General features: G+C 50.0%; 47 protein-coding genes and 1 pseudogene. 39 read left to right on the forward strand and 9 right to left on the reverse strand.

Annotated elements, in window-relative coordinates; translation table 11 throughout:
- A partial coding sequence (locus ACERJC_RS24425) for an IS1 family transposase (RefSeq protein ID WP_001568368.1) occupies positions 1-72 on the reverse strand: 72 nt, incomplete at its 3' end.
- A gap of 58 nt (positions 73-130) precedes the next feature.
- On the opposite strand from ACERJC_RS24425, the gene ACERJC_RS24430 reads away from it, so the two are divergent.
- From ACERJC_RS24430 to ACERJC_RS24495, 14 genes are all read left to right on the forward strand, one after another.
- Positions 131-1,117, forward strand: coding sequence for a DGQHR domain-containing protein (locus ACERJC_RS24430; RefSeq protein ID WP_254913179.1), 987 nt, complete (start codon positions 131-133; stop codon positions 1,115-1,117).
- Positions 1,118-1,724: 607 nt separating this feature from the next.
- The gene (locus ACERJC_RS24435) at positions 1,725-1,904 is read left to right on the forward strand and encodes a hypothetical protein (RefSeq protein WP_004187364.1); all 180 of its coding nucleotides are present in this window, start codon (positions 1,725-1,727) and stop codon (positions 1,902-1,904) included.
- 72 nt (positions 1,905-1,976) lie between these two features.
- The gene (locus tag ACERJC_RS24440; protein WP_015059998.1) at positions 1,977-2,837 is read left to right on the forward strand and encodes a DUF4942 domain-containing protein; all 861 of its coding nucleotides are present in this window, start codon (positions 1,977-1,979) and stop codon (positions 2,835-2,837) included.
- A 189-nt stretch (positions 2,838-3,026) separates the two neighbouring features.
- Entirely contained in the window at positions 3,027-3,365 is a 339-nt protein-coding gene (locus ACERJC_RS24445; RefSeq protein WP_004187354.1) for a hypothetical protein, read from the forward strand.
- 97 nt (positions 3,366-3,462) lie between these two features.
- Positions 3,463-3,693, forward strand: a complete 231-nt coding sequence (locus tag ACERJC_RS24450; RefSeq protein WP_004187345.1) for an Hha/YmoA family nucleoid-associated regulatory protein — start codon at positions 3,463-3,465, stop codon at positions 3,691-3,693.
- 297 nt (positions 3,694-3,990) lie between these two features.
- Positions 3,991-4,227, forward strand: a complete 237-nt coding sequence (locus tag ACERJC_RS24455; protein ID WP_011154457.1) for a hypothetical protein — start codon at positions 3,991-3,993, stop codon at positions 4,225-4,227.
- 84 nt (positions 4,228-4,311) lie between these two features.
- The gene (locus tag ACERJC_RS24460; protein WP_004187342.1) at positions 4,312-4,722 is read left to right on the forward strand and encodes a DUF1380 family protein; all 411 of its coding nucleotides are present in this window, start codon (positions 4,312-4,314) and stop codon (positions 4,720-4,722) included.
- 61 nt (positions 4,723-4,783) lie between these two features.
- Complete coding sequence (locus ACERJC_RS24465; protein ID WP_004187339.1) at positions 4,784-5,089, forward strand: hypothetical protein; 306 nt, start codon at positions 4,784-4,786, stop codon at positions 5,087-5,089.
- 200 nt (positions 5,090-5,289) lie between these two features.
- A complete protein-coding gene (locus tag ACERJC_RS24470; RefSeq protein WP_015059999.1) occupies positions 5,290-5,730 on the forward strand; it encodes an antirestriction protein in 441 nt (146 codons plus the stop codon).
- Positions 5,731-5,773: 43 nt separating this feature from the next.
- The gene (locus ACERJC_RS24475) at positions 5,774-6,058 is read left to right on the forward strand and encodes a hypothetical protein (RefSeq protein ID WP_004187337.1); all 285 of its coding nucleotides are present in this window, start codon (positions 5,774-5,776) and stop codon (positions 6,056-6,058) included.
- Between the two features lie 154 nt (positions 6,059-6,212).
- Positions 6,213-6,434, forward strand: coding sequence for a hypothetical protein (locus tag ACERJC_RS24480; RefSeq protein WP_004187336.1), 222 nt, complete (start codon positions 6,213-6,215; stop codon positions 6,432-6,434).
- Between the two features lie 71 nt (positions 6,435-6,505).
- Positions 6,506-6,940, forward strand: coding sequence for a single-stranded DNA-binding protein (gene ssb, locus ACERJC_RS24485; RefSeq protein ID WP_019725164.1), 435 nt, complete (start codon positions 6,506-6,508; stop codon positions 6,938-6,940).
- A 55-nt stretch (positions 6,941-6,995) separates the two neighbouring features.
- Positions 6,996-7,307 carry a DUF5983 family protein gene (locus ACERJC_RS24490; RefSeq protein WP_004187333.1) on the forward strand — a complete coding sequence of 104 codons (312 nt, stop codon included), beginning with the start codon at positions 6,996-6,998 and terminating at the stop codon, positions 7,305-7,307.
- Between the two features lie 132 nt (positions 7,308-7,439).
- A complete protein-coding gene (locus ACERJC_RS24495; RefSeq protein ID WP_004187332.1) occupies positions 7,440-7,976 on the forward strand; it encodes a hypothetical protein in 537 nt (178 codons plus the stop codon).
- A gap of 501 nt (positions 7,977-8,477) precedes the next feature.
- On the opposite strand, the gene ACERJC_RS24500 is transcribed toward ACERJC_RS24495, so the two are convergent.
- A complete protein-coding gene (locus ACERJC_RS24500; protein WP_019725163.1) occupies positions 8,478-8,873 on the reverse strand; it encodes a hypothetical protein in 396 nt (131 codons plus the stop codon).
- A 34-nt stretch (positions 8,874-8,907) separates the two neighbouring features.
- On the opposite strand from ACERJC_RS24500, the gene mobA reads away from it, so the two are divergent.
- Genes mobA through ACERJC_RS24540 form a run of 8 tightly spaced genes read left to right on the forward strand, consistent with a single transcriptional unit; the run spans position 8,908 to position 18,055 of the window.
- Positions 8,908-9,435, forward strand: coding sequence for a plasmid mobilization protein MobA (gene mobA / locus ACERJC_RS24505; RefSeq protein ID WP_172740549.1), 528 nt, complete (start codon positions 8,908-8,910; stop codon positions 9,433-9,435).
- Positions 9,422-11,401 carry a TraI/MobA(P) family conjugative relaxase gene (gene traI / locus ACERJC_RS24510; protein ID WP_004187323.1) on the forward strand — a complete coding sequence of 660 codons (1,980 nt, stop codon included), beginning with the start codon at positions 9,422-9,424 and terminating at the stop codon, positions 11,399-11,401. The genes mobA and traI overlap by 14 nt, the downstream gene beginning before the upstream one ends.
- Positions 11,402-11,414: 13 nt before the next feature.
- Positions 11,415-11,915 (forward strand): DotD/TraH family lipoprotein, encoded by a 501-nt coding sequence (locus ACERJC_RS24515; RefSeq protein WP_004187320.1) that lies wholly within the window; start codon positions 11,415-11,417, stop codon positions 11,913-11,915.
- Positions 11,912-12,691 carry a type IV secretory system conjugative DNA transfer family protein gene (locus ACERJC_RS24520; RefSeq protein ID WP_004187315.1) on the forward strand — a complete coding sequence of 260 codons (780 nt, stop codon included), beginning with the start codon at positions 11,912-11,914 and terminating at the stop codon, positions 12,689-12,691. Before ACERJC_RS24515 ends, ACERJC_RS24520 begins: the two co-directional genes overlap by 4 nt.
- Positions 12,692-12,701: 10 nt before the next feature.
- Positions 12,702-13,865 (forward strand): plasmid transfer ATPase TraJ, encoded by a 1,164-nt coding sequence (traJ, locus tag ACERJC_RS24525; protein ID WP_004187313.1) that lies wholly within the window; start codon positions 12,702-12,704, stop codon positions 13,863-13,865.
- On the forward strand, positions 13,855-14,115 hold the full coding sequence (gene icmT / locus ACERJC_RS24530; protein ID WP_004187310.1) for an IcmT/TraK family protein: 261 nt from the start codon (positions 13,855-13,857) through the stop codon (positions 14,113-14,115). The genes traJ and icmT overlap by 11 nt, the downstream gene beginning before the upstream one ends.
- 24 nt (positions 14,116-14,139) lie before the next feature.
- Positions 14,140-17,577: an LPD7 domain-containing protein gene (locus tag ACERJC_RS24535; protein WP_373610029.1), complete on the forward strand. Its 3,438-nt coding sequence runs from the start codon at positions 14,140-14,142 to the stop codon at positions 17,575-17,577.
- Positions 17,543-18,055: a hypothetical protein gene (locus ACERJC_RS24540; protein WP_011091071.1), complete on the forward strand. Its 513-nt coding sequence runs from the start codon at positions 17,543-17,545 to the stop codon at positions 18,053-18,055. The genes ACERJC_RS24535 and ACERJC_RS24540 overlap by 35 nt, the downstream gene beginning before the upstream one ends.
- On the opposite strand, the gene ACERJC_RS24545 is transcribed toward ACERJC_RS24540, so the two are convergent.
- Together ACERJC_RS24545 and ACERJC_RS24550 are read right to left on the reverse strand one after the other, a co-directional pair.
- Positions 18,056-18,268: an Hha/YmoA family nucleoid-associated regulatory protein gene (locus tag ACERJC_RS24545; RefSeq protein ID WP_305953721.1), complete on the reverse strand. Its 213-nt coding sequence runs from the start codon at positions 18,266-18,268 to the stop codon at positions 18,056-18,058.
- On the reverse strand, positions 18,240-18,650 hold the full coding sequence (locus ACERJC_RS24550) for an H-NS family nucleoid-associated regulatory protein (RefSeq protein ID WP_004187465.1): 411 nt from the start codon (positions 18,648-18,650) through the stop codon (positions 18,240-18,242). The genes ACERJC_RS24545 and ACERJC_RS24550 overlap by 29 nt, the downstream gene beginning before the upstream one ends.
- A gap of 67 nt (positions 18,651-18,717) precedes the next feature.
- Between ACERJC_RS24550 and ACERJC_RS24555 the strand changes: the two genes are divergently transcribed.
- The 16 genes from ACERJC_RS24555 (at position 18,718) to dqlB (ending at position 34,836) form a co-directional block, all read left to right on the forward strand.
- Complete coding sequence (locus tag ACERJC_RS24555; RefSeq protein ID WP_004187467.1) at positions 18,718-19,431, forward strand: DotI/IcmL family type IV secretion protein; 714 nt, start codon at positions 18,718-18,720, stop codon at positions 19,429-19,431.
- Between the two features lie 119 nt (positions 19,432-19,550).
- Positions 19,551-20,591 carry a DotH/IcmK family type IV secretion protein gene (locus ACERJC_RS24560; RefSeq protein WP_301726595.1) on the forward strand — a complete coding sequence of 347 codons (1,041 nt, stop codon included), beginning with the start codon at positions 19,551-19,553 and terminating at the stop codon, positions 20,589-20,591.
- Between the two features lie 11 nt (positions 20,592-20,602).
- Entirely contained in the window at positions 20,603-21,952 is a 1,350-nt protein-coding gene (gene traO, locus ACERJC_RS24565; protein ID WP_004187474.1) for a conjugal transfer protein TraO, read from the forward strand.
- 11 nt (positions 21,953-21,963) lie between these two features.
- Positions 21,964-22,668: a conjugal transfer protein TraP gene (traP, locus tag ACERJC_RS24570; protein WP_015060002.1), complete on the forward strand. Its 705-nt coding sequence runs from the start codon at positions 21,964-21,966 to the stop codon at positions 22,666-22,668.
- A 23-nt stretch (positions 22,669-22,691) separates the two neighbouring features.
- A complete protein-coding gene (gene traQ / locus ACERJC_RS24575; protein ID WP_004187478.1) occupies positions 22,692-23,222 on the forward strand; it encodes a conjugal transfer protein TraQ in 531 nt (176 codons plus the stop codon).
- 16 nt (positions 23,223-23,238) lie between these two features.
- On the forward strand, positions 23,239-23,628 hold the full coding sequence (locus tag ACERJC_RS24580) for a DUF6750 family protein (RefSeq protein WP_004187479.1): 390 nt from the start codon (positions 23,239-23,241) through the stop codon (positions 23,626-23,628).
- 45 nt (positions 23,629-23,673) lie between these two features.
- Positions 23,674-24,168 carry a hypothetical protein gene (locus ACERJC_RS24585; RefSeq protein WP_004187480.1) on the forward strand — a complete coding sequence of 165 codons (495 nt, stop codon included), beginning with the start codon at positions 23,674-23,676 and terminating at the stop codon, positions 24,166-24,168.
- A complete protein-coding gene (locus tag ACERJC_RS24590) occupies positions 24,165-27,215 on the forward strand; it encodes a putative type IV secretion/conjugal transfer ATPase (RefSeq protein ID WP_004187482.1) in 3,051 nt (1,016 codons plus the stop codon). Before ACERJC_RS24585 ends, ACERJC_RS24590 begins: the two co-directional genes overlap by 4 nt.
- Complete coding sequence (traW, locus tag ACERJC_RS24595; RefSeq protein ID WP_011091082.1) at positions 27,212-28,420, forward strand: conjugal transfer protein TraW; 1,209 nt, start codon at positions 27,212-27,214, stop codon at positions 28,418-28,420. Before ACERJC_RS24590 ends, traW begins: the two co-directional genes overlap by 4 nt.
- On the forward strand, positions 28,417-29,013 hold the full coding sequence (locus ACERJC_RS24600) for a hypothetical protein (RefSeq protein WP_015060003.1): 597 nt from the start codon (positions 28,417-28,419) through the stop codon (positions 29,011-29,013). The genes traW and ACERJC_RS24600 overlap by 4 nt, the downstream gene beginning before the upstream one ends.
- Positions 29,006-31,201, forward strand: a complete 2,196-nt coding sequence (locus tag ACERJC_RS24605; RefSeq protein WP_015062834.1) for a DotA/TraY family protein — start codon at positions 29,006-29,008, stop codon at positions 31,199-31,201. The genes ACERJC_RS24600 and ACERJC_RS24605 overlap by 8 nt, the downstream gene beginning before the upstream one ends.
- Position 31,202: 1 nt before the next feature.
- Positions 31,203-31,856, forward strand: coding sequence for a hypothetical protein (locus ACERJC_RS24610; RefSeq protein ID WP_015060005.1), 654 nt, complete (start codon positions 31,203-31,205; stop codon positions 31,854-31,856).
- A gap of 80 nt (positions 31,857-31,936) precedes the next feature.
- Entirely contained in the window at positions 31,937-32,167 is a 231-nt protein-coding gene (gene repC, locus ACERJC_RS24615; protein WP_011091085.1) for an IncL/M type plasmid replication protein RepC, read from the forward strand.
- A gap of 248 nt (positions 32,168-32,415) precedes the next feature.
- Positions 32,416-32,466, forward strand: a complete 51-nt coding sequence (gene repB / locus ACERJC_RS24620; protein ID WP_011154478.1) for an IncL/M-type plasmid replication leader peptide RepB — start codon at positions 32,416-32,418, stop codon at positions 32,464-32,466.
- The gene (gene repA / locus ACERJC_RS24625; protein WP_015060006.1) at positions 32,463-33,518 is read left to right on the forward strand and encodes a plasmid replication initiator RepA; all 1,056 of its coding nucleotides are present in this window, start codon (positions 32,463-32,465) and stop codon (positions 33,516-33,518) included. The genes repB and repA overlap by 4 nt, the downstream gene beginning before the upstream one ends.
- 1,222 nt (positions 33,519-34,740) lie before the next feature.
- Positions 34,741-34,836, forward strand: a complete 96-nt coding sequence (gene dqlB / locus ACERJC_RS24630) for a DinQ-like type I toxin DqlB (protein ID WP_004206884.1) — start codon at positions 34,741-34,743, stop codon at positions 34,834-34,836.
- Positions 34,837-34,886: 50 nt separating this feature from the next.
- Here dqlB and ACERJC_RS24635 read toward each other — a convergent pair whose 3' ends face one another.
- The 5 genes from ACERJC_RS24635 to ACERJC_RS24655 form a co-directional block, all read right to left on the reverse strand.
- Positions 34,887-36,974, reverse strand: a complete 2,088-nt coding sequence (locus ACERJC_RS24635; protein ID WP_004206885.1) for a P-loop NTPase family protein — start codon at positions 36,972-36,974, stop codon at positions 34,887-34,889.
- A gap of 12 nt (positions 36,975-36,986) precedes the next feature.
- Entirely contained in the window at positions 36,987-37,937 is a 951-nt protein-coding gene (locus tag ACERJC_RS24640; protein ID WP_004206886.1) for a DsbC family protein, read from the reverse strand.
- A 10-nt stretch (positions 37,938-37,947) separates the two neighbouring features.
- A complete protein-coding gene (locus ACERJC_RS24645; protein ID WP_015059988.1) occupies positions 37,948-39,255 on the reverse strand; it encodes a secretion/conjugation apparatus DotM-related subunit in 1,308 nt (435 codons plus the stop codon).
- Positions 39,255-39,650, reverse strand: coding sequence for a lytic transglycosylase domain-containing protein (locus ACERJC_RS24650; protein WP_004187436.1), 396 nt, complete (start codon positions 39,648-39,650; stop codon positions 39,255-39,257). The genes ACERJC_RS24645 and ACERJC_RS24650 overlap by 1 nt, the downstream gene beginning before the upstream one ends.
- 104 nt (positions 39,651-39,754) lie before the next feature.
- The gene (locus ACERJC_RS24655) at positions 39,755-40,105 is read right to left on the reverse strand and encodes a DUF1496 domain-containing protein (RefSeq protein WP_124065455.1); all 351 of its coding nucleotides are present in this window, start codon (positions 40,103-40,105) and stop codon (positions 39,755-39,757) included.
- 112 nt (positions 40,106-40,217) lie between these two features.
- Here ACERJC_RS24655 and ACERJC_RS24660 point away from each other — a divergent pair.
- Positions 40,218-40,652: pseudogene (locus tag ACERJC_RS24660) on the forward strand (CPBP family intramembrane glutamic endopeptidase); the annotation flags it as partial.
- Positions 40,653-40,780: the final 128 nt, after the last annotated feature.

Consider the following 40,780-nt stretch of genomic DNA (forward strand, 5'->3'; position numbering starts at 1 on the left):
GGTGCTTTTGCCGTTACGCACCACCCCGTCAGTAGCTGAACAGGAGGGACAGCTGATAGAAACAGAAGCCACTGGAGCACCTCAAAAACACCATCATACACTAAATCAGTAAGTTGGCAGCATCACCGGGATTCTTAAAATTCCGATGGACGCTGATTTAAAATTATTCGATGGCCAGCACCGTGCGCTGGGTATTTTTGAATTTGTACGCGATTATTCCAATACGGAAGATACGATCAGCTTGTTGCTTACCGTTGGCCTGCCACTTGAGTTACGCCAGCAGTTTTTCGCTGATATTAATAACAACGCGAGCAAACCGGCAGCGGCGATCAGTATGGCATATAACAACAATGATCCGGTCAACCAGCTGGCAATGCATCTGGCCCGAACCGTCACCGGGCTGGCGGGCACAGTGGATTTTGAACACAACGTGGTCCCGGCGAAAAGCTCACGGCTGATCAGCTTTAAAGCACTGAACGATGCGACGAAAAAAATGCTCAACCTGCGGGCCAACAGCATTCCCTCGACGCAACAGCGTGATATGGCAGAAAAGCTCTGGACTGCCTGGGCACAGGCGATGCGCTGGAATGATATTGCCCAGGATGATATCGCTGCGGAGTACCGTCAGGAGGCGCTGGGACTGCATGGCATCATGATAAATGCGATCGGTATGGCAACGGCCAGGATGTTACGGCACAGAACACCTGAAAGCATCGAGAACCTTCTGGCCTGTGCGGAAAACGGAGACAACGGTTTTCATTATCGGGAGTCGTTTGTACCTGAGTGCTGGGAAGGGAAGTGTGTTGATCCGGAGACTGGCACCATTAAAACTGACCGGCGGGCGCTTGAAGCAACGGCTGAAGCGCTGCAAAAGCTGATAGACCCGTTCGCAGATGCGCTGTGGTTGCGTGCTTATCTGCCAGTTGAAGAGGCGAGTGATACGGCATTACTGAAATATGCTGCTGACATCGAGAGTTATAAGCAGCGCACAGCCGTGCCGATGATCAATATCGTGGAGAAGCTGAAGGCGCTGGGTGACGGCGAACCGCAGTTCAGAGCGTCGGTGCTGGCTTCCCGTGAGGGGCTAAGCCGCTATCTGGCCGGGGCTGAAGGCTGACGCGGTGGTTGCCGCCTGCAGGGCAATACGGGCATCGAACCCGTATTGCCCTGAAACGCGCTGAGCCGCTCTCTGGGCGCGCATTTAAAAAACCTGTACCCATCATCGTTTTTATGTCTTTGACGAGTCCTGCCCCCTATTCTGGCCTTTTCTGATGTGATCCCGCCCTGGTGTCTGCAAGTTAACTTAATTTTGACGCCCGCACAGCGTGTCTTCCCTGTTCATTTCTGCTCAGTTGCCGGCGTTTTCTGGCTGGCCTGTCGTACTAAAACACCTCTGGGCCCCTTCGGCTCCTGCCCGTCGGGCAGTCGTCAGCCACACTCCGCTAGCCAGGCAAAGCCTGGCAGCTCCGCCGAACCCCCTGCGGGGTTTCGGGCTATCGCTAGTGTCTGATGCCTGAACCCCTGCACCATGCCGGCAAAGCACCTTCATCGGGCTGATGGGGATCTGAAAAGCAAAATTTACAGGGAAAGGAGTTCAGGAAAAAACAAAGAAAATTAATCAGATAACGCTTGATTGTTATGGCTCATTAGACGTATAATGATCACATCGAAAGGCAATAAGGCTTTTCGCGGTAGCGCCCCGACTGGCGCAGGAGTAACAAATTATGAGTAAAGCACTGACCCCCTCCCAGCTTAAAGCTGAACTGGAAACGCAGAAAGATGCGCTGCTGAAGGCGTGCCTGTATGCCCTCAACGAAATCCCTAACCGTCGTTTAAGTGGCCCGTATGCGTCCACGTATGCGCTGGCCGAGCAGGTCAGTAAACTGCTTCAGCGCTGCAAATAATCATTGATGGGCTGGCATTGCCAGCCCTGTTCACCCCTTACGGTAGCGCCCCGCATGGCGCAGGAGTCTGAAATGTCATCTGAAAAAACTCTCCCGTCGGTCGATCTGATGTCCTGCCAGCATGGCGGTGAAGTGATCCCGTCCATAGCTATTGAGCGCATTATCTCGTTGCGGAATGAAGGTATTCGCGTCTATCTCGACGGCATAGACAAGCTGCGAAAAGCGCGCGATCTGATGCAGCAGGCCGGAGGCTGTCAGTACCTGTATGACTACGACAAAGCCGTAGAGAGCGCGATCAAATGGAGCGACACCAGACCAGACCAGGCCGAAACGGCTATTTCCCGCGTTATCGACGGAAAAATCTGGGATCGGCTGATGTCGGAAACCGGCATGTATACGCTGATGAGCAACAAACAACGTCAGGAATGGGATCGGCAGGTGGCAGGCGAGGAAATGCCGCCGATAACGCTGGAGAACGTTATGAGTACGTTCCGGCACCTGAACGCAAGCAAGGCCGATACTTTCACGCAAGGGCTGATTGATATCTTTAAATCCCTGTCGTGGGATTATAAAACCAATAACCCCTGCATGTTTGGCAAGCGTATCATCATCGCGCCGTTGCTCGATGTCTGGCGCAGTAGCTGGGTGCGCTTCAGCTCAGACGGGCACACCAAAATTGACGATCTGGCGCGGCCGTTCTACGTGCTGGACGGGCGTAACGTGCCTGATTACCGCGTTTCTGACGGTGCCAAACTGGATGCCTTTTTCAGTGAAAACCAGTTCAACGGTAAGGTGTTCGAGTGTGATTACTTCAGCGTGCGATATTACAAAAAGGGCAGCGCGCACATTACGTTTAAACGCCCGGAGCTGGTTGAGAAGATCAATAATCTGGTTGCCAGTCACTATCCCGGAATGTTACCCCCTCGCGTGTAATGCAGACGGCAGGCCGCATTTGCGGCCTGAAATATAAACAGGGAAAGGAAGTATTCCCCGGCCTGAAAAAATCATGCCGGGCATGTATTTATTGCTTGATTAATATGGCTCATTAGACGTATAATAATCACATCGAAAGGCAATGAGGCTTTTCGCGGTAGCGCCCCGACTGGCGCAGGAGTAATAAATATGGCTATTCAATCCCTTCAGTTCCGTAACGGCTCCGTTTCTCTTGGTGATGTTTTTGTTTCCAGCTGGGGTTATGAGCAGACAAATACCTGTTTTTATCAGGTGATCGCCCTGCGCGGTAAGAAAACCGCCGTACTGCGCCGCATCGCTGCGCAGCAGGTGAAAGCAGACAGTGCAATGTCTGGCGAGTTAAAGCCGGTATTGAACGACTTTAAAGGCGAACCCGTGACCCGTCGCATCTGTGAAAACCATGAGCATCCGTCTGTCAGCATTGACGAGTACGAACAGGCTTATAAGACCGATCCTAACGAAAGCCATTTTTACAGCACCTGGGGCTGACCGCCTGCTACGCCCCGCAAGGGGCGTATAGTCGAAGACTTATTCAACCAAAACGTGAATACTATGCGAAATAACAAGGCGCTCAGGACGCAGATACATGGCGGAAACAGTTTATCAGGCGCGGAGGCGTTTTTACCTTCTCCGTTTTCGGCGCAGTCGTAACCCGGACACACTGGAAAAAATGTACGAATCCATGCGGGATCGTGGACAGGTGCCGCCGGAGGACACCGAGGCTTTTGAGGCTGCCGCCGACCATCGCCGCGCAGAGCTGGCATCGGGACGCATCTGGGATAAGATCCCGCCGCATGTCTGGCAGTATGTAAAATAATCACAGCGCCCCTACACGGGGCGTTTTTTTGCTTGCATATATGGCTCATTAGACGTATAATGTTTTTACTGATTCAAATCAGTACCTTCCTAAACAGCCTTACAGGTGCATTATGACCTCTTCTGAAATCCTCCATAACCTCCCTCAGATTATCACGGCCGTGGCCGCCCTCATTACAGCCATTACCGGGCTGATTAAAGTCATGAAGGATAAAGGTAAGGACTGAACCGCCGCAGGGGGCGACAGCCCCCTGCATCCCTAACCGGCAGCGCCCCGACTGGCGCAGGAGTAAAAAAAGTGACAACGCTGCATATTCGAGAAATTCCCACTGATGGAGCGCCGCCTATCTGTGCAGGCCGCTCAATCTCAGATGATGACCTTTGCGCCTCATGCCAGCATCTCGACTATCGCCCTGGGCACCTCAGCGCCTGCCTGCTGTCAGGTTGCGGGCGTGACGACTGGCCTTCAGAACTGGATGCAAACGGCTACAGCGTTGCCTGTAGCAGCTATGAGCGTGAAAAATCGCTTGATTAATATGGCTCATTAGACGTATAATTATCACATCGAAAGGCATCCGGTCTTTCGCGGCAGCGCCCCGACTGGCGCAGGAGTTTTACAATGCACGGTAACGTAAATGAAATTTGCGCAAGGCTTCTCGATAGTTTTGATCCACAGCAGCGGATCAGCCTGCTGATCTGGACTGCTGAAGATGTCCATGACTGCACCAGTGATATGAACCTCACTGACGATGAGGCCGAAGCCGTTCTGGCAGAAATCGCGGAATGCAGTTCACACAGCCGTTATGGCGTCGGAAAAGATACCGTCTGGAGCCTGGCAAAGCAGGTGCGCGAAGATGCCGCCCGCGATCGAAAAATAGAGGTCAATGCCGAGGCGCTGCAAAAAGTCGTGGCGCTGGCGGCGCAGTTTATCCGGCTGGAAGAAATCCAGTCTGGTGAAGGAGCTGCACGCCGACTTTATCCGCAGGAGTCTGAGGCGCTGGAGTGCATCACGAAGGTGATTAACGGCTAATTCACGCAGTAACGCAGCGAACTTTCACGGTAGCGCCCCGACTGGCGCAGGAGGAAAAAACATGTCCCAGAATGAAGCCTATTACGACACGCTGGCCCTGATTGAAAAGGGGCAATGGTGTTTCGGCAGTATGGACGAAGAAAACGAAGAGCGGGCAATCAAGGCCGCTAAGGCGCTGGCGCTGTTTGCGCGCCTGAATGAGCAGGACTGCGACGGACACCCGGTTTCCGAAATCATCGTTGATTTTATCGCTAACCTGATGCACCTGGGGGAAGCGATAAATTTTCGTGTGCTCGATGAAGAAAGCGCGGTGATCCCGTTGGTCAGGATCGCCGCCGTACACTTTAACGCTGAAACAAAGTCATAGTAATCATGTGAATCAGAAGGGGGCAGGCGTGATCCTGCCCCCAAAAATGGACAGGGGAAAGAGTTCTCCCGCCTGAAAATATTCAGGCAGGCGGGAATTTTTTGCTTGATTAATATGGCTCATTAGACGTATAATAATCACATCGAAAGGCAATCCGGTCTTTCGACGGTAGCGCCCCGACTGGCGCAGGAGTACAGAAAATGTCTACTGAACTGAATCAACCCGCCATCACTGCACGCATTATCCCCAATAACCGCCGCATGGCCTTTCTGCCACGTCTGTTCGGCGCCTGGTATCTCACAGGTGAGGCCGGTGTCTACAACCTCGCACGCTCTCTCTGCGTCGATTATCAAGGCGGTTCCTGGGAGTTCGTCGAACTGTCTTGCGGTAGCGGCTTCATGTACCCACTGAGCGCAGAGCGCTTCACGGTATCGGTTAGCGGTAACTGGTTCGAAGGGGAACTGTCCGCAGAAGCTACCGGTATCGTGCTGACCCTGTTCACCCTGAACCACATGATCTGGCACGCACATGATGAAGGCTATCAGCACATCTGCGACATGCTGATCACCCAGCAGGAAAAGCTCAAATTATATGCCGACCAGCACGCCGAAGCCGGTTTGATTTACCGCGCGATTGACTGAAACGGCGGCCCCCGTGAGGGGGCCAATACTGACAGGGGGAAAAATGTTAACACTAACTGATATTCGCGCCAGCAATACGGTGCTGGTTACGGAATTTGGCGGCGTGCGTGCTGTGCATTTCTGTCTGCATGAAAAATTAAGCGGTAGCGACAACGATCTGTGGTTTCCGCTTGCCAATGGAGCCGACCTGTTCGAGGCGCTGGAAAGCATTATGTGCATCAATTTTGCCGCTGCTAACGTTGTCTCGCTGGAGTTCCTGCGGCAGAACGGGAAGTGCAAAGACTACCGGATCACCTACAACAAGGCCAAATTCAAGCCATTAGGTTAGATGTCTGGCATCATTTGATGTTCATATTTGAACAAAATTAAATAAAAAAAATACGTCTGATGAGTTGATAAAATGGCTCATTAGACGTATAATTATTACATCGAAAGGCAGTTGAGTCTTTCGCGGTAGCGCCCCGACTGGCGAAGGAGTTGAAATGAAAGAAGCAGACCAAAAAAAAGTGAATGCCGTAATGGCAATTGCTGATTATCTCGGTGTGAAAAATCAAATCGAGGTGATCGAATACTCAGCCGAATCAGTGCAGGTTGAGTGGCGAAATCCTAAAACAAAACAGCTTATTCATCGTGATTACACTTTTGCAAATTCCTTTGTAAAAGACTTTGAAAAAGCCCTGAAATCGAACGTGAAGTTTTACTGAAAAAGAGGGGGAGAAATCCCCCTTAATCCTCCCATTTTTTACTGATAAACATCAAATATATGAGGTGTATTATGTGGAAACGTGGCGAAAACAAAGTGATTCTGATGGGGCGTGCTGGCAAAGATGCAGAAGTGCGTTACACCCCAAACAGAACGGCCATTGCGAGCCTGACGCTGGCTACAGAAATCAGCTACAGCGACAACGAAGGGAAGGAGCAAAAAGAAACGGAATGGCATGATATTGTCATTTTTGGAAAGAAAGCCGAAGCAGCTGGGAAGTACTTCAAAAAGGGTATGATGCTGTATTTTGTCGGGCGCATTCGTAATAACAAATGGCAAGGGACAGACGGCAAAATGCGCAGCAATAAGGAAATTGTGATCGATAATAACGGCGAAATGCAGATGCTGCCGGGAGCTGGGCCACGTAACACCAGTGCAGAAGGCCAGGGAGGCATTGAAAATCATGATGAACCGCCGTTCCCGGATATGAATGATTACCCGCAGTGAGTATTTGAGTTAGAACGGCCCGCAGGACGCGGGCCGCCAATCCAGAGGGGGGAGTATGAATATCAGTGAACAATATCGGGTGGCGGTCGTCAGTACCGGCCATGTAAAAAAAGAAGACGCGGAACTACTGGACAAGGTCTGTAACGATGACTTGTCCGGTCAAGGTTTGTTCTGGATCGAGAAAAATCGCTATGGGTGGATATTGCGTATTTCTGCTACTGAACAATGGCGAGTGGAATTAACCAGGGCGGGGATCAGTGCAAGTGCTTTGGATAATATAGCCGCGTTAAATGGTGCCGGGTTCGACTGGATTTGGTTTGACCGGGATGCGGAACAGGTGCCAGAACTGACCGTTTGGGAGTGGTAAACCGGTTAAAAATTTGCCTCGAAAAGGGGCATTTTTTTCTTGCCTGCAATGGCTCATTAGACGTATAATAATCGTGAAGTTTAAAAGTGGATATTGATTAAAACGCTCTGTAAATAACGTGGAGAGAATATTATGGCGGCCTTATACCCTTATGAGGTTTATACCCTTATTGTGTCAGAATTAATCGTAAGCCATTTTAATGATGTCGCTATGGTATATCCGGGAAGCGAAGAAATTAAAAAGAACTACGACAGTGAATTAAGTGCTGTACAGGTAGTTAATGGCATCAGAGAAAAACTGATTGAAGATGGTGTTATACAGTGCGAACAGTGCCCACTGCTATCCGAGTGGGATGAGAACAAGGTTATCAACCAGCTAATTAAAGATTACCGCCTGATTCTCAATCGTGACTATGAACTAAACCGTGTTCGTCAGCAGCTGGCCCCGGAGCTGATCGCACAGATAGAAAACTGGAAAGAGCAGAAGTATTCCGATTCTGCGAAGGAATACGAGGTGCTCTATGAAACCATCAACATCAACGGAAAGGAGGTTACAGGCAAACTAAACGTAGTTGCAGTAAGTCGCTTTGATGCTGTTTTCATCGTAGGGCAGCGTCACGCTAACGATAACTTTTTGGTTCTGGATGTGAAGGAGGTGATGAATCATTGAAATCCAGAAAAGGTGCCGGATTGCGCCAACAATCCGGCTGGGTAGGCAATTTAAATTGTGAGGTTCAAAATGCCATTGTGGATTATACACTATGCTGAAGATGTCGCAAACGGAGTGCAAACAAAGTCGCATCCGATGAACGCAGCGCAATGGGATCACTTCCGTTTCTGGTTGGCAGTGTTCCGGCGGATTAAAGAAGCCGCAATGTAATCTGTAACTGTCTCAGGGGCGCTGTATGCGCCCCTTTTTAATATCCTTGCCCGGACTCCTTTCCCTGTAAATTTATCGGGATCAAGGGCGGATCGTGGCCCTGAACGTGCGCACCATTGAGCGCTGCATCGCAGCGGAACCGGAAAATTTTTTTCCGGCCAATGAGTGCCCTTGTCACCGGAACGGTGACAAGTATGCACGCACAATTACACGAACAGGCAGCACCCATGCCCGGCCTGACAGGCCGGGAGCTATATCATAATGTGGGATGCTATATGTGAAAGGTGAAGGTTAATACTGCGGACCTGAAGCGTCAGGATTCTGAGCGGTAGAGCTATTTTGTGTGCGCTGCTCTTCGTCAACTCCAGTGATTTTTTTTCGGCTGTTGCTGGTTCTTTTTTTTCCAACTCGTCCGGCAGTAATGTCCTTGATATCACGTAATGTAACGTCTGAAAAACCCGCATCGTTGAGGAATTTCAGTATCTCTTTATCTTCATATCCTTTCGAATCTTTCAGCTTCTTAATGTCAGACTTAAGCTCGTCGAGTACGTGCTTTTTCTCAAGCCTTTCCGACGTCACATCAGGCAAGTCGTCGAGAATGCTTTTGAATTTTCCGATGTCCTCACTGCTATAAAATGCTTTCTTTTTTGCAGGCATATGCCCTCCCAATAATGTCAAAATCGCCATGCCGAACCGGAGAAAATCGACCCAGGCTATTCGGGTGATTTTACATGATGCCCGGCACGATTCAATTGCTCTGCCTGCCAGGCCCTTCGCTGCTGGCTTTCAAACCTCGCCGATGGTAGAATTCAATGAGGTATTTAAGTACGGGACAAGATGTGTTTTTGGAGTACCGCCGACACGCGGCGGCCGTCCAAAAACGTCTTGGTCAGGGCAAGCCCCGACACCCCCTAACGAGGTTAGCTATCTGATGAGCCGTAGCGAGAGCAGAAAAACAGACGATCGAATCCAGGTGAGATGTTCCACAGAAGTGAAAGCTAAACTCACCGAAAAGGCCCATGAAGCAGGGCTTAGTCTTAGTCAATATCTTATCAAATCTGGGCTTGGAAAGCGCATTCAATCGAAAGGCAATTACAATGCACTTGCCGCTCTTGTAAAGATAACAGCCCTTCAAAAACATCTGTTTAACGAAGGTGCCGGAGTTCATAGCAAGGAGTATTCAGAGATTCTGATCGAGGTCAAAAAGGCCGCACAGAAACTGCAACAGGAGATGGATGGTGATACCTAAAATCATTGAGGGCCGAAGGGACAAAAAGTCCAGCTTTGGTCAGCTGATTAAGTACATGGCAGACAAGCCGTCTCAGGAGTTGACTGATACAGTTCAGCCTACTCCTGAGACGGCTTTGGCTGTTAAATCAGATATGTTCGAAGGGTTAAACAATTACCTGACCCGTAAGCAGAAAGTGATCAGCACACCGGTGGATGTTGAGCCAGGTGTACAGCGTGTTGTGGTTGGTGATGTTACCTGCCAGTACAATACCTTCTCGCTCGATGGTGCAGCACAGGAAATGAATTCAGTTTCTCAGCAAAGCACACGCTGTAAAGATCCAGTTATGCACTATGTTCTCTCATGGCCTGACTATGAAAAGCCGAATGATGATCAGGTTTTCGATTCGGTGAAGTTTACACTGGCATCGATGGGCATGTCCGATCACCAGTATGTTGCTGCCATCCACCGGGATACAGATAACCTGCATGTGCATGTTGCTGTTAACCGCATCAATCCCCAGACATATAAAGCAGCCTCATCGAGCTTTACCAAAGACACTCTTCATCAGGCGTGCCGCTTACTGGAATTGAAGAATGGTTGGTCCCATTCAAACGGTGCATATGTGGTTAATGACCGTCAACAGATTGTCCGGAACCCTCACAGCAAGAAAGAGCGGGGCAACTGGCGCTCACTCGATCGCATCAACAAGATGGAGAATAAAGAGGGGGTTGAAACGCTCTATCGCTATATCGTTGGTGATGAACAGGTAGGCGGTAGTCGTCAAAACTTGATCCATGTTTCAGCTGGGCTTCGTGAAGCCAAAAGCTGGGATGATGTGCATAAGACATTTGCAGACATCGGTCTTCGTGTCGAAAAAGCACAGGGGAAAAAGGGCTACGTCATTACCCACGAACATCAAAACCAGAAGACGGCTGTTAAGGCGAGTCTGGTATTTAACAAGGCGCAATATACCCTGAAGTCGATGGAAGAGCGCTTTGGTGAATACCAGCCTTCACATATTGAACCGGCCAAAGTATCGGTATTTAAAACCGCATATACCCCTGGTGCTTATCGTCGAGATGCCAATAAACGTCTGCAGCGTAAAATTGAGCGCGCAGAAGAAAGAATGCTGCTCAAGGGTCGCTATCGCGCCTACCGAAACAATTTACCGATATATTCTCCGGATAAGGATCGCATCGCCGATGAATACCGGAAAATTGCCCAACATACCCGGTTGGTGAAAAATAACGTCCGGCATTCTGTTTCAGATCCTCATACCAGAAAGCTGATGTACAACCTGGCTGAGTTCAAACGCCTGCAGGCGGTTGCCAATCTGCGTCTTAGCTTGCGTGAAGAACGCAACGGCTTCAGGGCGGCTAACCCACGGCTTTCTTACCGGGAGTGGGTCGAACAGGAAGCACTGAAGGGTGATAAGGCAGCGCTCAGCCAAATGAGGGGCTTTGCCTATTCCTCCAGGAAGAAGGAGAAGTATAAACAGCAACTGGTTGAGCAGATCGGGTTCAACCGTACCTTTAACGCCATCACCAGTCATGATCGTGATGATGTGGCCGTAATGGCCTCAGCACGTCATGGTGTCAAGCCACGGCTTTTGAAAGACGGTACTGTTATCTTTGAGCGCGACGGTAAACCGGTAGCGGCTGATCGTGGTCATATTGTGCTGACAGAAAGTAATGGAATCGACAAAGAGAAAACGGCTGACCTTGCAATTGCATTAACGATTGCTGGTAAAGCCAAATCTGTTCGTGTTGATGGTGACGGCGAGTTTAAGGAACTGTGCTGTAATCGTATCGTCGATGCAGCTGTGAACCACAATCACCCTGTCGCGCAGGGCATTACCTTCACAGATGCCGCTCAGCAGGCGTATGCTCAAAACGAGAAACATCGTTTGATTCGTGAGCAAAATAATAGTAAAAATGAAATGCAATTCAGAAGTGAAAGCGACGACAAATTCAATCCGAAGTAAAATGGAGTAAGAAATGAAAATCAAAATGCAAACGGTCCTCGCGGCCGTTTCTGTGTTAGCTCTTGCCGGGTGTGCCTCTCAAAGCGAAAAGGAAAAACAAATCTCTGCACAGCAGCTGGTAGATCAGGAATTGCGTGAGCAAGCCATTAAGATAAAACTCGCACAGGATGAGCTTTACCAGGCTGGAGCCATTAACAGGACCCGTTACAAATTCCCTACCATTATCAATGCAAACAGTCAGTATGTTCGTGTGAGCTGGCAGGGTGATGCTTACGAATTACTGGAGCAACTGGCTAAACAGCGTGGCCTTCAATTCACCAGTCAGGGGATCAAGTTACCGCTTCCACTCAATATCGATGTTGGTGGTTCGAAGGTTACGTTTGAACAGTTGCTGACCCTGATCCGACAACAAACGCAGTACCGTGCCACCATCAACCAGAAACCCGGTGAACTGCAGCTGCTTTACCTCACACCATCGAAGAAAGGTTCATTCCTCAGAGGGACCCGCCCATGAAACTTAAACTGATCGTGCTTCTGACGTTACCGCTGCTTGCTGCGAACGTTGCACGCGCGGACGACTCCGATGTTAAAGGCCTGGATTACTACATGGACCCGCCAAGCCAAAGTGACGATGAGGCCGATGTTACTGGCAGTATGCTAAACGACGCAGCGCACACCATTGGATTTCGCGGCGGAAAGGCAGAACGCGCTAAAGAAATTCGCGCCGCGCTGGAAAATCAGCGCAGCAACCTTGATTACATGTATTCGTTCCAGCCGCTGATCTCTTCTGAAGGCTACCTGCCTCCGGTCATTGCTGAAGCTAAAGACGTTGCACACATTACCAATGAGCAAATCCGAACGGCCAACCGTGCCTATGACATTGTGGTGCCGGCGCGCTTTGTCAGTAACCCGCCGACCTGGAAAAGCTATCTTCTGACCGGGCTGATGGCGCAGCGGATCGAATTGCCTGAACCGGCTGCAATGCCGAAGGACGGGAAACAACGTGATATCTGGAAAAAAGCTGTCGCGCTGGGCTGGTCTGACGGTCGCCAAAAAGCTGATGAGATATTCACTGCTAATTTCAATCGCCTCACACGGGATTACACCGGCATGTTGCGCTACAGCACGCTACTGCAGCAGGGCATGATTAAGGCTCCAGTCATCACACAGCAGCAGCAAACAGTTACAGGGGATAAAAACCGCCTCATGCTGGGCGATAAAACGAAACGTATGAAGCAGCAAGCTGAGTTTGACATCAACAAACGCAGCTGGAAACCGACCATACGTTAAGGGGCAGTAGATGGAAGCATTCAATTTTGGTCCAACGCTGACGCCCCAGACGCTGGAACGTTTTCTCGTACACTGCTCAAACAATGAAGTGTCCGATATTCTGTTGCAGGGCGGAGATAAAATCTGGGTAGAACGTCATGGGCGCCAGTTGCCCATGACATCTTACCCGCTCGACAACCTGGAGCTGGAACGTACCGTTGATAAGGTGTTCGGTCAGGAGATCAAAGGGACGCTGAAAAGTGCTGCGGTCGTTAATACCGCTATCCAGCTAAGAGGTGATGAAGCGGGCACGATTGGACTCGGCCGCGGCGAAACCCGCCGGTTCCGCGCGAACTTTACTCAGGCCGATATTTATAAAACAGAAGCGGCAATGTCTCTGACACTCCGTGTTCTGAATGAGGTTATTCCTCAGCTTAAACAAATGGGTATTGAGCCGGACCTGTTTAATTCTCTGTTGCCGGCTGCCGGCCTCGGACTGATATGCGGCGAGACGGGATCGGGCAAGTCAACCCTGATGGCCAGCATCTTCCAGTATTGCGGTGAAACGTACCAGGACCGGAAAATCATCACGGTTGAAGATCCCATCGAGTATCGCCTGGGAAGTCGAGACTGGATTGCGCCGGCGCCGGCACAGTCACAGATTGGGCGCGATATTGATTCCTTCCACAATTTTATCACTCTCTCCGGGCTCCGTCGTTCTCCGAAGATTATGGGGGTTGGTGAGCTCCTTAACCGCCTGTCATTTGAAGCTGCTGTACTGGCAGGTAAATCCGGCCACTTTTGTCTTGGCACACTGCACGTCAAAACGGTCGGAGAAGCCATTTCCCGATCATTGCAGAACTATCCGCCGGAAATGCGTGAAGCTGCCGCCTTTGACCTGCTGAGTATCCTTTCTTACATCATCGTGCAACGCTTGCTTAAAACAAAAGACGGCCGGCGCAAGGCTGTCCGTGAATATCTCGTCATTGATAACAGCCTGCGCCGCAAACTCTATGACGTTGATTACAGCAAGTGGGGCCGCTACATCGACGACCTGTTGATCGCTGAAAACCGCAGTCTGATTCAGAACGCCTGGGCAATGCACCAGGAAGGTTTGATCGACGAAGCGGAAGTCATCGAGGTCGCAGGATATATGGACTATCTGGCGTTAAAAGAGGGCAAGTATGGACATTAACAAATGGCGTTATGCCGGCCGGCCACTGACGGTTTTTGGTGTGCCTGTTATCTCGTTTCTTGTGTACTTCATCTGGTTTCCGTTCCCGTCAGTAAAAACCTTTGTTATCTGCACCTGTGTGGTTCTCTTTTACTTTCTGCTGGCCATGATGGGCTACACGTTACCGGTGCTGTACCAGGTCATTCTCCGGGTTATCCGCGGGAAAAAACTTACCGGGCGGCCGTGGTGGTACCGGCGCTCTCAGCGATAACACATAACTACAGGGGTAGACAGTATGGCGAAACCTGAAATTGCAACTGAAAGAACCCGTCTGAGTATTCCCTTTGACGATCGCCAACGTGTAATACGTGCGGCCGGCAAACTGGCTGATGGCAGTAATGCTCTGGACTACGTGAAGGAAGAAAAGGTGTGGTATGCACAGCCGGGGGCCAACCTGAGCCGGCTGAAAGAGTGGATTTTTGACCCCAATAAAGTGATCGAAGAACCGCCCCTGGATATTCAGGCCATTGAAGATGAATTTACGGCGTGGCTTGAAGAGCGCGGTGCCATTATCAAAGACCCCATAGAGTTCGATGGCCAGAAGCATTATGTCGATACCGTGGACGGTAAAGCTGGTTCAAGAAAGGGGGTGTATGCCGCCTTTCTGGATGGCCGACCTGCAGGGTGGTACAGGGACTATAAGAACGGTGGTGAAATTCAGAAATGGGTATCTACCGGCGCAGCCCCTAACCCTGAACAAATGGCCATGCTCCGTGCTGATGCTGCGGCAAGGCGTGAACAAAGAGCTGCAGCGCAAGCGGATAAGTTTGATCAGACCGCTAACCGGTTGATGGAAGAATATAACCGGCTTCCGGATGCCACGGGAGATCTGGCATACCTGAAAAACAAACAGGTCATTGCCGCTAACGGCCTTAAAGCTGATGAGCGGGGCAACGTTGTGATCCCTCTGTTTAATGCTGATGGCGAGTTCAGGACCCTTGAGCGCATCTGGTCCGACGGTAGTAAACACCTTGAAAAAGACGGCCAGGCATGGGGGAGTTTTTTCGTTGTGGGTGGTCAACTGAAGGATGGTGACAACCTGCTTTATGCCGAGGGATATGCGACAGCAGCCAGTATCAGCGAAGCCATCAATCAGCCTGTGATCATGACGGTTAATGCCGGCAACATGGTGGAAGTTGCTGGCCGCCTGAAAGACACCTTTCCAAACAGCACTCATTACTTCCTTGCTGACAATGACATTTATAAAGACGAGAACGTTGGGCTAGAAAAAGCGACAGAAGCTGCAGAGCTGACTGCCGGCCATGTTCTGGTCCCTGCCTTTAGCAACCCGAAAGAAGGGCTTACTGACTACAACGATTTGCATGTCTCTGAAGGGCTGGAGCAAGTCAGATTGCAGGTAGAAGGAGCCATTAATCAAATGAACAGGGTAGACACTATGCCGACTGATAACCCGAACATTACTGACGTTAATCACAGCTCGACTGACAGCGCTGCCGTTGCAGATCCTGAAAAAGCCGCGCCGGTGGCCAGCGCCCCTGCAGCTGCCGAACCGGAGGAAACCGCGCCGGTGGCCAGCGCCCCTGCAGCTGATGAACCGGTGGAAGCCGCGCAGGTGGCCAGCGCCCCTGCAGCTGATGAACCGGTGGAAGTCGCGCCGGTGGCCAGCGCCCCTGCAGCTGATGAACCGGAGGAAGTCGCGCCGGTGGCCAGCGCCCCTGCAGCTGCTGAACCGGAGGAAACCGCGCCGGTGGCCAGCGCCCCTGCAGCTGCTGAACCGGAGGAAGTCGCGCCGGTGGCCAGCGCCCCTGCAGCTGCTGAACCGGAGGAAACCGCGCCGGTGGCCAGCGCCCCTGCAGCTGCTGAACCGGAGGAAACCGCGCCGGTGGCCAGCGCCCCTGCAGCTGCCGAACCGGAGGAAGCTGTGCCGGTGTCCAGCACCCCTGCAGCTGCTGAACCGGAATACACCGCACCAACAGATCGAGACGGCGATGATGAAGAGAGTAATAGCGCCAGTGATCTTGAGGCGTATGCCGCTATGATGGCCTTTGGCGGTGAAACAACTGACTCCGCTCAGCAAAAGCCTGAAAGGATAGCGCCCAGCGAATCTGTAGCTAATACCGCCCCGGCTGAAAATGAAACCGAGGAGAAGAAAAAAACAAACGAAGAACTGGAAAACGGCATACGCTGGGCAACCAACGATAATGCAGAAACGCCCCCAAAAGAACGTATAGACCTGGAAGGGTTAATTGCCCGGTTTGGGTACAGAGCAGAGAAAGACTATACGGCGTATACGCTTGATGGACAGGATGCGTTTTACGATTACGGCTCACATCTGCGTATGGCTACCCCTGAAGCCAGCCAGAGTGACGAGATGATCCTGGCGGCCGTTCTAACCGCGGATAAGCAACATCATCGTGGTATTGAAATCACCGGCAGTGACGAATTTAAAGAGCGAGTGTTTAACCTTATCAGTGAATACAACATTGAGGTGAAACTGACTAACCCAGAACAAAGGGTTAAATTGCTCGAACTCAAAAAAGCAAATGAAACAGCAAAAGAAACGGCAAAAGAAAATGTTGCTGATTCAAATGCGAATAAGCAGGAAGGGGCAAACGAAAAGACAAATTCATCAGTTCAGCAGAATGGAATGCGCTGGGAAGAATCGGCCTCTGTGCAGCCGAAGAAGCAGAATGCATCTGATACTCAAAAGGAAGATAAAGCTGCAGGTGAACCCTGGGAGAAAGGCGTTATCGTCGCGCATGGACGTGCTAAGTATGAGTGGAAAGAAGATGAATCCATGAACTACTTTGTCACCCTCAAAAATGAACATGGAGAGAAGACACTCTGGGGGAAAGACCTTGAGAGAGCGGTTAAAGATGCTGGTGTAGACACAGAACGTCTTGTTACAGTCAGAAAGCTGGGATTTGTGGATGTTGAGGTGAATGCACCTGTCCGTGATGAAAGCAACAAGATCGTTCGTTATGAAACTATCCAGACCAAACGTAATGAGTGGGAAGTAAAGCCTGTATACCCACAGCCAACAGCAGGGAATGAACAGGCCTATAAGCCTTCTGAACTGGTTCCGTATGATGCTGCAACCTTCCAGAAGCTCCGCACAACAATTCAGCAGATTACCGGTGTTGATCTCAGCCGTGAGGCCGTGCCTGAAAAAGAACTGTACTGGTTCTTGCCTAATGGTAAGCCAGCTCCAGAAAGCATGACAAAGCCCACAGGCTATAAACTCCCTCAAGAGTCAAAAACCGCGGGTACACCTTTGCTGATCGCACCGCATAAAAAAGGCGAACGCCCAGATTATTTCCTTGTTGAGTCGCGTAAAGGATTCATGCAGGGGATCGCAAAGGATAAGGAGTCCGGTGAGTACCATAGCGTGATTGGAAAAGTGAACAAGCGTATTGATAAAGACGGAAACTGGAAAACGTATATGACTCTTTCAGCAATCAATAAAAATGCCGAAAGTGGAATTGTTTTGCATGGTTATGGACATGTAGATCAGGGGGGTAAAAATTTGCTTTACAAAAACACAATTGCAAATGAAAAACAGCCTCAGCATTTACAAGCGGCCTCAGATGAGGTAAAAAACAAAACAGTAATGAAGCAGCTTTTTCATCCTTCAAATTCTGCAAAAAGAAAAGATGATGAAAGGAGAGAACAGACTCATGCACCAGTCGCAAAGTCAGCGCCTCGGCCATAAAACAAAAACCCTACTCGTTGCAGTAGGGTTTTCCTGCATTTCTGTGAGCTCATTTGCGGCAACACAGACCTGTGCAGCATACGAACTGGCAAAAGCTGGTGCAGATGCTGCCTATAAGCAGGAAGTGGAAAGGATTAACAACGCCGCAAAAAGCGAATCCAGTACGTCTGATTCTCTCGGACAGTGCCTGGGGTCGCTATCGGTATCACTTAAAATCCCACAGTTTCCGTCTATCAGCGACATTATTGATAAGGTGAAGGATGAGGTATGCAATACGGTTAAATCGAAGATTAATGAGAAGTGGGGGAGCCTGACTAATACGACGCTGGACCCGTGGTCAACGATTTCATCCCGACTGCCAGATACGTCAGGTATCCTGCCCAACGCATCTTCTAAAAATGTGCAATTAAACAATCCGGCAGCTGCGAGTGGAAGTGGTGAGGATGCAAACAGTGATGCATTCCCGTTCCATTTGTAACTACCGGAAGAGTCCTTTCGGGATTTTATCGAATAGCTTGCCGGTTCGTATTTCAACGCGGCGGTGTTCCGCCGCGGTTAGTAAACGCATAAATTCTGTGGCAGGTAGAACATCACGTTTTGAGTCTACATACGTATCAAGCGAATCTTCATTCATGAAACGTCTGACAGTATGCAGCCAGTCTTCAGCTGATTTCATATTTTTTGAGCTCATCGTCGCTCATCTCGGCAAACGCTGCAGGTCGGCGACCTTTTCCTGTCCAGGTTATGGACTTTCCATCAACTTCGATCCGGTACTTCACTTTTCCAAAAGTGGATTTACTTTTCGTGGACGGACCAAAGAGATTTTCGAAGATCTGGAGAGCTTCATCAGCCGTAATATTGTGTTCTTCCATGAACCGCTTTGTGGCTGCGGCTTTCTCTTCAGTGGCCTTCTGTTCTTCCTTAAATTTCTCGATCATTCCCTGTGCAATGTCGGACCACATATTAATGAGTTGTTCAAGGTTTTCTGGCGGGATTTTGCGCAAAACGGCGGTGGCTTTTCGTCGTTCGCACATGATAACTGCACAGGATTCGTAATCATTATGTTCGCTCATGTATACCTCATTGTTCATTAACGATCTGCGTGATTTTCTAACACAAACTTTTGAAAAGAGAAACTCTATGAAAACACAAAATGGTGAAAATATTATGGATCAAACTGACTCGGATCAAAACTCAGTCGTTGATGATGACAGCAACGCCCTTGCTCCAGCTCTGGCTGAAGAGAGTAACCGAACGGTACAAGAAATCGTATCGAAACATGGTTTAAAAGTAATTTTGATTCAAACGCTAATCATATTAGTCGCAATCATTATCATTGGTCTTCAGGGTTACTGGCTTCACCAGAAAAAAACCAAATATATTGCAACGAATGGGGGCATGATCACAGAAGTTCATCCAACCGATGAACCCGCTTACACGGCGGAAGAGGTGATGGACTTTGCCAACCGTACAATGATCAAATCGCTTTCACTGAACTTTGTGAATTACGAAAACCAATTAACCAGCGTCCGCGGCGATTTTAGCGCTGAAGGGTACGTTAGTTTCCGTAAAGCGCTGTCCGATAGTGGGCTGCTGAAAGATATCAGTGAAAAACGTCTGAACGTAAAACTTTCCACAACTCCTGGAACCCTGATCACGGAAGGTCTTATCCGTGGCACCAAAACCTATGCCTGGCAATACCGCATTCCGGTGACTGTTCAGCTTGTTGGGCAGGCTCAGGACTACAGACCGCAACCTTACGATTTGATGGTTCAGGTACGCCGCGTAAAAGAAGACGAAGATCCACGGGGTATTCAAGTAGCACAGGCCATTCTCAAACCCCGGAACTACTGAGGTCAATCATGAAGATTAAACTGTTAACTGTACTTATGGCCGCACTGTTTTCGGCAAATTCTGTATCTGCAGCTGATGCGCCGACTGGTAATGGAGCGCCGCAGCAAACGGCGCCAGCTGTGCCTGGTGGTGATATTGCTCAATGGCAGCAGGCCAGTTCCGGGTTGCCCGTAAATCAGCAGTCACAGGTGCAACAGCCTCCACAGCAAACAGCACAGGAACAAGGTCAGCAGCAGGCGCAAGGCCAACAACCACAGGCACAGGCCCAACAGCAGCCAACTACTGCACTGCCTCCTGCACCCATGCCGCAGATTCCTCCACCACAGCAGCAGGTTACTCATGTTAATCCGCAGACACTGGAAGAGTTACCTGCACCTGTTCTGCAGCAGATCCAGCCTATTACCCCTGGTCAGGTGCGGTCTGCCCGCAGCGCAATGGAAGATATGAGCGCGGCGGCCAAAACCTCACCATTAACGCCGATCCCACGAATTTCAAGCCAGACGGTATCACTGTCAGCTGGTGCATCCATTCCGCAGGTACGGGTATTTCCAAACCAGGCAACCACAGTGACGTTTTCAGATGCAACCGGACACCCCTGGGTATTAGGCGCCCCTCCATATAATTCGAGTCCCTGTGCATCTGGTGGTGAACTGTGTGTTGGCTATATTCCAGGATCGGCGGTATTCACAATCCAGCCGACCAATGCCTATGCCAGCGGGAACATCACAGTGCTTCTGAAGGGGCTGGCTACGCCGGTCATTATTAACGTGAAGGGGGCAGAACCCTCCGTTAAATCAAAAACCGTTGATGTTGATTATCGTCTGGATCTCCGTATCCCGAAGCGCAGTCCTGACACACCGGTTTATACCGCTACTCCTGAGAAAAAAATCTCACTGTATGACAAGCAGCTGCAGAGCGTGCTCGATGGCATCCCGCCTGAAGATGCTCAGCGGTTGAAACTTAAAAACGCGCCAGGGAGTACCAAAGTCTGGCAGATCGGTGATGAGCTCTACGTCAGAAGTAACATGCAGCTGCAGGATGAGTTTGAAAAAACGCTTTCCGCTATCGATGGCACACATGTTTACGTGCTGCCGGCAACACCAGTGCTGACTTTTTCGGTTAACGGTCAGGCGCGTGACGTTGAAGTTGAGCTGAATTAAGGGGAACGACGATGGCTACAGATAAAGGTAAAGAAACCAGAAAAATGATGCTCTACGTCGGTGGCGCCGCTGCAGTTGTGGCGCTTCTGGGAGGGTACTGGTTGTTTGGCTCATCAGATGAGCCGGCAACGGGCGGGTCGCAGGTGAAGGCCCAGGGGCTGGAAGGGAAAACTGGCAGGGAAAAAGCTAATGATCCCCAATACAACAAGCTGCTGAATGAGTGGAATGCTGATAACTCAGAAAAAGCGGCTCTCACGGGGGATAGTTTCATATCCACGTTGTCAGCCAGTAACCCGGTGGCCGTTGATTACGGCACCAAAGCACCGCCACCAAAATATTCGTGGGAATCGTCAGCAAAACAGTCGGGCGATAACAGTAAGGCTAATGATGCTGAGCAGAAAGAGCGTGAGCGTCAGGCTAAAGCTGTGGCTACGTTACTGCAGAAAATAGACCAGGCCAGAACACCGGTTGTCACGGGTGTTGCTCTTGCAACCCCTCTGGGAGCAGAGGGTAATGACAAGAACGGCGGCACCTTCTCAGGGTGGACCGATTCGGTCTATCCGCAGAACAAAAAGCCGGATGCTGAAAAACAACAGGGGGCGAAGAATAAGGTCAAAGATAAAGGAGCCCGGCTTGTATCGGCTTACACGCTTGTGCCGGCAGTAATGGATACGGCGATGGACAGTGACGATCAGAACAGTATTGCTATTGCCCATGTTCCAACTGGAGCGCAGGCCGGCGCCAAATTCTATTCTGGCCAAAACCGTCTTGCCGGCGATGGTATTCGAATTCACTTCACCGGCATGGAGCTGAACGGAGTGCAGTGTAAGGTCGATGCGTATGGCGTGGCTTCCGACTCGTTGCGCGCGGCCGTTTCCTCAAATGTAAATAACCGCTGGTTCAGCCGTATTATTCTGCCGGCTGTTGCTAACGGATTAGGCCGAACTGGTCAGCTGTATGCGGACAGCAATTCGCAGATGATTATCACTGACGGCGGGAATGCATATCGTTCAACTGGTACACCTGATGGCAAAGCGGTTGCCGGTACCATTATTGGCGGGATGGGTGAGCAAGCAGGGCGTGTCCTGGCCGACGATGCAGCCCGCCTGCCGATTAAGCAGGTTACGGTTGACCGTAACCAACTCATAGGCATCCAGTTTGTCGCGCCTGTGTATGAAAGCGACTGTGGCGAGAATATGGAAAATGCTTCTGCAGAGCAGGTGCAGCAGCAAGCAACTCCCACACTATCTAGTGTGCAACCTCAGCAGATGCCTCAGCCTCCGGCTCCTAATTACCCTCAGCAAAACTTTCCAAGCTACCCCGGCTACGGGTATGGCACCAATAACCCGTATTACCGTTAAGGAGATTGATAATGAATCTGTTTGAAGATGACAATAAAAACGAAGCAGCTCCTGCCCAGGAACCGGTGTCTGCTAAGCCTGCTGAAAAGCCAAAACCGACAGTGACGCCAGCAGCAAAAGCGAGCAAAAAGCCGCTTAATATCAGTGACTATGCATGGATTGGTGGTATCGCTGTCATCGCTATCCTGCTTTTAGTCTGGTTGTTTGGGGGCTCCGATAGTGATACTGCGCCAGCGACGGGGAATGGGGCGATCCAGTCTTCAGCGCAACGTCCGCGCGTACAGTCTGCCCCTGCAGGGCAGGATTCTGGTGACTTCCGCGAGCAGATTTCCGGGATTCTGCTGCAGCAAAAGGAACGGCTGGACGCGATAGAATCAACTTCTAAAAATGGAATGATGATCCTTTCCAGTCAGTTACAAAGCGCTAATGAACAAATTAAAAATCTGAACAATCAGGTTCAGGAACTGAAAATGAAAGCCGCTGGTTATGGGCCTTCATTTGGTAATCAGAGTGGAACAATTTCCGGTGCAACGTCACAGGCATTACCTTTGTTGAGAGGTTTTTCAATTAATGATTTATCTGGCGATCTTGCTTGGGTAAAATACAAAAACCAGACGTATGCTGTGAAGGTCGGAAGTCAACTTGGCGGAGTCACCATTACAGGTATCGATACTGAAAATAGAATCGTTACAACAAGTAAAGGCCTTATCCGCTAATCAGGACCTAAAAAGGCGAAACTATGGATTTAGAATCGGTATTAATTCAGGTTGCTAACGGTGGTCAGGAACCGCTGACAAGGCTAATCATAGGTGTCGCTGCAATCGTTGGGATCATTGGTGTTATTGGATATCTGATGAGCCTGCGGAAGCAGGCCAGGCATTCTACCAAAGGTGTTGAAGTTGGCAGAATTTTTGCCGGGATCATCTTCTGTGTATGCCTCATCACGCTGAAAGCACAGATGAACTCAGGCGGTGCCACTTTAGGATTTGGCGATGTCAGTTTCGGACCCGTCAGTTATGCGAGCGAATCTACGTTTGGCATGGGAGCCGCAGCAGTCAACGCAGTGCTGGGGATTGTTAGAATTCTCGGTGCATACTTTTTTTACAGGGGTATTAAGGGGTTGAAAGACTCTTACCTTGAGGGCCATACGGAGCTGTCAGCTTCGGGCACGAGAGGGGCATCCATTGTGAAAATTGTATGTGGACTACTTCTGATGTTCGATACACAAACGCTCGATGCGTTGCAGAGCACATTAAACATTCACTGGTAATCAAAAAGGATACTTTATGAAAATTGTTAAATTTATCAAAGACAAGGCGTTATCTGCATCCATCGCAGCGTATCAGCTGCGCGGAACGGTAGCAAAATCGTTAGTGGTATTGCCGCTGGCATTGCTGAGCAAAGAGGCTGCAGCTGAAACGACTATCTGGGAAAAGATCAATACCTTCACGGAAGGTATGGCCAGTACCCAGCCTGGTCTGATTACCGCTGGTAAAGTGGTTGGTGTTGTCTGCTTCATCGTAGGTCTTGTTGCTCTGTGGCTCAAAAACAAACGCGGGAAAGATATCAGTGGCGGCTTCATCTTCTGGTCAATGGTTGTTGGAGCCTGTCTGGTCGGCCTGACCGCATGGATCTCTTCTGTTGGTTCAACTGTTGGTGTTGACGCAACCCTGTAATGTCCTTTCGGCCCCGCCTTGCGGGGCCAATACCGGAGTTCCCCCATGAAAGATTTTAAGCTCACCAGGAATGAACAACCTGCCAGATGCCATGTGTGCGGGATAAAGAGCAAAGATGTTTTCTCCCTCGCAGAAGATGGACAGAAAGAGAGAATGCTTTGCTCTGTATGCCTGTCGCTCGAACACCCGGAGAAAATGAAACTAGAGACTCAAACCGGACTTCTGCTGAAGAGAAATACAAACCGAAAACTCTACAGCCTGTTGTTTCGTTCAATTGCAAAGGCGGAAAAGTCAACGGACGATTCTTACCGTGAAAAGGCACAGAAACTTAAACAGATATTGCTCAGTACAACTGACGTAGTTCTAAACGAAACCGGCAGTGATGATGGATACGATTTACTGCACCTGATAAAAAAACACCATCAGTTACTTCCCATGAATTTTGACGATGAGTTTGTCACTTCTGTCGCAGAGTCAGACGAATTGCCGGATGTAAGTGACTGGAATGAAATTTACAAGGGTAAGAGAGGTTTTAAATGATTTCTTTCTTTGAGGATGTGATCGAAGGTATCTCACGCAATCTTACGTCAAATGACTCGTTAAAATACTGTGATTTGACAACGGTTGTAGGGCTTACGTCGCAGGATCGCGTTGAGCATCCTGAAATCAGGGCTCCGTACATACTGACCACGAAGAACAACGATTTTCTTACCGTTATTGAGATTCAGGGCGCTAAATCATCGTTTGACGAGAAGTCGTTTAATGACTTCATCATGCACCTTTCAAACTCGTTGTCGAATTCCTTTATTAACAGTGGCCATAAGCTGTCTGTGGTGTTTGAGCGCGACTTTACCAAGAACCAGGAAGAGCTGAATAATGTTTATAAACCGCAGGTAGCAGCAATAGAGCGCCTGCAGATAGACATTAAAGACCTGATCGCCGATGACGCAAAAAAAATCGCTGCCCATTACAGCCGTGAACGCGCTTACATCGTGCTGTATACCTCGAAGGGGATGATTGCGAAGGATGAACTTAAAAACGAGCAGGCAAAAGCTGCCGGCGTTATGAAGGATATCCCGCAGACTCGCTTCAGTCAGAACCCAATCGAATTTCAGCTTGAAGGTTTGAAGATCACGCATGACGCGATGCTTTGGCGGCTGATTGGTATGCTTCAGGGGGATGATGAGTCGGGGATGGGGCTTCTGGTTGATGTCCTCGATGTCAAACACGCCGGCGCAATGATGCGTCAGATGCTGTTCCGGAACTCAACATCAGAAAACTGGTACCCTCGCACGCCGTTTGACCAAAATCTGCGAGTCTATGGCGCTCCACGGAAAGGCAATATCGACTCAGTGCTGCCGCCGCGGCTGAATATCCAGATCATGGAAGGGGAACTGGAAGAAGATGGTGGCCTGATTTACTGCGATGGCAAGTATTACGGTTCTGTTGCCCTTGAGTTGCCACCACTTCACCCTGTCAAATTTAAGCAGTTATTCAACGCGATTAACCGGAAAATCCCGTACCGGATAAAATATGACTTTATGGGCGGGGGCAAAAAAGCATTGTTCTGGCCATCAGTGATCGTCTCTTTCCTTCGTTTCATTCCCTCACTCGGTACTATCGCGCGTGATATGGATTATGTCGGGGCCCAGAGCGAAACCGATCCAACGGCTATCATGGCCATCAACTTTGCCACCTGGGGTGACACTAAGGATGAAGCCAAACGCAACCTGGCGGCTTTAACTAAGGCGATTGAAGGCTGGGGTGTATCAGGTGTGTCCAAGACATATGGCAATCCAGGTAGCGCACTGATTGCATCCGTTCCGGGGCTGACGACGGCCACACCTGGCTCATTGCATTATCCGCCGTTGAGTGAAGGCTTGCGGATGTTACCTTTTGAACGTCCGGCCAGTCCCTGGCATGGTAAAGGCAATATCAACTTCATCACGCTCGATGGCAAGCTGTTCCCCTATCAAATCGCCAGTCCCCTGCAGGAGAAATTTACCGATGTCATCACCGGTGTTCCAGGTTCCGGTAAAAGCGTGCTGGCCAACCGCCTTAACCTGAGTTCGATTTACCGGGCTGATAAAAAACTGCCTTATCTGACTATCATTGATAAGGGCTACAGTGCAAAAGGTATCGCCGATCTGATTAGCGCTGAGCTGCCGTCAGAGAAACGTCACCAGATTGCCAGTATCACCCTGAACAATGACGAATCGCACTGTATTAACATCTGCGATACGCAGTTAGGTTCAAGGTATCTGACGCAGTTTGAGGAAGTATTCTTAAAGCAGATGCTTAACGCATTCTGTATTGATCCGGCAATTGGCCAGCCGCCAGATGCAATGAGCGTTGGCCAAATCGTCAGTAAGGTTGTATCAAACGTATACAAAGCAAAAGCGCATTCAAGTGCTAACTTGTTTAAGTATAACGACCCGGTGATTAATGAAGCTCTGAAAGAATCAGGTCTGGATAAAGAGCTCGGTGAAGACTGGTTTGAAAGAGCTACATGGTGGGAAGTCGTTGATAAGCTGTTTGCCAAAAAATATCTTCATGCTGCGACGGTTGCTCAGCGTTATGCTGTGCCAACTATTCACGATTTTATTGCTGAACTACAAACTGAATCATTTAAAAACCAATACGCTGACGTAAAAGTTAATGGGAGTGAGCCTGTAGTAGGCTTCGTTGCACGTTGTTTCCAGGCTGCAGCAGCTGAGTATGCCATTTTCTCTGGGATCACGGTTTATGATTTCAGCCCGGAGACTCGCATTGCGATCCTGGATATGCAAAACGTCCTCGGTGACAGAACGACACCTGCAGGTAAGCTCAAGTCCGGCATTATGTATCTTTTTGCGCGCCAGATGGCTGTGCGTAACTACTACCTGCCTCAGTCCGCAGAAACCTTCATTCCTGCTTTACCGGAGCAGTACAGGGCATATCACCAGGCGCGCATCAGGGAGCTTTCAGAAGAAGTTAAACATACCTTTTATGATGAGTGTCATAACTTTGCCGGCATCGACTTTATCCAAAATGCGCTGAATACCGCTGACCTTGAAGATCGTAAATTCAACGTCCGTACTGCGTTCTCGTCTCAGTATCTGAGCCATATGCCTTCGAGTGTGCTTAAAACCATGAACAGCCTGTTTATGATGCGCCTGACGGAAGGGGATGAAGAGTATCTGAAGCAATTAGAGATCAACATCCCGGCCGATATCCTGCGTCGTTTCAGACAGCTTCCGCAAGGGGTTTATCCGGACGGAAGTGGTACTGCATTCCTCGGTATTTTTAAAACAAAACGTGGTCTTATTTGCCACATTCTGAAAAACACATTAGGTCCAAAACTGCTTTGGGCTTTGAACTCATCTGCAAAAGACAGAGCGCTCAGAGATGTGCTTTATGAAGAGCTTGGAACGAAAAAAGCAAGGGAAGAATTAGCAAATAGATTCCCTATGGGAAGTGCATCAAGTATCATTGATGAAATGGTGGTCAATCAGGGTGGTGAGCGTGATTCTGAAGAAGAATCACAAACTATGGCGATGAAGCTCGCTAAAGAAATCATTTCTGATGTGAGAAGGGGATTCAGATGATAAAAATCGGAAAAGCAAAACGGTCAGTGATGGCCGTTTCAATTCTGGCCTTCAGCGTACAGTCAGCATTTGCCTATACGGTCAACGTTAACAGCAGCATTCCCATCTCAACGCAGGTTATGCCGGCGTTGAGCACAGCTAATGGCCTGTTAGGTAATATCCAGGCCACGCTGATTAACATTGGTACGGCAATCAGCCAGCAGGGCGATCGCCAGGCAGCATTAATGCAGCAGGTGGCTGAAACTAACCGACAGTTCGAAGTCGAGCAAAAACGTAATGACCGGCTGCTGCAGGCACAGGATAAGTACCGTGTTCCGGATGATATATGTGCGCAGTCTATTGGCGGTGGCGCCGCGGGGGTATCCTCTGCGGCCGCTGGCGGTCAGCGAACGCTGGGAAGCGCCAGTTCTGCGAAAGATGTTAAGGCTATTTTTGAAGTGCCGGCACGCGCAACCGACGTGGATGCATCTTCAACGGCCGAAGTTCACAGCCAGTACTGCGACAGTTCGGATTATGCTGCATTTGGCGGGACTTCATTCTGCCCAAGTGTATCTGACATGCCGCGGGCAGATACGTCGCTGAGCTCGTTGCTTTATGGCGCCGGCAAAGAAGGCAAGGCACCTGATCTGACGTTTACAGATGAGCAGACAGATGCGGCGCTGCGCTATATGAAAAATACCGCGTTGCGCAGTGCTGGTCGTCAGCTGAGTCGTGGGGAAGTTAAAGGCGCCAGCGGGCGAATTTACCTGGGCATGATTCAGCAATACCAGGCGCTCACCGACGCGGCCGCACAACCTCAGATGGAAATGATCGCCAACTCTAAACCGAACCCGGCCACTGATGCCGCGCTTGCAGATGCGCGCAAAGTGCCGGAAGTCGAATCCTATTTCCAGGCGACGGCCAGTAACAGGGCGAAACAGCTTAACCGTATGTCTGCCAGAGAGTTTGAGGAATTCGAAGTAGGTCGCCGTTACAGCAACCCTGCTTACCAGGCGACGTTGACCAACAAGAACACCGAAGATTTGATGCGTGAGCAAATCAATATCGCCAATCTGAACAACTGGTTAGTGTTGAAAACCAAACAGCAGCTGGAGAAACAAAATGTGCTGCTTGGCCAGATCCTGGCGAACGACGCATATCAAACATACAAACCGATGCTGGCAGCACAGCTGGAGAGTGTGAACGCGGGAGTATCCAGAAAATGACAGACGAAAATAAAACAGGGGAAGAAGTTACAAAATCCCCCGGCCGCATGAAAAAAGCGGTTTATCATATTACCGGAATTAGTGATATTCAGTTTATGTGGAAATCACTAAGGGAATCTATCAGCCTGCTCAATGAGCGGGCTTCTTTCGTTAAGAAGCAAATCAAAAATTTGGAAGCTCCGGACGAAAAATCAGCTTCGAATCAGTCGTTTGAGGATGTTGTTAAAAAGAGTTCTATCCCCTTAGAACAGCATCTAGCTAAAGCCGGTAAGTATAAAAAATATTGGTTATGTTGCTTCTTTATAGCTGTTTTTGTTGCCCTGTTTTTAATCGCTGGCTGTGTAAAATTGATTGTTAATACTGAATACAATGTAAGCCTTCTGAAGGTGACATTAACACTTGGTTTAATGTTTGCTGTTTGTATCTACTCGTTCGTAAAAGCAATGACTTATGAATTTTTAGGTTGGCAATTACGCAATGAGGCCCATTCTGAAGAAGAATTCGGTACATTGAGACATTTTATTAACGATAACGGTGTGCGCAATACATTTAATTTTGAACAAGCTGGCCAGATTCGGGGGGCGCATGAATAAGTCAAGAAACTCATTGGTCGCATTGTTGCCGCTATCGCTTTTCATTACCCCGGCATATTCTGCAGATCTGGGAATTGATAGTATTACAGAGGCTGCTAAACGGTCTGGTGATTTGTCACGTCAGATGCTGCATACCGTTTTTGGTGAAGTGGTAAATAATCCTTTCAGTCCGTCAGGTGATGGGTTGTTAAATAACGTATTTTTCACAGTGAATGAGGTTATCGCCATATTAGCGCTGATTTATATGGCGATAATCAGTATTAAAAAACTACATCAGGCAGGGCAACTTGGGAAGTTTATAGAGGGTGATGGGAATAATGCCTTCAATTTTGTTAAAACAACATTCGGCTGGCTCCTTTTGGTTCCAACTGTTGTTGGATGGTCCGTTGCACAACTGCTCTTCCTGTGGTGTGGGTCAATCATAGGTGTAGGTTCTGCCAATGTTATTGCAGATAAAACAGCGTCGGAACTAGCGAGTGGCAAAGCTGTTTATATAACGCCAGTTATGCCAGAAATGGCTTCTGTGGCTAAAGGAATGTTCGAAATGAACTTGTGCGCTCTTGGTGTCAATCAAGGGTTAGCTCAGATGGAGGCTTCAGGCCAACATTATGAAAGTAATAGCCAGATGAAGTTTAATACTGGTGATTCTAGTTACTCAATTTCAGTTGACAATGGTTCTGCTGTTTGTGGGACTGTTAAATTACCACAAAAACCTACAGGTTGGACTTCGGTATTCTCCAGTGGTTACGCTGATTCTGTTTATGCAGTTCAACAGCAGGCTACAGACTCGCTTTGGAGTAAGATGAAGAATACAGCAGAGCAATTTAACTCTGCTTATATGTCTAAAATGCGTTCCGGAGATGGGCAGCTGCCTGACGTTGAAACTGCAATTCAGACAGCAGCAAGAGATTACCAACAACAAGTACAGCAAGCTGCAGACAATGCTGCCGGAAGCAATGATATGCTCCAGAAAATGGAGTCGGATATAAAGGAAAAAGGCTGGCTATATCTTGGTATTTATTATCATACCCTGGCAACTGCTAACACTGAGCTGAAGGACGTTGCTAATCTGAAACCTATTGTATCAGGGATAAGTGGTGATGGTGATGTAGGTTCTACGGACTATTATAAAGGTCTGTTCCAGGCATATCATTCACAACTGAAAAACAGTACCTACACTCCCCCTTTAGGTACTGCTGATAATGCTTTAGCTCAGAACATTGACAATAAAGGCATCGAAGAAGCGGCAAAAAGTGGTGATGCAGATTCGTTGATTACCAAAATTTTCAACTTTAATGTTACTTCATGGCTTGCCACTAGAAACTACGGCACTGGCGATGGATACAGCGATGTAACGAATCCCTTGTTGAAAATGAAAGCCATTGGTGATTACACGATGTTTACTGCTGAGAGTGGTCTAGCTGCTTGGGGAGCTGTTAATGTCGCAATGAGTGTTGCAGATGGTAATAACGCTGCTGGAATGGGGGCGGGATTACTTAATTTCTTCACTTCAGGTAAGGATATTATTAAGGGTGTAATTAAAACTGCGGCTCCGATCGTATACATGATTTTAGTCGCTCTGTTCTGTATAGGGTTAACGCTTTCAATTTGGCTTCCATTTGTGCCATTTATCTATTGGTTTGTCGCAATGGCGGATTGGTTAGTTACTTTGCTGACTGGTATCGTTGCATCTTCATTGTGGGCCGCTACCCATATTAACATTGGCCAAACTAATGAGGACCGGTCAACGTATGGATATATTTTCCTGATAGATGTGATGATTCGACCACTGTTGATGGTAATGGGGTTCATTTTTGCATCATTGGCCATTGTGGCTCTTGGCACCGCGCTTAACTATATTTTCAAAACAGCAATGGAAAATGTACAGGCAGATTCAACAACTGGCCTTTGGTCAATGATAGGTATCCTTTTTGTCTATGCAAGGATGTGTACAGGTATGGTCGCTAGGGTATTTGCATTACCTGCAAGGATGCCTAACTACGTCATCAGCTGGATTGGTAACAAGCATAACGATTCAATTCTTGGTGATATGCAGAATCATGTTCACGACCTGTTTGCTGCATTTGGTCGTGGAGCTAAAAATACAGGTGGACGTCCTTCTGGGCCGAAGAACTTCAACCCAACCAATACGGTTGATAAAGACAAAGATGGTATAGCGGGGGCGTGATATGAAAGGATATTCGTATACTGTTGTCGATAACAACATGGCTAAATCAAAAGGTGTTGGCTACTATCTGTCACGCCTGTCTGTAGCCATAAGTATAGTTATTTTAACAATAAGTCTTCCGTTGACTGTATATTCTGGCTTTCTTACTTTAGGTGGAAGCCTGGCATTGGCGTGGTTTGTTGCTCTACTTGTTTTCGATGCCATGCTGATCACATATGTTGTACGCCAGGTAAAAAGTAAGGGAGTCAAAAAGGTCGTTGCAGGCATGAGAGTTTATGGATGCTTTAATCCATCGGCTAAAGAGGAACAATACATGCCGGCTCAGAAAACATATTTTGGTATAGATATGGACTCCGGTGTTGTTGGTATTGCTGCCCTTTATGCTGTACAGGCCTCTATTAAGCAAAAGAGAATTTTGTTTGAGGCCGAGACAATTGAGTCTTGGGAGTATACTGATAGTAAACTTGTCGTAAATATTCGGAACCGACATGTGCCTACTGTTGAAATAATCTTGCTCAATGCCGGCCTAGCATATCGCCAGCTGGAAATGTTAACCAGGATGCATGAGCAACATAAAAAATACAGGGGTGAAAAATATCTCCAGTGGCGAAAGACTATGCTTGATGAAGGTTGGATGCTACCACGAACGTATTGATGTTTACTTCCAAACCGCCTGAAAAGGCGGTTTTTTCATGTATACTCAGGTGGTTATAGTCGTATGCTGTGGGAGGAAGAGTGAACAGAGTTACTGAGCGCCAGGAACAGAAGAGTAACCCGGAGTTCCAGAGAGAGTACCGGAACCGTATCCGGGAAACACACGACCAGTTAAACCTTTATCTCCCCAAAGATGCAAAAAGAATGTTGATAGAGATCACAAAAGTTAAAAAACTCACTCAGGCTGAAGTCATTGAATTTCTTGTCAAAAGCTATTACGACGGATTGAAATTTGACGATTCTGAAGAGTGATCTTACTATGTAAAAGCGGGTTCGCAGGTATTGCCCCGCTTAGAAACGCATGATATGTTAAGCGGCGTTTACATAACCTTACGGGGTTATTACTGAATTTAGCACGGGAAGAGCGGCCCGGAGATGTACCGCTTAGGAGTGGCAGGAGCCACAAAAAGTAAAACCCCCTGATCCCTGTTGGAAACTTTGGCCGGTCTCTCAGGAATCAGGGGGTGCAAACTGCCCACTGGCAGAAAGGATTATAGCAAATGCGTAACCTATTGCAATACAGCCCGGCCAATATGTGCAGGGGCTGGTGAATCAAAAGAATCCATACCTACAGCTTTCTGACATTGAGTCAGTAGAAGGTCTTTCGCCGGAGTTCATCTCCTGGCTTGAAAGCCAGTCCCCTAAAGAATCGCCCCTGCAGCTGCTTCTCGATGAAGGCACCAAGCCCGTGCGCAAAACCCGCCGTCGTCGCGGTACGCACTCAACGGCGTGTCTCTGCCCGGAGCCCAGCTGGTACCGACCGGACAATTTCAAAAAGCTCCCTGGCCAGCTTGGCCATGCCTACAACCGCCTTGTTCGCCGCGATCGCAAAACGGGCGCGTTAAGTCTGCGTATGCGGATCAGCCGCCACCCGTACTTCGTGCAGCTGCGCGAGCAGGCTGGCCGGAAGCGCGACTTCCGCCCGGAGCGGGAGAAATTACTCGATGCGATTGTGCCGCTCCTGGTCAGCACCGTTGACCGGGCTACCCATATCGACACTATCAACCTCAGTAAAATGGCGTGGCAGCTCAGCGAAAAGGACAGCGAAGGGAACGTGATCCGGAAAGTGACGGTACCGCGGGTTTGCCGGCTGCTGCAGCACATGATGGAATTCGGGTTACTGGCGCTGCCTGAAGGCGTCACATGGGACCCGTTTAACCGCAAGTGGTTCCCCAAGCATGTCGTGCTGACGGAACGCCTCTGGAAGATGATCGGTGTTGATCTCGATAAGCTGTATGCGGAGCAGGCCGAACAGGTGGCCGCTGAAGCTGCAGGCTGGATAACCCGTGATGAACATGGCCAGGCGGAAGAAATCTCTGTTAAAGCCGCGCGCCGGCGCTGGTATGAAAAAATGATGCACGCCACGCTGGTTCGCCGGCGTGAAGCCGCCCTGAAGGGTAAGCGCGAGAAGAAGCTGAAAGCGCTGGCAGAACAGCCCTATGACGACCGGGCTTACGCCATGTCCGTTCATCTGATACGGACGCTGCCGAAAGACGAACTGCACGCGCTGTCGCCTGAGCAGTTTACCCAGCGAGTACGCAGCCACCTGTATCAGCTCGATCTGGGGCTGGAGAGGGAATCCGGTCCCCCTGATTATCACTGATTTTCTCCCCCTGTAATTCTCTTACCGCCGCCTGGCGGTTTTCGTGCTCGCCAGCCGGCGCGACCTGCTCAAATTTCCTCCAGTTTTAACGTGTGGCCATCGTGATTTTTTGACGTTCTGGCGCCGCCGGTGGATAACCGGCAGCGAGATCACCACTATCCACAGTTATCCGCAAAGGAGGAAATAAAGTCACCTGCAATCGTGGTCAAAGCAAGCTGCAATACACTCTTAACTTCTTTAAAAAGATGTTTATTCAATAAAGAGATCACTGTTATTCAGGCTCAATTTTCTGTGGATTATGGGAATATGCCTGGCCTTTCAGCGCCGCTACGCGGCACGACGGCCAGAATGGTCGCTATGCTCCCAGGTTAGCACCCGGCAAATGCCGGGCAGGGTGGCCAGCAGAAACCACCACTGTAGATTTTTCTTTGCCCCACCGTGCTTTTCCCCGCCGAGCCAACGGCTCGGCAGAAAAAAGCATGATGGATGATGTAACTAAGAACACCCCCGTAAGACGGAAGGGCTGCGACCCGCACCCCTGACGTCAACGCTACTACCCACGCGCCCGGTGCGCCGCTAACGTCACACCGCCCGCTCGCAGTAGCCAGGGGGTAATGTGGCCACAGCGTCACCTGCAGGGCAGTCAGGCAGGAAAATCATCTGCTATGGCGTGCAATGCCTTTCAGGCAATCAACGCCAGTGTCTGCTGTCAGTTTTAAAATTAACAGGGAAAAGAGGATCGATTTAGCCGCGGTTATCCACGTCAGCCGCTCGCAGGCGCGTTAAAAAGGGTGAAGGCAGGGGAATGTTGCTCTTTTTGCAGTGAAGGCCACAGAGAGCGTTTCAGGCGCTTATTTGAGGAAATGCGATTTCTGCCAGGGTGGAGGCACAAAAAAACCCGACTGGTGAGATCGGGTTTTCATGTTTTGCCCCGGATGGAGGCGGGAACACCTAAACAATTGACGGTTAAATATTACGCCATGAGTGCAGTAAATGCAAACCACCGGGAATAGGGTATACTGCGCGGGTCAATCTGTTGACGTTCTTCTCCAGCCCCCGCTTACGCGGCGTGAACGGTTTAAAGCCCTGGTTGAAAAACAGGTGGTGCTGTTTCAATGCCCTGGCTGGAGTGGGAACATCTAAACAATTGACGTGAGGTAGCCGCTGTGACAGGCAATGTAAGGGCGATCAGCGGTGTTCCTGCTCTGTATGGAGCAAACGGATGATTAACTTGTTAATCGTCGTTCTGCGGGCAGTTGTTGCAGTGTCTAACGCTGTGATAGCGGTCCTGGAGCTGATCCGGCAGTATTTTGACTGACCGGAAACGTAACTAAAGGCGGGGGGACCACTCCCCGCCTTTTAACAGGGTTACATCTCGATCATCGGGAACAGATCGTCTTCCTGGTGGTAAAGCACGTCGTCCGTTTCCGTTCCATCAAGCCATTCAGCGAACAGTTCAAACAGGCACACCGACATTTCCTCCGGTGAAATTGCGCCACACTGCAGCTCGTAGAAGACCTCAATTTTTTCCAGCAGGCTGTTGGCCGCTTTGTCGTAGCCGAACAGCTTGATCGGCGGGAATCGCATTGCATCCGGGTTGGTTTCCGCCAGTTCATCATCCTTGCGTTCCGGATAAATGCTGTACAGCGTTGCCGGCGATGGCGGCAATACCTCGATAAAGCGGTTTATCCGCATCGGCAGTTCGCTGGAAAACTTCTCATTGTCCGGAATGTAAAACGCGGCGCTGCGTACCAGGGCATCCTGGAAAGAAATTACCCCCTGACCTTCGGTCTGCTTACGTAGCTCACGAATGTTCACGCGGTCCTTTTCACGGATTTGGTACAGATCCCCTTCCCGGACCGTTTTGGAAAACGTGCCGTGTTCGGCTTCCTGCCCGGAGAGCTCAGAATAATAATCCTGGCCGACGGTTTCGCGCAGTATTTCAAAGGTTTTCCGGTCTTCAATCGACTCAAAATATTTCACGCGGGTGTTGGCGATCAGCGAATCCACCTCGCCGTTCGCGCCGCGGGCGAGCGACGGGTGATCCTGGGAGGAAAATACGCCCATTTTTTCCAGTGAACGCATCTGCGCACTCAGCGTATCCATACCGCTGGTGAAATACTGGCCCAGCTCGTCATAAATCAGCCCGTATGGCGCCTGATTATTCAGCGCGTGAGTGAGCAGGACTTCCTCTTTTTTCCCTTCCAGCTGGTAGCCCAGGTCCTTACTGATGGTCATTCGCTGCAGCGTCACATATAAACGGCCAAGCGTGGCCGCTTCACCGCGTGACAGCTCCAGCGACGGGATCATGACGATGAGAATGCGGTCATTGTGGAAAATATCGTCCATCCGGATATCGCCGCTGTCTTCCGGAAAAACATGGCCATAAGTTTCATTGAACAGGGAGAGCGTCTTCAGGAACTGACGGCTCATGTAGTTATGCTGTTCGAAGGCGCGGGCTTCCCACGTTTCCGGGTATTCCGCGTTGGCCAGCAGGAAGCCTGGTGTATTTTCCAGATAACTTTCCAGCGCGGCGTAACCCTCGCTGTGCCAGCCGTTTTTCTTTGCCTCCACGTACAGCGCGGCCATTGCCGGCAGCGACATGTTTTTCTGAATAGTGCGCTGTGACAAAAGCAGTTCGCCGCGGGCGCGCTTATAACACAGGGCATTGATCAGCGCCGACATCATGGCTTTTGCCGTATCCTGCCACTGTGCCGAATCCCCGCCCACCTGGGGGAGCATGGATTCCATCAACTGGATGATGAAGGTCGGCGGGGCAACGCTGAAGAGGTTGACTGAGTTGGATTGCGCGGGGATGCTTTCCTGCTTCACCAGGTTCACGAACCTGTCAATACTGCCGGTCAGCAGGTTGAGAACGTAATAATCATCCTCACGGCCGAAACGGCGCGCCAGCGACCAGGTGGCGAAGGCCAGCTTGTTATCTGCTTTACCGTCTGAGAGGCAGTAGCCACGGCACCACAGCAGGAAGTTAACGATAAACCCATAGAAGGTTTCGGTTTTACCCGACCCGGTGGTACCAAAAAATACCATGTGGCGCAGCAGGTCCGTCATGTTCAGCCACAGCTCGCGGCCGAACAGGCGTCCCCGCTCATACCCGACATATAAAATTCCCTTCGCTTTCTTTCGCTCCCGGACCTTATGCGGGATGCGAATGGGCCCCAGACGGTATTCCGCCTGGGTTTCCGTGGTCAGGGTGTCGTCGAACATTTCGCAGTCTTTCGGCATTCGCAGCGGTGGCCGGAATTTACGATCCGTGAATGCCACCATCAGCGGCGGAAGGATGAGGATGCTCAGCAGCATGGTAAAGGGGAGAAACAGACCCAGCACGGTCAGTATGGCCAGCAGGCCAAACTGTACGTTCGGAGTGAGGAACCACTCCATGAACGAACCATCCGGGCGGAGGACTTTTTTACTGTCTACAGATTCCTGTTGCATAGCGGCTCCGGGTTATTCTCCTATTGCCTGCTGCAGGCGGGCATCGTCTTTGACGACGGAAACCGGGATCACATCACCCGAATCGGCAACGATGGACGGGGTACCGATAAACCCGAATTTCGCAAATGCCATATTGTTCGCGTCAACCAGGCGGGCGCCGGTGGTATCCGGGGCTGTTTTCGGATCGTCAATTTTCGGGTTCATGGTGGTGTATCCCATGTTAATCGTGTCTTCCCAGCTTTTCAGTCGGGTATCTTTCCCGGTATCGAGTACAGGAGCGGCGCGGACCATCGAGCGCAGGTCGCCATAAACGGACACGGGGAAAATCTCGACGTTATAGCGTTTGCTCAGTTCCTGCAGTCGGGGTTCCAGCGCGCGGCAGTGCGGGCACATCGGATCGGAAAACACATACAGGGTGTGTTTATGCCCGGTTGAAAGCGAGATTGTAAAGCGTCCGCTGGTGACGGCATCTTTCAGTGACAGCAAGTCGTTATCAGCCAGTTTTTTAGGGGCTTCAGGTGCTGCCTGAACCTGCAGCTGCTCCGGCGCAGTGGCAGGCTGCTGCAGACCCGGCGCGGGAGCATACGAGTTTGCCTGCAGTGGCTGTGCCGGCTGATGCATATTCATCAACGCGCCGTTGATGGAGACGATAAAGCCCAGCGCGGCGACTGGCCAGAAGATAAAGTTAGACAGCCGGCGCACGGCATTGAGTCCGCGCTGCTGTTTCAGCTTTTTACGGATATTGTTCAGCGCCTCGATGGCCTGATATTCGTTTTCAAAGCGGAACAGCTGCACCGCTTCACCAGAAAACGTATTGTGCGTCAGGATGTGGCCGCTGCCGGCATCATGGCCAAGTCCAAAATGACAGGCTGACAGGGGGAAGGAGTGCAGGGCTTGTTCCTGGTAGTTTCCGTCAGCGGAAAGATAAAGTGTGTTGCGATCGGTTTTTACGGTGAGTTTCATACTTCCTCGCTTAGAGTTCCAGGTGATCGGGTCGGGTTGCCGGCTGAGGTTTAGCCGGCGTCGGTTCATCGTCTGTCAGTCGCAGACTGTTGTTCGGGGTGTCGTGCGGAGCTGCAGGCGGCGTAGCCGGCTCGTCTTCCGCTTCAGCGTCAGATTCAAATGCAAATGGCGGTATAACGTCTTCCTGCCAGTGAGCGACCGGAATGGCGGGATCGCGGCGGTCAATATGGCGGTAATGGAGCAGATCCAGCTCAAGGCCCAGCACGGCCGCCCGCACGGTCGGCGGGAATTTCGCCGCCTTTTCTTCATCGAGCGTCAGCCGGTAACTTTCGCACTGACTCCAGGCAATAACACCACCTCCCTCAATGAAGAACTTCCCGCGGCCGGCGCTTGAAAGTGCATACCATAACGTGCGGTCCACACCTTTAAGCCACCGGAAATTAGCGGATGGCAGCTGCAGGTCATCATCGAACAGCGCGTAGAGTAGCGAACGGGAGCTGCGGCGCCCCTTTGCAAATTCTCGGAACGCTTCACACTGGCTGGCGACGGTCCAGAACCCGGCGGCCAGCGAATAATCAGGGAAACCGTCTTTAGTCCGCAGGCAGGAACGGTTGAGATCGTCGAGAATGGATTTAGCCGTTGGCCGGTCGCCCATAAACCGCAGATGTACAAACGAGGCTGCGAGCGCTTTTTCCCAGGGCGCCAGGGAAAGGGCCGCCCCTTCGGGGGCCAGGTTTACCTGTGACAGGAAGACTTTATGTGCGGCTTTTTTACGGAGGCGGCGCTTAGCGGTATCAATCAGGTTATGTTCCTGGGCAAACTCAACGGGTGACTGCGCGCTGCGTGCTTCTTCCGGATCTTCATTCAGCAGCAGCTGATCGAGGTGGCCAAACCGGGCGAGGATATGAGCTATCCCCGGATAGTTTTTTACCATCACCCAGGGAAGGTTCCGGATGGTCAGTTTACGGGTCAGACGGTAGTAAGGATTGCGCGAGATAACCCAGACGAACAACCCGATGATTAAAATGAACAGGGGAAAGAGCACGCTGGCCGTGTCGTTCATCACGCTGATAAAGTCCCACAGCGAAACCTGGTGGTTATACCGCGCCGCCGACAGCAGCATGTCCCGGCGCTCGGCCGCATTACCCGGCGTAATGGCGTCCGGCAGTACACCGTAGATCCAGTAAAGCAGGCGACAGACTCCGTAAATCACATAATCACGAAAGCCAAACCACATCACTGTGATCATGATGAGAAGGGCCCCGATAATCATCAGGCCATCATCCCCTCCCCCTTTCCGTTGTGGCTGGTTTTGCATCAGAACCTCAGAGAATTTTGGTAAACCTTCCCGATATACCAGGCCTTACGCGCCGGCGTGTTGGAGTGATAGCGGCCGACACCCTGCCAGAAATCCCCCCCTTCGAGAATGATGTTGTATTTGAGGATGTAGGCACTGGCCATTGCAGAGGCGCAGAAGTCATGCTGCAGCTGCTCCGCTTTCACGCCAAAATCGGACGCCAGCTTATTCGCCCAGATGGTGTTTATCTGGAATGCGCCGTAATCGTAAGTGCCGTTTTTGTTTTTATTTTTCATTCCCGGTTTTCCGCCTTCAGTCAGCCACAAGGCGAGGAATCCACGGAGAGGAATGTGATAAATCTGTGCTGCTTCAACCATGCAAGTTGGCAGCGGGATTGAGGGCGGGGCATCAACCATAACAATCTCCTAATGATTTCTATTTCGAGTAAAAAATATACCATCAAAAGGAGATTTTTTTAAATCATTTTGGTGCGGATAATTGAGAGGCTGTCAAAGGGATTTTATTTGCCTTCGACAGAGACAATATTGCCCTCGTTCACATTTTCCCATGTCGGGATTTCGCCACTCAGCGTGCAGCGGAGTGTTTCTTTTCCGACGGTAAGTGGTGCGCCACTGCTGTAGTAATGACTTTCATACAGGCAAGAGGTTTTCTTTTGTTCCGGGGTCAGTGTAATACCGGCATCCTGATCCTTTGCCAGCAGTTGTACAAGATGTTGGTTTGTCTGTACCTGCTCACCCAGAATGCTGCTCAGTAAAGAATCGGTTTTCGGCGCGGATACGCTCTGAGCAAAGGCACTGCAACTGATTACGGATGCAGCCAGAATAAGAGCAATCTTCGTGTTGAATTTCATTTCACTTTCTCCATTAAAAAAATCGGCAATCATTTTCTGTATCATTTAAATTAGGTCTGAAAACCGGCCTGAGTGTCAAGCCGATTCTGTTTAAAAATTAACAGGGGATAAAATGATTCAGTCACGTAATAAATATCTGCAGTTTATGCTGGTTCTGCTGGCAGCCTGGGCCATAGCCTGGGGGGCCATGTTTGTCATGGGGCAGGCTGTTCTGCTCTATGGGCTGGGGAAAAATACGCTGTTCTTCAGTCATGGTGCTGTACTGGTGTACCTCCTGTGTGTTTTCCTGGTATACCGCCGCTGGGTTGCTCCGCTACCGGTCGTTGGCCAGCTGAGCAACGTTGGCGCACTGTGGCTGGTTGGCGCGATGGCCGTGGTGTATGTCGGTGAATTTCTGCTGGGTAAAGTGCTGGACCTGCCCGCTGAGCCATTTATGACGAAACTTTTTGCCGATAAGTCCATACCCGATGTGATCCTGACGTTGCTGGCCGTCTTTATCCTTGCCCCGCTGAATGAGGAAATCCTGTTCCGTGGTGTCATGCTGAACGCTGAAGGATCCCCTCATAAATCAGCCATAGCATAGCCATATTTGAGCAACTGATTGGCGAATAATACCCAGGCCGCCAGCAATTCTTTCTCCGTGATTTGATAATCAGGCCGCCTGAGTACCTCCAA

Origin of the sequence: Citrobacter telavivensis (assembly GCF_041807075.1) — a bacterium.
GTDB classification, from domain to species: domain Bacteria; phylum Pseudomonadota; class Gammaproteobacteria; order Enterobacterales; family Enterobacteriaceae; genus Citrobacter_A; species Citrobacter_A telavivensis.

Coding starts and splice junctions, on each gene's coding strand:
- ACERJC_RS24435 (WP_004187364.1), top strand. CDS start 1,725: ATGAGTAAAGCACTGACCCCCTCCCAGCTTAAAGCTGAACTGGAAACG.
- ACERJC_RS24440 (WP_015059998.1), top strand. CDS start 1,977: ATGTCATCTGAAAAAACTCTCCCGTCGGTCGATCTGATGTCCTGCCAG.
- ACERJC_RS24445 (WP_004187354.1), top strand. CDS start 3,027: ATGGCTATTCAATCCCTTCAGTTCCGTAACGGCTCCGTTTCTCTTGGT.
- ACERJC_RS24450 (WP_004187345.1), top strand. CDS start 3,463: ATGGCGGAAACAGTTTATCAGGCGCGGAGGCGTTTTTACCTTCTCCGT.
- ACERJC_RS24460 (WP_004187342.1), top strand. CDS start 4,312: ATGCACGGTAACGTAAATGAAATTTGCGCAAGGCTTCTCGATAGTTTT.
- ACERJC_RS24465 (WP_004187339.1), top strand. CDS start 4,784: ATGTCCCAGAATGAAGCCTATTACGACACGCTGGCCCTGATTGAAAAG.
- ACERJC_RS24470 (WP_015059999.1), top strand. CDS start 5,290: ATGTCTACTGAACTGAATCAACCCGCCATCACTGCACGCATTATCCCC.
- ACERJC_RS24475 (WP_004187337.1), top strand. CDS start 5,774: ATGTTAACACTAACTGATATTCGCGCCAGCAATACGGTGCTGGTTACG.
- ACERJC_RS24480 (WP_004187336.1), top strand. CDS start 6,213: ATGAAAGAAGCAGACCAAAAAAAAGTGAATGCCGTAATGGCAATTGCT.
- ssb (WP_019725164.1), top strand. CDS start 6,506: ATGTGGAAACGTGGCGAAAACAAAGTGATTCTGATGGGGCGTGCTGGC.
- ACERJC_RS24490 (WP_004187333.1), top strand. CDS start 6,996: ATGAATATCAGTGAACAATATCGGGTGGCGGTCGTCAGTACCGGCCAT.
- ACERJC_RS24495 (WP_004187332.1), top strand. CDS start 7,440: ATGGCGGCCTTATACCCTTATGAGGTTTATACCCTTATTGTGTCAGAA.
- ACERJC_RS24500 (WP_019725163.1), bottom strand. CDS start 8,873: ATGGCGATTTTGACATTATTGGGAGGGCATATGCCTGCAAAAAAGAAA.
- traI (WP_004187323.1), top strand. CDS start 9,422: ATGGTGATACCTAAAATCATTGAGGGCCGAAGGGACAAAAAGTCCAGC.
- ACERJC_RS24515 (WP_004187320.1), top strand. CDS start 11,415: ATGAAAATCAAAATGCAAACGGTCCTCGCGGCCGTTTCTGTGTTAGCT.
- ACERJC_RS24520 (WP_004187315.1), top strand. CDS start 11,912: ATGAAACTTAAACTGATCGTGCTTCTGACGTTACCGCTGCTTGCTGCG.
- traJ (WP_004187313.1), top strand. CDS start 12,702: ATGGAAGCATTCAATTTTGGTCCAACGCTGACGCCCCAGACGCTGGAA.
- icmT (WP_004187310.1), top strand. CDS start 13,855: ATGGACATTAACAAATGGCGTTATGCCGGCCGGCCACTGACGGTTTTT.
- ACERJC_RS24535 (WP_373610029.1), top strand. CDS start 14,140: ATGGCGAAACCTGAAATTGCAACTGAAAGAACCCGTCTGAGTATTCCC.
- ACERJC_RS24540 (WP_011091071.1), top strand. CDS start 17,543: ATGCACCAGTCGCAAAGTCAGCGCCTCGGCCATAAAACAAAAACCCTA.
- ACERJC_RS24545 (WP_305953721.1), bottom strand. CDS start 18,268: ATGAGCTCAAAAAATATGAAATCAGCTGAAGACTGGCTGCATACTGTC.
- ACERJC_RS24550 (WP_004187465.1), bottom strand. CDS start 18,650: ATGAGCGAACATAATGATTACGAATCCTGTGCAGTTATCATGTGCGAA.
- ACERJC_RS24555 (WP_004187467.1), top strand. CDS start 18,718: ATGAAAACACAAAATGGTGAAAATATTATGGATCAAACTGACTCGGAT.
- traO (WP_004187474.1), top strand. CDS start 20,603: ATGGCTACAGATAAAGGTAAAGAAACCAGAAAAATGATGCTCTACGTC.
- traP (WP_015060002.1), top strand. CDS start 21,964: ATGAATCTGTTTGAAGATGACAATAAAAACGAAGCAGCTCCTGCCCAG.
- traQ (WP_004187478.1), top strand. CDS start 22,692: ATGGATTTAGAATCGGTATTAATTCAGGTTGCTAACGGTGGTCAGGAA.
- ACERJC_RS24580 (WP_004187479.1), top strand. CDS start 23,239: ATGAAAATTGTTAAATTTATCAAAGACAAGGCGTTATCTGCATCCATC.
- ACERJC_RS24585 (WP_004187480.1), top strand. CDS start 23,674: ATGAAAGATTTTAAGCTCACCAGGAATGAACAACCTGCCAGATGCCAT.
- ACERJC_RS24590 (WP_004187482.1), top strand. CDS start 24,165: ATGATTTCTTTCTTTGAGGATGTGATCGAAGGTATCTCACGCAATCTT.
- traW (WP_011091082.1), top strand. CDS start 27,212: ATGATAAAAATCGGAAAAGCAAAACGGTCAGTGATGGCCGTTTCAATT.
- ACERJC_RS24600 (WP_015060003.1), top strand. CDS start 28,417: ATGACAGACGAAAATAAAACAGGGGAAGAAGTTACAAAATCCCCCGGC.
- ACERJC_RS24605 (WP_015062834.1), top strand. CDS start 29,006: ATGAATAAGTCAAGAAACTCATTGGTCGCATTGTTGCCGCTATCGCTT.
- ACERJC_RS24610 (WP_015060005.1), top strand. CDS start 31,203: ATGAAAGGATATTCGTATACTGTTGTCGATAACAACATGGCTAAATCA.
- dqlB (WP_004206884.1), top strand. CDS start 34,741: ATGATTAACTTGTTAATCGTCGTTCTGCGGGCAGTTGTTGCAGTGTCT.
- ACERJC_RS24635 (WP_004206885.1), bottom strand. CDS start 36,974: ATGCAACAGGAATCTGTAGACAGTAAAAAAGTCCTCCGCCCGGATGGT.
- ACERJC_RS24640 (WP_004206886.1), bottom strand. CDS start 37,937: ATGAAACTCACCGTAAAAACCGATCGCAACACACTTTATCTTTCCGCT.
- ACERJC_RS24645 (WP_015059988.1), bottom strand. CDS start 39,255: ATGCAAAACCAGCCACAACGGAAAGGGGGAGGGGATGATGGCCTGATG.
- ACERJC_RS24650 (WP_004187436.1), bottom strand. CDS start 39,650: ATGGTTGATGCCCCGCCCTCAATCCCGCTGCCAACTTGCATGGTTGAA.
- ACERJC_RS24655 (WP_124065455.1), bottom strand. CDS start 40,105: ATGAAATTCAACACGAAGATTGCTCTTATTCTGGCTGCATCCGTAATC.